This is a genomic window from Streptococcus mitis (genome assembly GCF_009496155.1).
GTDB classification, from domain to species: domain Bacteria; phylum Bacillota; class Bacilli; order Lactobacillales; family Streptococcaceae; genus Streptococcus; species Streptococcus mitis_BQ.
The window spans coordinates 57,672-108,696 of record NZ_WIJP01000010.1 but is presented as its reverse complement, the minus strand read 5'-3'; the positions used below and the strand labels follow the sequence as shown (position 1 = coordinate 108,696).

Below are 51,025 nucleotides of genomic sequence, written 5' to 3'. Positions count from 1 at the left end.
TTACTCAGAGTTAAGTGACGATAGCCTAGGAGATACACCTGTACCCATGCCGAACACAGAAGTTAAGCCCTAGAACGCCGGAAGTAGTTGGGGGTTGCCCCCTGTGAGATATGGAAGTCGCTTAGCTCTAGGGAGTTTAGCTCAGCTGGGAGAGCATCTGCCTTACAAGCAGAGGGTCAGCGGTTCGATCCCGTTAACTCCCAAAGGTCCCGTAGTGTAGCGGTTATCACGTCGCCCTGTCACGGCGAAGATCGCGGGTTCGATTCCCGTCGGGACCGTTTAAGATAACGCAAGTTATTTTAGACTCGTTAGCTCAGTTGGTAGAGCAATTGACTTTTAATCAATGGGTCACTGGTTCGAGCCCAGTACGGGTCATATATGCGGGTTTGGCGGAATTGGCAGACGCACCAGATTTAGGATCTGGCGCTTAACGGCGTGGGGGTTCAAGTCCCTTAACCCGCATTAAGATATAATAAATGAGCCGGCTTAGCTCAGTTGGTAGAGCATCTGATTTGTAATCAGAGGGTCGCGTGTTCAAGTCATGTAGCCGGCATTTTTAGATAGAAGAAAACAGTGCGAACGTAGTTCAGTGGTAGAACACCACCTTGCCAAGGTGGGGGTCGCGGGTTCGAATCCCGTCGTTCGCTTAGAGAGGCCGGGGTGGCGGAACTGGCAGACGCACAGGACTTAAAATCCTGCGATTGGTAACGATCGTACCGGTTCGATTCCGGTCCTCGGCATAATATAATGAGCACCCTTAGCTCAACTGGATAGAGTACCTGACTACGAATCAGGCGGTTAGAGGTTCGACTCCTCTAGGGTGCATTTTTCTTTTTAACTCGGGAAGTAGCTCAGCTTGGTAGAGTACTTGGTTTGGGACCAAGGTGTCGCAGGTTCGAATCCTGTCTTCCCGATTAATTATCTGGATACTTGAGGTATCTTTTTTTCTTCTTTGTCAACTGTAGTGGGTTGAAGAAAAGTTAAGCTCTAGAAAGGACAAATTTCGTCCTTTCTTTTTTCTACAACAAAATAGGCTCCATAATATCCATAGGGGATTTACCCACTACAAATATTATAGAGCCTCTTTTTTTTATGTTTAGAGCCATATTATTTATCTTAAGGGAGAATCAGTTTGCTTCTATCTTTTTTGGGTAAAAGTAATTCATGTTATAAAATGATAGTCAATTAAAATTATAGTATTTTTTGTTGCTAGGCTTTTTAATAACTACTGTTGTGTAGGTATACACATTGAAATGAAAGAGTTTTTATAAATCTTACTAATTTTTAAGAAAGCAATAAAAAATCTTTTGGCACAACGTATAATATATGTGCTTATAGGATAAAAATTTCAATTCTTGAGTTTTTAAATGAGTATTATTTTACGTTATAGTATGAATTGGATTTCATATCACTTTGAAGGAAATGAATATAGATTCTTATCTATTAGTGTTTTGTTGTGTAATGTTTCTTGATTCTTTTAAACAGAACCTTTTATGACATTTGTCATATCTCCTTATGACAGAAGCTTCTAGTGGCAGTAGCTTCAAAGAATTATAATAGATGTATCAAATGGAGGAAGGAAAAATGAAACATAAAGTAATTGTCGCAATGAGTTTAGTAGCAGCAGGAGTCATGACTTATCTCATGTTTTCAGGATTAGATGAAGGAGTTTATCATTTTCCTTGGGAGCTATTTGCTGGCTTTGGGATGATGTCTTGGCTTGTCAGAGAAGGTTTGAAATTAGTCTCAGATGTGAAAAAGGAGTTTGAGGAATGAAAAAAGCAATCATCTATTTCTTTATTGGACTGTCACTAGTGGTATGGTTGGTAGAAATGTTTACAGGTTGGTTTGATCAAGCCTTCCTTCACCAATTCATCCGTGGTGCCTGGGGATTAGGATTTATGATTTTTATCGCCTTTCCGATGGGAAAGGAGTGGCTGGAAGGAGAATATCATGAACATGATTAAGGTACAAGGCTTAGATAAAAACATCAAGGGAAAGGCTGTTTTGAAGGATATTTCCTTTGAGGTAGCTGAAGGTGAATGTGTCGCTTTGATTGGGCCAAATGGTGCTGGTAAGACGACACTTTTGGACTGTTTACTTGGAGATAAACTGGTCACCAGTGGACAAATATCTATCCAAGGATTGCCAGTGACGAGCTCTAAGTTAGACTATACAAGATCCTATCTTCCTCAAGAGAATGTGATTGTTCAGAAATTAAAGGTCAAAGAGTTGATTGCTTTCTTTCAACGTATCTATCCAAACCCCTTGAGCGAGCAGGAAATCAATCAACTATTGCAGTTTGATAAACAACAAAAAGACCAGTTTGCAGAAAAATTGTCAGGTGGGCAAAAGCGTCTCTTTTCTTTTGTCTTGACCTTGATTGGGCGACCAAAGCTTGTCTTTTTAGATGAGCCAACTGCTGCCATGGATACCTCTACCCGTCAACGTTTTTGGGAAATTATTCAGGATCTAAAAGCGCAGGGAGTTACCATTCTCTATTCGTCCCATTACATCGAAGAGGTAGAGCATACAGCGGACCGAATCTTGGTCTTGAATAAGGGAGAGTTGATTCGCGATACAACACCTCTAGCCATGCGCAGTGAGGAGATTGAAAAGCACTTTATTCTTCCTCTGGCATACAAGGAAATTGTTGAGCAGTCTAACTTGGTTGAAAACTGGGTACAAAAACAAGATGCTCTGCAAGTAGTCACACTAGAGGCAAATGCTTTTTGGGAACTGTTAGTTCAAGCAGGATGTAGCATACAAGAAATCGAAGTTAATAACCGTAGTTTGCTAGATACAATCTTTGAAGAAACACAAAAGGGAGATGACTAAGATGAAACGATGGATCGCACTAAACAAGATAGAATTTCTATTGACCAAACGACAATTAGTCTATTATCTATTATCCGTAGGGATGCCGACAGCCTTCTATTTATTCTTTTCAGGCATGTACCAGGAAACACCAGGTGGACCCGCGAATTTTATGCGCGACTACCTCATCTCCATGACGGCTTTTTCCATGATGTCGACAGCTATGTTTTCATTCCCAGTTGTTTTACATACCGACAAGATCAACAACTGGCAGAAAATATTACGTCATAGCCCTGTAAATATGGTAGAATATTATCTATCAAAGATAACAAGTATGATAGCTGATTATTTGGTCTCAATTCTGGTTGTTTTCTCAGTTGGGCATTTTGTAAGAGGTGTGGATATGTCTCTTGGAAACTGGATTGGGGCTGCAATTTTACTGATAGTAGGAAGTATTGCCTTTGTAGCGCTTGGCTTGACCTTGACACTCTTGCCTTCTAGTCAGCTGATGTCTGTCGTGGGCAATCTTCTTTACTTTGGCTTGGCTGTTTTAGGCGGACTCTGGATGCCTGTCTCTTTATTTCCAGACTGGATGCAAGCAATCGGGAAGTGTCTACCAACTTATCAGTTGATGGAGTTGCTCAAGACCTTCTTAAACGAGGGTAGCATCAATCTATCAGCCACAGTTTATCTACTTGTTTTTTCAGCAGTTTTGTTTGGTTTGACCATTTACCTTCAAGGTCATAAGGAGAATGCTTAATGCTTGAAAGACTGAAAAGCATACATTATATGTTTTGGGCCAGTTTAATTTTTATGATTTTCCCCATCCTACCTGTAGTGACTGGGTGGCTTCCTGTCTGGCATTTATTGATTGATATTCTATTTGTAGTGGCGTATTTGGGTGTTTTAACAACTAAGAGCCAGCGCCTATCTTGGCTATATTGGGGCATCATGCTGGTCTATGTAGTTGGGAATACTGCCTTTGTTGCTGTAAATTATATCTGGTTTTTCTTTTTCCTATCCAATCTCTTAAGTTATCATTTCAGCGTAGGTGGTTTAAAGTCTTTACATGTCTGGACTTTTCTTCTTGCTCAAGTCCTTGTTGTGGGCCAACTGTTGATTTTTCAGAGAATCGAAGTTGAGTTTCTATTCTATCTACTTGTAATTCTTGCTTTTGTCGATTTAATGACTTTTGGCTTGGTTCGGATTCGTATTGTGGAGGATTTGAAAGAAGCTCAGGCTAAGCAAAATGCCCAGATAAATCTATTGCTTGCTGAAAATGAACGCAGTCGTATCGGTCAAGATTTGCATGATAGTCTGGGGCATACCTTTGCTATGCTTAGTGTCAAGACAGATTTAGCCTTGCAGTTATTTCAGATGGAGGCTTATCTACAGGTGGAAAAGGAATTAAGAGAAATACAGCAAATTAGCAAAGAATCAATGCGTGAAGTGCGAACCATTGTGGAAAATATTAAGTCTAGAACTTTGACATCCGAACTAGAGACTGTGAAAAAGATGTTAGAAATTGCTGGAATTGAGGTGGAAATAGCTAATCAACTAGATACAGCTAGCTTAACTCAGGAATTGGAGTCAACGGCTTCCATGATTTTGCTTGAATTAGTGACCAATATCATCAAACATGCTAAAGCGTCTAAAGTCTACTTGAAATTAGAACGGACAGAGAAAGAACTCATTCTAACAGTGAGAGATGATGGCTGTGGCTTTGCTTCTATAAAGGGGGATGACCTCCATACAGTTCGAGATCGTGTTCTTCCATTTTCGGGAGAAGTAAAGGTAATTAGTTGGAAACAACCGACAGAAGTTCAGGTTCGACTACCTTATAAGGAGAGAAACTAAGATGAAACTACTTGTTGCAGAAGATCAAAGTATGTTGCGAGATGCCATGTGCCAGTTGCTCACGCTTCAACCAGATGTAGAGTCTGTCTTACAAGCCAAGAATGGGCAAGAAGCAATCCAACTATTAGAAAAGGAGTCTGTAGATATCGCCGTTCTTGACGTAGAAATGCCTGTTAAGACAGGTCTTGAAGTCTTGGAGTGGATACGAGCAGAAAATCTAGAAACAAAGGTGGTTGTGGTGACAACTTTCAAGCGTCCTGGGTATTTTGAACGTGCGGTCAAGGCTGGAGTAGATGCTTATGTATTAAAAGAAAGAAACATTGCAGACCTCATGAAAACCTTGCATACCGTCCTCGAAGGACGCAAGGAGTATTCGCCTGAATTGATGGAAGTGGTGATGACGCACCCCAATCCATTAACGGAACAAGAAATCGCAGTTTTAAAGGGAATCGCTCAGGGCTTCTCTAATCAAGAAATTGCAGATAAACTTTATCTATCCAACGGAACAGTCCGAAACTATGTCACCAATATTCTTTCGAAACTAGATGCAGGTAATCGAACAGAGGCAGCTAATATCGCGAAAGAATCGGGTTGGTTGTGATGATATAATATTTTTTTGAACATTATGTGCTAAAATCGATGGGATGGGATTGAATGGAACAATACCAAACTTTAGGAGGGGGGATTCCTCCTTTTCTTTCTTTTAGAAGCGGGATACCAGAGCTGAAATTGGTAAATTCCCAAACTAACTTCCACTGGTTTTACTAATGCTTGATTTCATCGCTTTGTAGCCGAAAGGAATCGAAAAAAAGAGCGCACAAAATCCCCTCATCTGAAAGCGTTTCAGATTAAGTTCCGCTATGGTGGAAGTTACTTTGAGAAGTTACCATTAACAATAAAAAAGAAAAATATCTTGACAACCAAGGGAAAATTTTGTTACAATAATAGACGGTACTTTTTACTTTTGGTCTCTCAAGAGTGTACAGGGACGTGCTGACAAATGTTGCAAAAGTACACACAGATGATAGCTGTCACCAAGTGTATCATCACCAAAAATAAAAAAACACAGGAGAATGTAGATGCCTACAATTAACCAATTGGTTCGCAAACCGCGTAAATCAAAAGTAGAAAAATCTAAATCACCAGCTTTGAACGTTGGTTACAACAGTCATAAAAAGGTTCAAACAAATGTTTCTTCACCACAAAAACGTGGTGTTGCAACTCGTGTTGGAACAATGACACCTAAAAAACCTAACTCAGCCCTTCGTAAATTCGCTCGTGTACGTTTGAGCAACCTTATCGAAGTTACTGCCTACATTCCAGGTATCGGACACAACTTGCAAGAGCACAGCGTGGTGCTTCTTCGCGGTGGACGTGTAAAAGACCTTCCAGGGGTACGTTACCATATCGTCCGTGGTGCACTTGATACTGCAGGTGTTAACGATCGTAAACAAGGCCGTTCTAAATACGGTACTAAACGTCCAAAAGCATAAGGAAAGGGGATAAAGAGAAATGAGTCGTAAAAATAGAGCTCCAAAACGTGACGTATTGCCAGATCCGCTTTACAATTCACAACTAGTTACTCGTCTTATCAACCGCGTTATGCTTGATGGTAAACGTGGTACAGCTGCTTCAATCGTTTACGGTGCCTTTGAGCAAATCAAAGAAGCTACTGGTAACGATGCACTTGAAGTATTTGAAACAGCTATGGAAAACATCATGCCTGTACTTGAAGTACGTGCACGTCGTGTTGGTGGTTCTAACTACCAAGTCCCAGTTGAAGTTCGTCCAGAACGTCGTACAACACTTGGACTTCGTTGGTTGGTAACAATCGCTCGTCTTCGTGGTGAACACACAATGCAAGACCGTCTTGCAAAAGAAATCTTGGATGCTGCTAACAACACTGGTGCAGCTGTTAAGAAACGTGAAGACACTCACCGTATGGCTGAAGCTAACCGTGCATTCGCACACTTCCGTTGGTAAAATCATGATGCTAGGAACGGTAAGGATGCAAGGTGAGAATAGGAAACTGACGCAGTATTCGATGAATACAAGGAAGTTTATCTTTTTCACACAGCATCCCGTTCCAGCTCAAATGGGCTAACGAACTTTAGCCCGAGTTCAATTCAACTTGTAGATCTACAAGTCGAAACCAACAATAGCATGAAAACATTGAGAACGGGTAGGTCCTGCCTATCCGTTTTTATTAAAATCGTGTTATAATAGAATAGAAATCAAAAATAAATAGGAGAAACAAACCTCATGGCACGCGAATTTTCACTTGAAAAAACTCGTAATATCGGTATCATGGCTCACGTCGATGCTGGTAAAACAACAACTACTGAGCGTATTCTTTACTACACTGGTAAAATCCACAAAATCGGTGAAACTCACGAAGGTGCGTCACAAATGGACTGGATGGAGCAAGAGCAAGAACGTGGTATCACTATCACATCTGCTGCGACAACAGCTCAATGGAACAATCACCGTGTAAACATCATCGACACACCAGGACACGTGGACTTCACAATCGAAGTACAACGTTCTCTTCGTGTATTGGATGGTGCGGTTACCGTTCTTGACTCACAATCAGGTGTTGAGCCTCAAACTGAAACAGTTTGGCGTCAAGCAACTGAGTACGGAGTTCCACGTATCGTATTTGCCAACAAAATGGACAAAATCGGTGCTGACTTCCTTTACTCTGTAAGCACACTTCACGATCGTCTTCAAGCAAACGCACACCCAATCCAATTGCCAATCGGTTCTGAAGATGACTTCCGTGGTATCATCGACTTGATCAAGATGAAAGCTGAAATCTATACTAATGACCTTGGTACAGATATCCTTGAAGAAGAGATTCCAGCTGAATACCTTGACCAAGCTCAAGAATACCGTGAAAAATTGGTTGAAGCAGTTGCTGAAACTGACGAAGAATTGATGATGAAATACCTCGAAGGTGAAGAAATCACTAACGAAGAATTGAAAGCTGGTATCCGTAAAGCGACTATCAACGTTGAATTCTTCCCAGTATTGTGTGGTTCTGCTTTCAAAAACAAAGGTGTTCAATTGATGCTTGATGCGGTTATCGACTACCTTCCAAGCCCACTTGATATCCCAGCAATTAAAGGTATTAACCCTGATACAGACGCTGAAGAAACTCGTCCAGCATCTGACGAAGAGCCATTTGCAGCTCTTGCCTTCAAGATCATGACTGACCCATTTGTAGGTCGTTTGACATTCTTCCGTGTTTACTCAGGTGTTCTTCAATCAGGTTCATACGTATTGAACACTTCTAAAGGTAAACGTGAACGTATCGGACGTATCCTTCAAATGCACGCGAACAGCCGTCAAGAAATTGACACTGTTTACTCAGGTGATATCGCAGCTGCCGTTGGTTTGAAAGATACTACAACTGGTGACTCATTGACAGATGAAAAAGCTAAAATCATCCTTGAGTCAATCAACGTTCCAGAACCAGTTATCCAATTGATGGTTGAGCCAAAATCTAAAGCTGACCAAGACAAGATGGGTATCGCCCTTCAAAAATTGGCTGAAGAAGATCCAACATTCCGCGTTGAAACAAACGTTGAAACTGGTGAAACAGTTATCTCTGGTATGGGTGAGCTTCACCTTGACGTCCTTGTTGACCGTATGCGTCGTGAATTCAAAGTTGAAGCGAACGTAGGTGCTCCTCAAGTATCTTACCGTGAAACATTCCGCGCTTCTACTCAAGCACGTGGATTCTTCAAACGTCAATCTGGTGGTAAAGGTCAATTTGGTGATGTGTGGATTGAATTTACTCCAAACGAAGAAGGTAAAGGATTCGAATTCGAAAACGCAATCGTCGGTGGTGTGGTTCCTCGTGAATTTATCCCAGCGGTTGAAAAAGGTTTGGTAGAATCTATGGCTAACGGTGTTCTTGCAGGTTACCCAATGGTTGACGTTAAAGCTAAGCTTTACGATGGTTCATACCATGATGTCGACTCATCTGAAACTGCCTTCAAGATCGCGGCTTCACTTGCCCTTAAAGAAGCTGCTAAATCAGCACAACCAGCTATCCTTGAGCCAATGATGCTTGTAACAATCACTGTTCCAGAAGAAAACCTTGGTGATGTTATGGGTCACGTAACTGCTCGTCGTGGACGTGTAGATGGTATGGAAGCACACGGTAACAGCCAAATCGTTCGTGCTTACGTTCCACTTGCTGAAATGTTCGGTTATGCAACAGTTCTTCGTTCTGCATCTCAAGGACGTGGTACATTCATGATGGTATTTGACCACTACGAAGATGTACCTAAGTCAGTACAAGAAGAAATCATTAAGAAAAACAAAGGTGAAGACTAATTAGTCCTCCCTCTAGAAGGAAGTCACTTAGTGGCTTCCTTTTGTCTTTAGAAAATACCTCTAAATATGGTAAAATAGTAGAAGAATAATGTGAGGAAAATGAATGTCAAATAGTTTTGAAATTTTGATGAATCAACTGGGGATGCCTGCTGAAATGAGACAGGCTCCTGCTTTATCACAGGCTGATATTGAGCGAGTTGTGGTTCATAAAATTAGTAAGGTATGGGAGTTTCATTTCGTATTTTCTAATATTTTACCGATTGAAATCTTTTTAGAATTAAAGAAAGGTTTGAGCGAAGAATTTTCTAAGACAGGCAATAAAGCTGTTTTCGCAATCAAGACTCTGTCTCAAGAATTTTCAGATCAGCTCTTGCAGGCCTATTATAGAGAGTCCTTTTCTGAGGGGCCATGTGCTAGTCAAGGTTTTAAATCTCTTTATCAGAATTTGCGAGTTCGTGCCGAAGGAAATCAGCTCTTTATTGAAGGTTCCGAGGCGATTGATAAGGAACACTTTAAGAAGAATCATCTTCCTAATTTAGCTAAACAACTTGAAAAGTTTGGTTTTCCAACTTTTAACTGTCAAGTCGAGAAGAATGATATCCTGACTCAAGAGCAAGAGGAGGCCTTTCATGCTGAAAATGAGCAGATTGTTCAAGCTGCCAATGCGGAAGCGCTCCGTGCTATGGAACAACTAGAACAGATGGCGCCACCTCCAGCGGAAGAGAAACCAGCCTTTGATTTTCAAACGAAAAAAGCTGCAGCTAAACCCAAGCTAGATAAGGCAGAAATTACTCCTATGATCGAAGTGACGACTGAGGAAAATCGTCTGGTCTTTGAAGGGGTTGTGTTTGATGTGGAGCAAAAAGTGACTAGAACAGGTCGTGTTTTAATCAACTTTAAAATGACGGACTACACTTCAAGTTTTTCTATGCAAAAGTGGGTTAAGAACGAGGAAGAGGCACAAAAGTTTGATCTAATTAAGAAAAATTCTTGGCTCCGAGTTCGTGGGAATGTGGAGATGAATAACTTCACACGCGATTTGACTATGAACGTGCAGGATGTACAGGAAGTTGTTCACTATGAGCGGAAGGATTTGATGCCAGAAGGTGAGCGTCGGGTTGAGTTTCATGCTCATACTAATATGTCGACCATGGATGCTCTACCAGAGGTCGAAGAAATCGTTGCGACAGCTGCTAAGTGGGGACATAAGGCGGTTGCCATCACGGATCATGGGAATGTCCAGTCCTTCCCACACGGCTATAAGGCGGCCAAGAAAGCGGGAATCCAGCTAATCTATGGAATGGAAGCCAATATCGTGGAGGACCGTGTCCCTATCGTCTATAACGAAGTGGAGATGGACTTGTCAGAAGCGACCTACGTGGTTTTTGACGTGGAAACGACAGGACTTTCAGCTATCTATAATGATTTGATTCAGGTTGCGGCCTCTAAGATGTACAAGGGGAATGTTATTGCCGAATTTGATGAATTTATCAATCCTGGGCATCCCTTGTCAGCTTTTACTACTGAGTTGACTGGAATTACAGATGACCATGTCAAAAATGCCAAGCCACTGGAACAAGTTTTGCAAGAATTCCAAGAATTTTGTAAAGATACGGTACTAGTTGCCCACAATGCGACCTTTGACGTTGGATTTATGAATGCTAATTATGAGCGTCATGGTCTTCCTAAAATTAGCCAGCCAGTTATTGATACGCTGGAGTTTGCTAGAAACCTTTATCCTGAGTATAAACGTCATGGTCTCGGGCCTTTGACCAAGCGATTTGGTGTGGCTTTGGAACATCACCACATGGCTAACTACGATGCGGAAGCGACTGGTCGCCTGCTTTTCATCTTTATCAAAGAGGTGGCAGAAAAACATGGTGTGACCGATTTAGCTAGACTCAACATTGATTTGATTAGTCCAGACTCTTATAAAAAAGCTCGAATCAAGCATGCGACCATTTATGTCAAGAATCAAGTAGGGTTAAAAAATATCTTTAAGCTGGTTTCCTTGTCTAATACCAAGTACTTTGAAGGAGTGCCACGGATTCCAAGAACGGTTCTAGATGCTCATCGGGAAGGTTTGATTTTAGGTTCAGCTTGCTCTGAAGGTGAAGTTTTTGATGCAGTCGTTTCCCAGGGCGTGGATGCGGCGATTGAGGTGGCCAAGTATTATGACTTTATCGAGGTCATGCCCCCAGCTATCTATGCTCCCTTGATTGCCAAGGAGCAGGTCAAGGATATGGAGGAACTCCAGACCATTATCAAGAATTTGATAGAGGTTGGGGACCGTCTTGGCAAACCTGTTCTGGCTACGGGGAATGTCCACTATATCGAACCAGAAGAAGAGATTTACCGTGAAATTATCGTCCGTAGTTTGGGACAGGGGGCTATGATTAACCGAACCATCGGTCATGGAGAACATGCCCAACCGGCACCACTTCCAAAGGCTCATTTTAGAACGACTAATGAAATGTTGGATGAATTTGCCTTCTTGGGAGAGGAACTAGCTCGGAAATTGGTTATTGAAAACACCAATGCCTTGGCAGAAATCTTTGAACCCGTTGAGGTTGTTAAGGGTGACTTGTATACGCCTTTCATTGACAAGGCTGAAGAAACGGTCGCTGAATTGACCTACAAGAAAGCTTTTGAGATTTATGGAAATCCGCTGCCAGATATTGTCGATTTGCGGATTGAAAAAGAACTAACGTCTATTCTGGGGAATGGATTTGCTGTGATTTATCTGGCATCGCAGATGCTGGTGCAACGTTCCAATGAACGGGGTTATTTGGTGGGTTCTCGTGGTTCTGTCGGTTCTAGTTTCGTTGCGACCATGATTGGGATTACGGAGGTCAATCCTCTATCTCCTCACTATGTCTGTGGTCAGTGTCAGTATAGTGAGTTTATCACAGATGGTTCTTACGGTTCAGGATTTGATATGCCCAATAAGGACTGTCCAAACTGTGGTCACAAACTCAGTAAAAACGGACAGGATATTCCGTTTGAGACTTTCCTTGGTTTTGATGGGGACAAGGTTCCCGATATTGACTTGAACTTCTCGGGAGAAGACCAGCCTAGCGCCCACTTGGATGTGCGTGATATCTTTGGTGAGGAATATGCCTTCCGTGCAGGAACGGTTGGTACGGTGGCTGCCAAGACTGCCTATGGTTTTGTCAAGGGTTACGAGCGGGACTATGGCAAGTTTTATCGTGATGCAGAGGTGGAGCGCCTCGCTCAAGGTGCGGCTGGTGTCAAGAGGACGACAGGACAACACCCGGGGGGAATCGTTGTTATTCCGAACTACATGGATGTCTACGATTTTACGCCTGTCCAGTATCCAGCAGATGACGTCACGGCTGAATGGCAGACCACTCACTTTAACTTCCATGATATCGACGAGAACGTCCTCAAACTCGATGTACTGGGACATGATGATCCGACTATGATTCGGAAACTCCAAGACTTGTCTGGTATTGACCCTAATGAAATTCCTATGGATGACGAAGGCGTGATGGCCCTCTTTTCTGGGACAGATGCGCTTGGGGTAACACCTGAGCAAATTGGAACGCCGACGGGTATGCTGGGGATTCCAGAGTTTGGAACAAATTTTGTACGTGGAATGGTAGATGAGACCCATCCGACAACCTTTGCGGAGTTGCTTCAGTTGTCAGGGTTGTCCCACGGTACCGACGTTTGGCTGGGTAATGCCCAAGATTTGATTAAACAAGGGATTGCTGACCTATCAACCGTTATCGGTTGTCGGGACGACATCATGGTTTACCTCATGCATGCGGGTCTCGAGCCTAAGATGGCCTTTACCATCATGGAACGGGTACGTAAGGGCTTGTGGTTGAAGATTTCCGAAGAGGAACGAAATGGCTATATCGAAGCTATGAAGGCTAATAAGGTGCCAGAGTGGTATATCGAGTCCTGTGGGAAAATTAAGTACATGTTCCCTAAAGCCCATGCGGCAGCCTACGTTATGATGGCCTTGCGTGTAGCCTACTTTAAGGTCCATCATCCCATTTATTATTACTGTGCTTACTTCTCAATCCGTGCTAAGGCTTTTGATATCAAGACCATGGGTGCGGGCTTGGATGCCATTAAGCGCAGAATGGAAGAAATCGCTGAAAAACGGAAGAACAATGAAGCTTCTAATGTGGAAATTGATCTCTATACAACTCTTGAGATTGTCAATGAGATGTGGGAGCGTGGTTTCAAGTTTGGAAAACTCGATCTCTACCGTAGTCAGGCGACAGAGTTCCTCATCGATGGGGATACCCTCATTCCGCCATTTGTAGCAATGGATGGTCTGGGAGAGAACGTTGCCAAGCAGCTGGTACGAGCGCGTGAAGAGGGAGAATTCCTCTCTAAAACAGAATTGCGCAAACGCGGTGGACTCTCATCAACTTTGGTTGAAAAGATGGATGAAATGGGCATTCTCGGCAATATGCCAGAGGATAACCAGTTGAGTTTGTTTGATGAATTGTTTTAAAAAATTGCTTATTTTGATCAAGTGGACAAAATATGTCCACTTGATTTGTTATAATTCTCTTAAAAATAATAGAAAAGAGAGTATAATATGGTGGATCAAGAAATTTTAAATTCTCATGTGTCAATTGAAGAGGAGATTTATAATTTTGAAAAAGGCTTGAAAGATGATGGGAGTGATTGGACCGGATTCCCACAAATAGACTTAAAAGAAGATTCTCAATGTATTTACATTCGCGGTATTTCAGAGACTGACAGATGGCATTTGATTTATTATACGTTAACTAAAATAAAACCTGCTACTCCAATAGCATCACTTGTATATTATCGAGTGAGAGATAATTTGATTTTTTCTAAACATAGTCAATGGATAAAACTGCAAATGGGGTATACAGAGTATGACTTGATTTTTCTGGAGGGAGTTCAATTTTTGGGAGAAGCTGATCAAAGGGTACAGGAATACTGGATGCAGCAATTCAAAGAGAGTAAGAAAAGAAACAAACTCTTCATTGTATATTCAGACTGCTTACCCGAAGACTTAAAAAATATGCCTGAATCCGTAGTTGAGTTCTTCGAATCTGGCATAGTGGTACAGTTGAAATCATCTAAGGGCTAGTTTATTTTGCTTTAATCGTTTTGAATATAAAGTGCTAGTTAGACTATAGAAGTGATAATAATGTACTGGAAATAGTATTGTTTGAATAATATGTAGAAGGACTGCAAATGAATGATCAAGAGAGACTGCTAACGATTTTTTTACGTTTACAGTTTGGGACTCCGTTAGGAAAAAAGCAACTGGCTCAGGAATTTGAGGTTAGTGAAAAGACGATACAGAGAGATTTTTCGCTACTCCGTGATATTTTATCTAGTAACACCAGTTATAGTGGAGATTTGCTTTATAACCGTAAAACGAATAAGTATTGTTTATCTAGTAAGTCAGTTTTTAATAAAAAGGATATTCTAGTTATTTCAAAGATTTTATTGGAAAATCGAGCACTGAACAGACCAGAAATTGCTAGCTTACTAAATAATTTACTGAACTTAGTTCCTCGTGATGATCGGAAAGAAATCGAGCAGATTATTGGCAGTGAAAAGCTGAACTATGCTCCCTTAACGGATCAACAAAATAGAATAGAGAAAATTTGGAATTTATCAGAAGCTATTTTACATGAACAGGTTCTAGACATTATCTATCAAAAACCTTATTCTGAGTCTTCTAAGAGGCAGACTGTTTTGCCAGTCTCTCTTTATTATGATAGTCATTATTTCTATCTGGTTGTTTACCAGTTGAAACATGCTACTTATATTACTTTAAGAGTAGACCGTATCCAGTCATGGTCTCTTAGTGGTATAGAGAAACCCTCTATTTCTTATCGAGATAAATTTAGAGATGGTGACATTCGTAACGAGAGAGTAGATGCTTTTATAGGGAAGAAAATCAGTATTGAAATTGAGTACTTGTACGATCCGACGATTGTGATGGATCAATTTCCAAATGCAAAAATAGTTGGGAAAAATGGTGACTGGACTCATTTTAAATTTGAAAGTCAGCACACACCAGGGCTTAAACGCTGGTTGCTGGGGCAAGGAGAAGCGGTTACTGTTTTGTCTCCTCGGATTTTAGTAGAGGATATGAAGCGAACAGTTCAAGAGATGATAGATAAATATAAATGAGGATAAAATGAGTATTCAATTTACTTCTAAAAAGGTTGGTGAACTATTGAAAAAAGGGGATTTGCGAATTCCTTCTTATCAAAGACCATATAAATGGAACAGAAAACATATCCGTAATCTTTTTTATGATTTACGAGATGCTATGGGGAAAAAGGAATATCAGATTGGTTCCGTTATCTTACATAAAAATGATGGATATTTAGATATTGTCGATGGACAGCAACGGCTAATTTCAATTTCTTTGTTTCTTCATTTATTAGATGATTTAGTGAATTATAAGGGTGCTAAGCAACTGCTGAGTGCTGCTGTATTTGGGGAGCTATCTTGCTATCATGCGAGTGAAAATTATAATGAGTGGAAAAATTTAACTCAATTAGTTGGCGAAAAGGAGGCAAAAGATATTTGCAACTTTTTATTAGAGAATTGTGCTGTCTCTGTGATTACTATGCCACAGGCACGATTATCAGAGGCCTTTCAGCTATTTGATTCTCAGAATAATCGTGGAAAATCTCTAGAACCTCATGATTTGCTCAAAGCCTATCATCTTCGCAAGCAAGCTTCCGAAGATGAAAGAATTGTGGAAAAGTGGGAGCAATTTGTAGAGGATAAAGAGTTAAGTCTCAAAGAGTTGTTTGATAAACATCTTTTTCGTATGAGACGTTGGTCGCGAGGAGAGACAGGATTAACAAACAAGCGTTATGGCTCTTATCTCCGTTTTACAGAGGATTTTATTGACGATTTTAAAGGCGTTGATTTGAATCAGAACTTTCCATATCTAGAATTGTATCGTCATATTGAAAATTTTCCTATGTCAATTACTATGCCAATCATTGATGGAAGTAAATTTTTTGAGTATATTGAATCTGCTCATGAAACTATTAGAGTTCATAAAAATTTTTTAAATAAACAGTTAGGGGTCTCTAATGAGTCAGAGGAGGAAGAAAAAAATGTAGCTTACCCAGAAGGTATGTTGAACATTTACAATAGCTCAAAAGGACGCTACCTCAAGTGTCACAATATATTCTTAAATATTTGTTCACTTTTTGCAGATAGATTTGGAAAAGATGAGTTATCAAAGGAGATAGTAGAGACCTTGTTTATTTGGTCTTATTACCCACGAGTTAAGTCTAAAGCTATATATGATGCAACGGTAGGGAAATACGCCGCTGGTGGAAGTTTTAGACAAAAAGAGGCTCAAAAGCTATTTCAACTTTTATCCCATGCTGTTACTCCGAATGATTTCATGATCAAGATAGATAGAGAATTATTTGAAAATTATACTGTGAACAAGATTATAGAAGAGGAAAAAGATAAATGGTAGAAACACATATCAGCTTATCAGTTAATCGTTTGTTAAATGAAGATACCTATGCTATCCCTCTTTATCAGAGAAATTTTGCTTGGACTTATGATGAAATTGAGCAGTTATTGAATGACGTAGCAGATGCTTTTCAAGAAAATAGAGACAATTATTATATTGGAACATTAGTCGTTAATAAAGAGAATGACATTTTCAAAATCATAGATGGGCAACAACGAACAACCGCTCTTAATTTGATTGCCTTAGCTTTGAAGCATGAGTTTGGTTTTGATAGATTGAAAGCTGTCAATCTTACCTTCCCAGCTAGGAAGAAATCAAATAAGAATATTCAAGATTTATTTTCCAAGAAAAAAATTTTAGAGGGTGATGAAAATGAGCTGACTAGAGGTTATGGACATGCTAAAGACGCATTGAAAAAAGTGTTAGAAGAGCGCCAATTGAATCCTCAGTCTTTCGTTAATTATCTTTTTGGAAAGGTCATCATTTTTCGGAGTATACTTCCTGAAGATTTAGATTTGAATCTTTATTTTGAACGTTTCAATTCTCGAGGAGAACAACTAGAGGCTCATGAGATTCTTAAGGCGCAAATGATGGCTAAGTTCGGTACAGATCAAGAAATGGCACAAAAATTTGCGAAAATCTGGGATGCCTGTGCAGAGTTTGATAAGCCGGCAGCAAGTCATTTTAAGATGCGACGGAAGAGAGCAGATGACTTTCAAGAACGTGAATGTATTTTTGGATGGCACTTTTCGAATTACTCATTTAAAAATATTTATGATGATATTGATTTTTATCAAGATAAAAGGAGAAAATTATCAGATATATTAGAAAAAAAGATAAATGAAGAAATTATAGAAGTAGAAAAAGATTTTGGAGATTATACTACAGTCATTGATTTTCCAACATTCTTACTCCATGTATTGGCAATTGCGGAAGGTAAGAAAACTGATGATATTCAACTAGATGATAAGAAACTCTTAGCACTATTTGATATAAAAAATAAAGATAAAACTTGGGTTATTGAATTTAGTGAATTTCTTCTTAGAATAAAACACATTTTCGATAATTACATCGTTAGAAACTCGAATATGGATTCTTCAAGTAGAAATAAGGATGAATGGTTTTTACAGAAGGGGACTTATTATGAATATCAACCAAATGGAAAATCTAAAGAGCATTACATAGTCGAAGAACGTTTTACTAATAATACGTTTTCGGATTCGGAGATTAACAAAAACATTATCCTCCTCCAATCCATGTTTGCTGTGACCTTTACTGCCAATCGTGATAGTCGTTGGTTATATGAAATCTTGCAATTCCTGTTTAACCATATTGAAGAGTTAAATCAAACAGAATTTGCTAGTCTCTTTAAGGATTTTCTTGAAAAAATGGCAGTGAGATATGCTGAGGAAAGATTGTTTACCGAAGATAAAAGTATCAAAAAATATGGTGCAATTCCTGTTTATGTTTTTAACTTTGTGGATTATGTTTTGTGGAAAAATCGTGCCGAATTAGAGAAAGAGTACAAGGATATTAATTTTGATCATTTCAAATTTGCTTATCGTCGCTCCATAGAGCATTGGTATCCTCAGAATCCAAATGGACAGGATGGAGAAAGCCAATTACCTGCGGAATTTTTACACTCCTTTGGTAATCTTTGTATCATTACCGATAGTCAGAATTCCCGGTTTGGCAACTCCTATCCAGAGGCTAAATTAGAGCAATGGGAAAGAGAAGGGATATTCCCTCGTCAGAGTTTAAAATTACAGATGATGGCAAAGATAACTTCTAAAAAAAATAGATGGGATATTTGTGAGATTCAATCTATGGAAAAAGAAGTGGAAAGATATGTACAAAATTTTTGTAATAGCTAATTAAAACAAGCTTCAGTAAGCTTGTTTTTTAAAATACCAATATATGTGATATACTAGTAAGGGAAGGATTTTGTAAAAGACAAACCAGCTCAAAAAGTTTTTGACTATCAGCTAGAACTTGCTGATCAAACAATTCTTCTATCAACAGCACTCTTGTCTGGTACTATTGCACTAGCAGGGCTACTTTCTGCTTTGAAAGAAAAATAAAAATAGAAAAGAGAAAACAACATGGTTTTACCAAATTTTAAAGAAAATCTAGAAAAATATGCGAAATTGTTGGTTGCAAATGGAATCAACGTGCAACCTGGTCACACTTTGGCTCTCTCTATCGATGTGGAGCAACGTGAGTTGGCTCACTTAATCGTCAAAGAAGCTTATGCCTTGGGTGCGCATGAGGTTATCGTTCAGTGGACAGATGATGTCATTAACCGTGAGAAATTCCTCCATGCTCCGATGGAGCGTCTGGACAATGTGCCAGAATACAAGATTGCTGAGATGAACTATCTTTTAGAGAACAAAGCTAGCCGTCTTGGGGTTCGTTCATCTGATCCAGGTGCCTTGAACGGAGTGGATGCTGACAAGCTTTCAGCTTCTGCTAAAGCTATGGGACTTGCTATGAAGCCAATGCGAATCGCAACTCAATCCAACAAGGTTAGCTGGACTGTAGCAGCCGCTGCTGGACTTGAGTGGGCTAAGAAAGTCTTTCCAAATGGTGCGAGCGACGAAGAAGCAGTCGATCTCCTTTGGGACCAAATTTTCAAAACTTGCCGTGTCTACGAAGAAGATCCTGTTAAGGCTTGGGAAGAGCATGCAGATATCCTCAAGAGCAAGGCAGATATGCTTAATAAAGAGCAATTTTCAGCCCTTCACTACACAGCGCCAGGTACAGATTTGACCCTTGGTTTGCCGAAGAACCATGTTTGGGAATCAGCTGGTGCTATCAATGCACAGGGCGAAGGATTCTTACCAAATATGCCGACAGAGGAAGTCTTCACAGCACCTGACTTCCGTCGCGCAGATGGTTATGTAACTTCTACAAAACCACTTAGCTATAACGGCAATATCATTGAAGGTATTAAGGTGACCTTTAAGGATGGACAAATCGTAGATATCACTGCTGAGAAGGGTGATCAGGTCATGAAAGACCTAGTATTTGAAAATGCGGGTGCGCGTGCCTTGGGTGAATGTGCCTTGGTACCAGATCCCAGCCCAATTTCTCAGTCAGGCATTACCTTCTTTAACACCCTTTTCGATGAGAATGCTTCAAACCACTTGGCTATCGGTGTAGCCTATGCGACTAGCGTCGTTGGTGGTGCAGAGATGAGTGAAGAGGAGCTTGAAGCTGCGGGGCTTAACCGTTCAGATGTGCACGTTGACTTTATGATTGGGTCTAGTCAAATGAATATCGATGGTATCCGTGAGGATGGGACACGTGTACCACTCTTCCGTAACGGAGATTGGGCAAATTAAGGAGACAAGATGATAGGAAGTATGTTTGTTGGTCTCCTAGTGGGATTCTTGGCAGGTGCTTTGACCAATCGTGGAGAACGAATGGGATGTTTTGGAAAAATGTTTCTCGGATGGATTGGTGCCTTTATAGGCCACTTGCTTTTTGGGACTTGGGGACCGATAATAGCAGGAACTGCCATTATTCCGGCAGTACTAGGTTCCATGATTGTCTTAGCGATTTTCTGGAGACGAGGAAGTTAAGTTCCTAAATCTGATACTCAATGAAAATCAAAGAGCAAACTAGGAAACTAGCCGCAGGTTGCTCAAAGCACTGTTTTGAGGTTGTAGATAGAACTGACGAAGTCAGCTCAAAACACTGTTTTGAGGTTGCAGATAGAACTGACGAAGTCAGCTCAAAACACTGTTTTGAGGTTGCAGATAGAACTGACGAAGTCAGTAACATATATACGGCAAGGCGATGTTGACGCGGTTTGAAGAGATTTTTGAAGAGTATGAAACGAAAAGGAGGTTGGTCATTGTACCAGCCTCCTTTTGAGTATGATATAATAGTTCTATGAGATTAGATAAATTTTTAGTTGCCTGCGCTGTGGGGAGCCGGACTGAGGTCAAAAACTTGCTCAAGGCTGGGCGCGTGACGGTAAATGGTAAAAAAGAGAAATCAGCTAAATTGCAGATTGATGAAGAAAGAGATGAGATTCGCTTTGATGGGCAAGTGTTGGAGTATGAAGAGTTTGTCTACTACATGATGAATAAGCCCCAAGGAGTTATCTCAGCGACTGAGGATCCTAAGCACAGAACCGTTCTGGACTTGTTGGATGATATTGCTCGGAGTAAGGAAGTTTTCCCAGTAGGACGCTTGGATATTGATACACATGGTCTTCTACTCTTGACCAATGATGGCCAGCTTGCCCATGCTCTTCTTTCGCCCAAGCGTCATGTGGACAAGGCTTATCAGGCACAAGTCAAGGGAATCATGACCCAAGAAGACGTGGAGACATTTGCCAAGGGTATTTCTCTCAAAGACTTTACCTGTCAGCCCGCTAGACTGGATATTCTTTCCACAGATCCAGAAAAGAATCAAAGCCAAATTCGTGTGACCATTGCAGAAGGGAAGTTTCATCAGGTGAAGCGTATGGTGGGCTACTGTGGCAAGGAAGTAGTAGACCTACAGCGTTTGACTATGGGAACTTTAGTCTTGGATGAGAACTTACAACAAGGGGAATGGCGTCGCTTGACCAAGGAGGAATTAGAGGTTCTCCTTGCAAGTATTGCTTAGTTTGGTTTATATTAGAAAAAGGTGAGGGAGAATGTCCTTGCCTTTTATGTTTTTCAGTTGCTTCCTTTGTGAAAAGAGTTATAATAGACTGTAGAATAAAAGGAGGAATCTATGAACGCGATTCAAGAATCATTTACTGATAAATTATTTGCCAACTATGAAGCAAATGTAAAATACCAAGCGATTGAAAATGCTGCTAGCCACAACGGAATTTTTGCAGCCCTAGAGCGTCGCAAGAGCCATGTAGACAATACGCCTGTTTTCTCATTGGATTTGACTAAGGACAAGGTAACCAACCAGAAGGCTTCTGGTCGTTGCTGGATGTTCGCAGCCCTCAACACCTTCCGTCACAAACTCATTTCACAATATAAATTGGAAAACTTTGAGTTGTCACAAGCCCACACTTTCTTCTGGGACAAGTATGAGAAATCAAACTGGTTCTTGGAGCAAGTCATTGTGACTGCAGACCAAGACTTGACGAGCCGTAAGGTTAAATTCCTACTCCAAACACCACAACAAGACGGTGGTCAATGGGATATGGTCGTTGCCCTCTTTGAGAAATACGGTGTTGTTCCCAAGTCAGTCTATCCTGAATCTGTTTCATCAAGCAGCAGTCGTGAGCTAAATGCTATTCTCAACAAATTGCTTCGTCAAGATGCTCAAATCTTGCGTGACTTGCTTGCTTCTGGTGCAGACCAAGCGACTGTTCAAGCTAAGAAAGAAGACCTCTTGCAAGAAATCTTTAACTTCCTTGCTATGTCACTAGGGCTTCCACCACGTAAATTTGACTTTGCTTATCGCGATAAAGACAACAACTACCAAAGTGAAAAGGACACTACACCACAAGAGTTTTACAAGAAATATGTCAATCTTCCTCTAGAAGACTACGTTTCTGTTATCAATGCTCCAACTGCTGATAAACCTTATGGCCAATCTTATACAGTTGAGATGTTGGGGAATGTTATTGGTAGCCGTGCAGTTCGTTACATCAACGTGCCGATGGAACGCTTGAAAGAATTGGCAATTGCTCAAATGCAAGTAGGTGAGACTGTTTGGTTTGGTTCAGATGTCGGTCAGCTCAGCAACCGTAAAGCTGGAATTCTTGCGACAGATGTTTATGACTTCGAATCAAGCATGGATATTCAATTCACTCAAGACAAGGCTGGACGTTTGGACTACAGCGAAAGCTTGATGACCCACGCTATGGTCTTGACAGGTGTTGATTTGGATGAAAATGGCAAGTCAACCAAGTGGAAGGTTGAAAACTCATGGGGAGACAAGGTTGGTACAGATGGTTACTTTGTTGCCTCAGACGCTTGGATGGATGAATACACTTACCAGATTGTTGTTCGCAAAGAATTGCTGACAGCAGAAGAACAAGCTGCCTATGAAGCAGATCCAATTGTGCTTGCACCTTGGGATCCAATGGGAGCCTTAGCAAAATAAAAACATAGAAAAAAGGAATCAGATTTTAGAATCTGGTTCCTTTTGAGTTTCTTGATTACATGATACCGAAGAAACGAGCTGCGATACCTACTGCAAAGAGTGCAAGAATGATTGAGATTGGTGATACTTTTTTCTTAAGCAACCACATGCAAAGGAAAGTAAGGAGAAGTCCCATCAATCCTGGAATCAATGAGTTCAACTGTCCTTGAAGGGTTTGTGGTTGAATCTTATCTAGGCTCAATCCACCAAGTGCTTGACCAAGGATACCTTTCAATTCAGCACCTGATACAGCTCCTTCTGGGAAGTTGATGTAGGCACCTTCAGCCAGTTGTTTACCTGGAAGGTTAACAGTGAAGTTAATCGATACCCAACGTTGCACAAGAACGGCAAGGATGAACATACCAAGGATAGAAGCACCTTTAGTGATGTCTTTCAAGATACCACCAGACATGTCTTTAGTGATTTCAGATCCAGCTTTGTAACCAAACTCTTGTGTGTACCATAGGAAGGCCATACGGATAGCATTCCATCCGAAGAAGAAGAGAAGTGGCCCAACCAAGTTACCAGATGCAGCAAGTGATGCACCAAGGGCTCCAAGGATAGGACGAACTGTGAACCAGAATACTGGGTCACCGATACCAGCAAGAGGTCCCATCATACCGATTTTAACCCCTTGGATAGCAGCGTCGTCGATTTCAACACCGTTAGCACGTTCTTCTTCAAGTGCAAGAGTAACCCCCATGATTGGAGCAGCTACGTATGGGTGAGTGTTGAAGAACTCAAGGTGACGCTCAAGAGCAGCAGCTTGGTCTTCTTTAGTAGTGTACAATTTTTTGATAGCTGGGATTAATGAATAAGTCCAACCCAAGTTTTGCATACGCTCGTAGTTCCAAGAACCTTGAAGGAATTGTGAACGCCACCAAACTTTTTTACGATCTGATTTTGATAATTGAAGTTTTTCAGTCATGATTGTTCCCCTTTCTAGTAGTCTTCTAGGATATCCCCGATTGGGTCGTTAGAAGTCGCAGCTCCTCCGCCACCGTTACCACCTTGTTTTGAAAGGTTAAGGTAGATGAAGGCAAGGGCAACACCGATTACACCAAGGGCAATCAAAGTCAATTGAGAAATGGCAGCAAAAGCAAAACCGAGTGCGAAGAATGGCCATACTTCACGAGTTGCCATCATGTTGATAACCATAGCGTAACCAACGGCAACGACCATAGCACCACCGACAGCCATACCACCATTCAACCAGTCTGGCATCAATTTAAGAGCGTCTTGAACGGCAGAAGCAGGGATAGCGATAAGGAAGGCAGCAGGGATAGCAATACGAAGACCTTGAAGAAGAAGTGCGATAAAGTGAGCACGTTCAACAGCCGCAATATTTCCTTCTTTTGCAGCAGCATCTGCAGTATGAACCAAACCAACTGAGATTGTACGAACAATCATAGTCAAGAAAAGTCCAGCTACGGCAAGAGGGATAGCTGTTGCTGTTGCAACGGCGATACCTTCAGTAGTAAAGTTACCACCTTTGATCAAGATGATTGCTGCGGCAACAGATGCAAGAGCAGCGTCAGGAGCTACGGCAGCTCCGATGTTTGCCCAACCAAGGGCGATCATTTGAAGTGATCCACCAAGCATAACACCTGCTTCGAGGTTACCAGTTGCAAGTCCGATAAGGGTACAAGCGACGATTGGTTGATGGAATTGGAATTGGTCGAGGATACCTTCAAGACCTGCAAGGAAGGCAACAACTACAACCAAGACAGCAGAAATAATTGAAATATCTGACATGGTTTTATTCCTTTTCTATTTAATGATAATAAAGTGAAAAATTTTCTTAGAATTCTTCGATAGTTATTGATGTCTATTATTGAACGTTGGCTTTGTTAATCAAGTCAAACAAATCTTTTTTAGTGTCGTTTGGTACTTTACGTACGTCAAATTCAACACCAAGGTCACGCATTTTTTCAAATGTAGCAACGTCTTCTTTGTCCATAGACAAAACGTTGTTGACCATTGTTTTACCTGTTGAGTGAGCCATTGATCCTACGTTAAGGGTCTTGATTGGCACGCCACCTTCGATTGCACGAAGGGCATCTTGAGGTGTTTCAAACAAGATAAGGGCATGTGTTTCTCCAAAGCGTGGGTCTTTTGAAACCTCGATTAATTTTTGAATTGGAATCACATTGGCTCTGACATTATTCGGAGCCGCTTGTTTAATCAATTCTTTACGAAGATCGTCGTTGGCAACGTTATCTGAAGCAACGATGATACGGTCTGCTTTTGAATCTGGAGTCCAAGCAGTTGCAACCTGACCGTGAAGTAGACGAGTGTCTAGACGGGCAAGATTGATTTTCAGTTTACCGTCACCGATAACAGTTCCTTCTGGGATAGCAGCTTGGGCAACTGGAGCAGCTGCAGCACTTGCAACTTCTTCAACTGGATTTAACTCTTCTGGAAGAGCTTTGATGCCATCTTTGGCTTCTTTGATAATATTCGCAGCGACTTTTTCCACACCTGCTGTAGCGTCCATGAGGCGCTCTGTATAGGCTTGGATTAACATCGGTAAGTTAAGTCCTGTGATGATGGCAAACTTACGATCAGGATTTTCTCCCATCACGCGGCTAGCTTGGTTGAATGGAGAACCACTCCAAAGGTCAGCCAAAACTAGCACCTCATCTTCTGCGTCAAATGCAGCCACAGCGTTGTTAAATTTAGCATATAGGTCATCTGGACCTTCATTTGGCATAAAGGTTACAACTTGAACCTTTTCTTGTTCACCAAAAATCATAGATCCTGACTGATGAATACCTGCAGCGAATTCACCGTGGCTCGCAATAATGATTCCGATACTCATTATTGTCATTCCTCCTTATAAAATGTTGTGCCCATTGTTTCAGAAAACTTTAAGACTAAAATAGTATAAACCGTTTTCATAAAAAAATCAACTATTTGATATAGAATTTTTTTTAAAAACAAAATACATATATTTTGAAATATTGATATATAAATGTTTTTGAGGAGAGAATATTTTTTATTTTAAAAATTTAATATAAAAAAGTTGGAAGAGGCATCCAACTTTTTTATATAGGTTTCCATTGAATTAGTTTGTGAAATCAAGTACCATACGTCCTTGAATTTGACCTTTTTCCATTTCGTCGAAAACGGCTATCGCATCTTCTACTGGACGTTTTTGGACAACTGGTACTACCAAGCCTTCTGCTCCGAATTGGAAGGCTTCTTCCAAGTCTTTACGAGTTCCTACAAGAGAACCGATAACTTGGATTCCATCTAGAACGGTTTTAACGATGCTGAGTTCCATCATTTCAGAAGGAAGACCGACAGCGACGACACGACCACCCGCACGAACGGAGTCAACAGCCTGATTGAAGGCAACTTTAGACACAGCAGTTACGACAGCTGAATGAGCTCCGCCATCTGTTTTTTCTTTAATAAGTCCTGGTACATCTTCAACTTCTAGACCGTTAATCACAATGTCAGCACCTACTTCTTTTGCAAGGGCAAGTTTATCGTTGTTGATATCAACTGCGACAACATGAGCGTTGAAAACTTTTTTAGCATATTGAACTGCGAGGTTACCAAGTCCACCAGCACCGTAAAGAACAACCCACTGACCTGGTTCAACTTTGGCTTCTTTAATCGCTTTATAGGTTGTTACACCAGCACATGTGATAGAAGAAGCTTGGGCTGGATCAAGTCCGTCAGGAACTTTGACAGCATAGTCTGCAGTTACAATACATTGTTCAGCCATACCTCCGTCTACTGAGTAGCCGGCATTTTTTACTGTACGGCAAAGAGTTTCACGGCCAGTTGTACAGTATTCGCAAGTACCGCATCCTTCAAAGAACCAAGCAACGCTGACACGGTCGCCGACTTTAAGACTTTTTACATCTGGGGCAATCTCTTTGACGATACCAACACCTTCGTGTCCTAGGACACGTCCTGGTACTTGACCAAAGTCACCATGGGCAACGTGGAGGTCAGTGTGGCAAACACCACAGTATTCAATTTCTACAAGTGCTTCCCCAGTTTCAAGTGGACGGAGTACTTTTTCTTCAATAGCAACACCAGTGCTTTCTGGATTTACAACAACAGCTTTCATAGCTATCCTCCTTGATATTGGCCGAGAACAGGGACAACAGGACTGGATTGATTTTGTGTCAACAGAGTCGAGTGTGACGAGCTCTCTTGTATTTATATGCGAAGTATATCACAAAAGAAAGCCTTTTCCAAGGTTTTGGGGGTAAAAAATAGAACAATCGATTAACTGGTTGATGAGACTGTGAAAAGAACACAAAGACCAGCTTGCAAGCTAGTCATACTCTTCGAAAATCTCTTCAAACCACGTCAGCTTCGCCTTGCCGTATATATATGTTACTGACTTCGTCAGTTTCATCTACAACCTCAAAGCAGTGCTTTGAGCAACCTACGGCTAGCTTCTTAGTTTGCTCTTTGATTTTCATTGAGTATCAGTATAAGTTATAAGAACAAATCTTGCAGGGTTTTGGCAACCCCATCTTGGTCATTGGTTAGGGAAATTTGCTCATCTGCATAAGGGAGTAGCTCTGGGTTGGCATTTTTCATGGCATAGCCCTTCCCAGCAAAAGCGAGCATTTCGGTATCATTGTGTTCATCTCCAAAGGCAATCAAGTCCTTTTTATCACGGTTCATTACCTTGAGCAAGTAGTCCAAAGCAAAGGCCTTGTTGACACCTTTTGGGGTACACTCAAGGATATTGAGCGGACCTCCCCAGGTATTGATAGACAGTTGATGCTGGTAGAAGGCGTTCATTTCTTTTGCCAGGGCATACTTGTCACCAGCTCTGGTCTGCAGCAGAATACAGTTAGGGTCCTTGGTCACCAATTCAGGATTGAATTGATCTTCAGGCTGGAAAGCTTCTACACCAAATAGTTTGGGATTGGCAATTTCTTCATTAGGATTTGTAATGTAGAATTTTTTACGATATTCTCCAGCGATAAAATCAGCTTGAATGTCCTCAGAACGTCGAACCATATCTAAAAGATATTTTTTGTCTACGGTCAAACACTTTTCAAAGTCCCAAATTTGGTCTGGCAAATGAGTGAGAGAGCCGTTGAAATTAATCATAGGAGTGTCTAAGCCTAGTTCACGGTAGAAATCTTTTGACATGCGGTAAGGGCGACCTGTCGTAATAATAACCTGATGTCCTTTTTCAGCAACTTTTTTAATGATTTCTTTGGTAAAGTCAGAAATCTGACTGTCTGAGTTGAGCAGGGTTCCATCCAGGTCAACTGCAATAATTTTTTTCGTCATATAAACCTTTCTAGTGTCTTTCCAGATAAGATGTCTTCTATTATAACAAAAAGTAGGTAGAAAAGCAGATTCCAAACAAAAAATGAAATTGCATCAATTTCTTAAATAAATCAAACAAAGATATTGAAAAAGTGAATGATAAATGATATAATTCTATTATTGTTCGTAAAAATTAAAAGGAGATTGATAATGGACAAATTATTTAAACTAAAAGAGAACGGTACAGACGTTCGTACGGAGGTTCTCGCTGGTTTAACAACTTTCTTTGCAATGAGCTATATTCTCTTTGTAAACCCACAAATTCTTTCGCAAACAGGAATGCCTGCTCAGGGTGTGTTTCTCGCTACGATTATTGGTGCAGTAGCTGGTACCTTGATGATGGCCTTCTACGCTAACTTACCTTATGCCCAAGCACCAGGTATGGGTCTTAATGCCTTTTTTACCTTCACAGTCGTATTTGGACTTGGTTATTCTTGGCAAGAAGCTCTAGCTATGGTCTTCATCTGTGGGATTATCTCATTGATTATTACCTTGACAAATGTTCGTAAAATGATCATTGAATCGATTCCGAATGCCCTTCGCTCAGCTATTTCAGCTGGTATCGGTGTTTTCCTTGCCTACGTGGGAATTAAGAATGCTGGACTTTTGAAATTTACGATTGATCCAGGCAACTATATTGTTGTGGGAGAAGGGGCTGACAAGGCTCAAGCAACGATTGCAGCAAACTCTTCAGCAGTTCCAGGATTGGTCAGCTTTAATAATCCAGCTGTTTTGGTGGCTCTTGCAGGACTTGCCATTACTATCTTCTTTGTTATCAAAGGAATTAAAGGGGGAATTATTCTCTCTATCTTGACAACAACTGTTCTTGCTATTGCAGTTGGTTTGGTAGATTTGTCTAGTATCGATTTTGCTAACAACCATGTTGGTGCAGCCTTTGAAGACTTGAAGACAGTCTTTGGTGCAGCTCTTGGTTCAGAAGGTTTGGGAGCTTTGATTTCAGATACAGCTCGCTTACCTGAAACTCTTATGGCTATTCTTGCCTTTTCGTTGACAGATATTTTTGATACAATTGGTACTTTGATCGGTACTGGTGAAAAAGTTGGTATCGTAGCTACAAATGGTGAAAATCACCAATCAGCTAAGTTGGACAAGGCTCTTTACTCTGATTTGATTGGTACTTCAATTGGTGCCATCGCAGGTACTTCAAACGTAACGACTTATGTTGAGTCTGCTGCTGGTATTGGTGCAGGTGGACGTACTGGTTTGACAGCCTTGGTTGTGGCAATCTGTTTTGCGATTTCAAGCTTCTTTAGCCCACTTCTAGCTATTGTACCAACAGCTGCTACAGCTCCAATCTTAATTATTGTTGGGATTATGATGTTGGCTAGCTTGAAAAATATTCATTGGGATGATATGTCTGAAGCGGTTCCTGCTTTCTTCACATCTATCTTTATGGGATTCAGCTACTCTATCACTCAAGGGATTGCAGTTGGTTTCTTGACTTACACTTTGACTAAGATTGTCAAAGGTCAAGCTAAAGATGTTCATGTCATGATTTGGATTTTGGATGCCTTGTTTATCCTTAACTATATCAGCATGGCCTTATAATAGGATGACCCAGGGGGATTTTCCCCCTTTTTTAATACAAAGGAGATAGGTGATGAAAGAGAAAAGTATCTGGAAAGAATTATTGAATCGTGCAGGTTGGCTGTTAATCTTTCTGCTAGCGACAATTTTATATCAGATTCCTATAGGGGTTACTGCTATTTTAACTTTAAATGCAGTACCATTGTTACAGTCAGGGCTGATAGTTGCTGGTATTTCGATTGTGGTTTTGGTACTATTTATTTTTGGAGCTCGTAAAACACAGTTAGCAAGTTTTAATTTTTCTTTTTTTAGAGCTAAAGATTTGGCACGTTTGGGCTTGAGTTATTTAGTCATTATCTGTTCAAATATACTTGGTTCTATCTTGTTACAACTGTCAAATGAGACGACAACAGCTAACCAGTCTCAGATTAACGACATGGTTCAGAATAGTTCTCTGATTTCCAGTTTCTTCTTGCTAGCCGTACTTGCTCCGATTTGTGAGGAAATCTTGTGTCGGGGAATTGTCCCTAAAAAGATTTTCCGAGGAAAAGAGAACTTGGGATTTGTAGTCGGGACGATTGTGTTTGCTTTATTGCATCAACCAAGTAATTTACCTTCTTTATTGATTTATGGAGGTATGTCGATCGTTCTGTCTTGGACAGCTTACAAGACCCAACGTTTGGAAATGTCTATCTTGCTTCACATGATTGTGAATGGGGTTGCTTTCTGTTTGTTGGCTCTTGTGGTGATCATGAGTCGGACATTAGGGATTTCTGTTTAAGATTTTTGACAATTGCTTACTTGTTTCTACTGGGAAAAAGATGAATGCAATCGTGTCCATCTTTTTCTTTTTATGGTAAAATAGAGAAATAATATGATGAAAAGCCTTGAGGGAGTGACCGATATGTCAAGTAAAGCCAATCATGCAAAGACAGCTATTTGCGGAATTATCAATGTAACCCCAGACTCCTTTTCGGACGGTGGTCAATTTTTTGCTCTTGAGCAGGCACTCCAGCAGGCTCGTAAATTGATAGCAGAAGGGGCTAGCATGCTAGATATCGGCGGAGAATCGACTCGGCCTCGGCCGGGAAGTAGCTATGTTGAGATAGAAGAGGAAATCCAGCGTGTTGTTCCAGTGATTAAAGCGATTCGCAAGGAAAGTGATGTCCTCATCTCTATTGATACTTGGAAGAGTCAAGTAGCAGAAGCTGCTTTGGCTGCTGGTGCTAATCTAGTCAATGATATCACTGGTCTCATGGGTGATGAAAAAATGGCTCATGTGGTTGCTAAGGCTGGAGCGAAAGTAGTCATTATGTTTAATCCAGTTATGGCACGACCTCAGCACCCTAGCTCGCTCATCTTCCCTCATTTTGGTTTTGGTCAAGCTTTTACAGTGGAAGAGTTAGCGGACTTTGAAAAAATGACAATCGAAGAGTTACTGGAGGCTTTTTTTGAACGAGCACTAGCGAGAGCAGAGGAAGCTGGGATTGCTCAAGAAAACATCCTGCTGGATTCAGGAATTGGCTTTGGTCTGACCAAGAAAGAAAATCTGCTTCTTTTACGGGACTTGGGTAAACTACATCAGAAAGGCTATCCAATCTTTCTTGGAGTTTCGCGCAAGCGGTTTGTCATCAATATCCTTGAAGAAAGTGGTTTTGAAGTCAATCCTGAGACAGAGCTTGGTTTCCGCAATCGAGATACGGCTTCGGCTCATGTAACTAGTATCGCTGCGAGGCAGGGTGTAGACGTGGTGCGCGTGCATGATGTAGCTAGTCACAGGATGGCAGTTGAAATTGCCTCCGCCATTCGTCTGGCTGATGAAGCGGAAAATTTAGATTTAAAACAATATAAATAAGATGAAAGAAATCGAAAACAATCAGTGGATTGCTAGCTATCGGACGGATCAACCGCATTTTGGCTTGGAACGAATGGTGGAAGTGTTAGCTTTGCGTGGCAATCCCCATCTCAAACTCAAGGTTATCCATATCGGAGGAACCAATGGCAAGGGCTCGACCATTGCTTTTTTGAAAAATATGCTGGAAAAGCTAGGCCTGAGAGTTGGTGTGTTCAGCTCGCCCTATCTCATTCACTACACTGACCAGATTAGCATCAATGGGGAATCGATCTCAGAAGCGAGGCTAGAAGTCCTCATGGCAGACTATCAGTTTTTGCTAGAGGGAGAAGCGGCCGCCAATTTACAGGGCACAACTGAGTTTGAGATTATTACAGCCATAGCCTATGATTACTTTGCAGCAGAGCAAGTAGATGTGGCTATCATGGAAGTCGGCATGGGTGGGCTTTTAGATAGTACCAATGTCTGCCAGCCAATTTTAACAGGCATCACGACCATTGGACTGGATCATGTAGCCCTTCTTGGTGACACCTTAGAAGCCATAGCTGAGCAGAAAGCTGGTATTATCAAACAAGGAGTTCCCTTGGTGACAGGTTGCATTTCTCTAGAAGCTTTGGCTGTGATTGACCACATTGCGGCAGGGAAAGATGCGCCGAGACTTGCCTACGGGGCAGATTATCAGGTTCGTCATCAAGAAAGTGTGGTGACAGGGGAAGTCTTTGATTATACTAGCTCTCTCAGACAAGGTCACTTCCAGACTGGCCTACTTGGTTTGCACCAGATAGAGAATGCTGGGATGGCCATAGCTTTACTTGATACTTTTTATCAAGAAGATGGTCGAGAACTAGTAAGTAATGACTTGCTTGCTCAGACCTTGGAAGAAACAAGTTGGCCGGGGCGCTTGGAAGTTGTGTCTAGAGACCCCTTGATGATTTTGGATGGGGCCCACAATCCTCATGCCATCAAGGCTTTAGTAGCAACCTTGCAAGAACGCTTTGCGGATTATCATAAGGAAATCCTCTTTACTTGTATCAAAACCAAGGCCTTGGAGGATATGTTGAACTTGCTGGGGGCCATGCCAGATATTGAGCTTACTCTGACACATTTTGACGATAGTCGGGCGACTGATGAAAGTGTGCTGAAAGAGGCAGCTAAGTCTAGAAATCTCAGCTACCAAGATTGGCAGGATTTTCTAGAGCAGAAATTAACAGATAAAAAAGAAGAGAGAAAAACAGTTAGGATTGTCACAGGTTCCTTGTATTTCTTGAGCCAAGTGAGAGCCTATCTGATGGAGAGGAAAAACGAGAATGGATACACAAAAGATTGAAGCAGCTGTAAAAATGATTATCGAGGCTGTCGGAGAGGACGCTAATCGCGAGGGCTTGCAGGAAACACCTGCTCGTGTGGCCCGTATGTACCAAGAGATTTTTTCAGGTCTTGGTCAAACAGCGGAGGAACATTTGTCAAAATCCTTTGAGATTATTGATGATAACATGGTGGTAGAAAAGGATATTTTTTTCCATACCATGTGTGAGCACCACTTCTTACCATTTTATGGTAAAGCGCACATTGCCTACATTCCAGATGGTCGTGTGGCAGGTTTATCTAAGTTAGCCCGTACGGTTGAAGTTTATTCTAAAAAGCCGCAAATTCAAGAACGTTTGAATATCGAAGTGGCCGATGCCTTGATGGAGTATCTAGGTGCTAAAGGAGCCTTTGTTGTTATTGAGGCGGAACATATGTGTATGAGCATGCGTGGTGTAAGAAAACCTGGCACTGCAACCTTGACGACAGTAGCTCGTGGTCTATTTGAAACAGATAAGGATCTTCGAGATCAGGCTTATCGTTTAATGGGACTATAAAAAAGAATCCGCTTTGGGCGGATTTTTCTAGAAAGGAATCATTATGGATCAACTGCAGATTAAGGATTTGGAAATTTTTGCCTATCATGGTCTCTTTCCTAGTGAGAAGGAATTGGGGCAAAAGTTTGTCGTTTCAGCTATCCTATCCTATGATATGACCAAGGCGGCTACAGACTTGGATTTAACGGATTCTGTCCATTATGGAGAACTATGTCAGCAGTGGACGACTTGGTTTCAGGAAACGAGTGAAGATTTGATTGAAACGGTAGCTTATAAACTGGTGGAACGTACTTTTGATGCTTATCCTCTTGTCCAAGAAATTCAGCTGGAACTGAAAAAACCTTGGGCGCCAGTGCATTTGTCGCTAGATACTTGCTCGGTAACAATTCATCGCCGCAAGCAACGAGCCTTTATCGCCCTAGGAAGCAATATGGGAGATAAACAAGCAAACTTGAAACAAGCCATTGAGAAAATGCGAGCTCGAGGTATCCATATTCTCAAAGAGTCCAGTGTCTTGACGACGGAGCCTTGGGGTGGTGTGGAGCAAGATAGCTTTGCTAATCAAGTGGTTGAGGTTGAAACCTGGTTGCCAGCCCCAGTTCTATTAGAGACCTTGTTAGCCATTGAGTCAGAGATGGGACGGGTGAGAGAAGTACATTGGGGACCTCGTTTGATTGATTTGGACTTGCTCTTTGTGGAGGACCAGGTCATTTATACAGATGACCTTATCTTGCCTCATCCTTACATAGCGGAACGTCTTTTTGTCCTTGAGTCCTTACAGGAAATTGCACCTCATTTTATCCATCCTACATTAAAGCAACCTATCCGTAACTTGTATAATGCTTTGAAAAAATAGAAAAACTCTAGTTTTCAGTCACTTGCAACTGAAGGCTAGAGTTTTTAAAATAGTTCATTTTCTTCTGGGAGGAGGATAGTTTCTCTACCGTCCATATCTAAAACCAGTACTTTCGGGGGATACAGAGGGTCGAAAGGATGGTTAAAGTCAAAATCAATAGCTGTAGGGAGGTGTTGACTTGAAAAATGGAAGGTAATTTTTCCTTGGTTATTAAGCAATTGAAACTCGAGTTCTTCTTCCAATTCAAAGACATTTTTTAAGAAATGGTCGATGATATACCAAAAAGAGTCAATGACATCATCAGGCAAGTTGGTAACAATACCAAAACTAGCAGACCGCATCTGGGTATTAGTAAAAGCCATATTTCTGCCCCCTTTCTTTTCCCTTATCATACAGCAAATAGGATTAAAAATCAAGAAAAGGTAATTTTTTTCTTCATAAACATAGTTTTCTATGAAATTTTTTTCAAATATTCTTCAAAAAATGCTTGAAAGTGTTTACAAATAGTGATAAAATGGAATAAGTAGAATCATGAAAACGAAATTTTCATACCGTCTCTTTTTTGGAGTCTCGTGAGGTATGATATAGAAAGGAAATGGAATGAATACAGACGATACAGTAACGATTTATGATGTCGCCCGTGAAGCAGGAGTTTCAATGGCGACAGTTAGCCGTGTAGTCAATGGCAATAAGAATGTAAAAGAGAATACTAGAAAAAAAGTGCTTGAGGTGATTGACCGTTTGGATTATCGTCCAAATGCAGTGGCACGTGGCCTTGCAAGTAAAAAGACAACCACTGTCGGTGTCGTGATTCCAAATATTACCAATGGCTATTTCTCAACGCTTGCTAAAGGGATTGATGATATCGCTGAAATGTACAAGTATAACATCGTCCTTGCCAATAGTGATGAGGATGATGACAAGGAAGTTTCAGTGGTTAATACCCTGTTTTCTAAGCAAGTGGATGGTATCATCTTTATGGGGTACCACTTGACTGAAAAAATTCGTTCAGAGTTTTCTCGCTCTCGGACACCAGTTGTTCTTGCAGGGACAGTGGATGTAGAACATCAGCTTCCAAGTGTCAATATTGACTACAAACAAGCTACGATTGATGCAGTGAGCTACCTTGCTAAAGAAAATGAGCGCATTGCTTTTGTCAGCGGTCCATTAGTGGATGACATCAATGGTAAGGTTCGTTTGATTGGCTACAAGGAAGCCTTGAAAAAAGCAGGTATTTCTTATAGCGAAGGATTGGTATTTGAGTCTAAATATACTTATGAAGATGGCTATGCCTTGGCAGAACGCTTGATTTCATCAAATGCAACTGCAGCAGTTGTAACAGGTGATGAATTGGCAGCAGGTGTCTTGAACGGCCTAGCTGATAAGGGTGTGTCAGTACCAGAAGAATTTGAAATCATTACTAGTGATGATTCGCAAGTCTCACGCTTTACCCGTCCAAACTTGACAACTATCGCCCAACCTCTTTATGACCTTGGTGCTATTAGCATGCGTATGTTGACTAAGATTATGCACAAGGAAGAGTTGGAAGAACGTGAAGTTCTCTTACCTCATGGTTTGACAGAACGTCGTTCAACACGAAAACGGAAATAGAAAAAATCAGGGAATCGTGAAGATTTCCTGATTTTTTTAGAGAAGGGAATTATACTCAATAAAAATCAAAGTGCAAACTAGGAAGTTAGCTACAGGTTGCTCAAAACACTGTTTTGAGGTTGTAGATGGAAGCTGACGTGGTTTGAAGAGATTTTCGAAGAGTATTAGCCTTCCATATAGTCTTTTAAGGCTTGCCCTTTTAGTCCGGCATTGAGGGCAATGAGGAGTTTTAGGCGGGCTTTTTGGGCGTTTAGTTCTTTAACAAAGAAAACACCAGATTTTCTCAACTGCACGCCTCCACCTTGGTAGGCATAAACAGGTTCTGCGATACCGTTAAAGCATCGTGAAACCAGAGCGACTGGGATTCCTTTTTGCAGAAGGCTTTCTAATTTTTGAGCCGTTTCTTTGGGAACATTACCAGCCCCGAAGGCTTGGATAATCAAACCGTCCAATTGTTCCAAATCCAGCATATCAATCAGCTCATCTGTCATACCAGCATAAGCCGAGATGATAGGGACCAAGCCTTGTATGTGATCAAGGTCAAAGCGAACACGAGGTTCAGCAGTTTTAAAGTAGAGGATTTCTCGCTTCATAATCAGACCAAGTGGCCCGTGTGTTGGAGTCTGGAAGGTGCCGACATTGGTTGTATGTGTTTTAGTAACATACTTGGCAGCATGGATTTCATCGTTCATAACAACCAAAACCCCTTTGTCCGCAGCTCTGTCATCGCTAGCCACTCGTAAAGCACTCAGATAATTATAAACGCCATCACTGCCGAGTTCGTTGGAGCTACGCATGGCCCCTGTCAGAACGATAGGCATATGGGGAACTTCCATGGTATCAAGGAAATAAGCTGTTTCCTCTAGAGTATCGGTCCCGTGTGTGATCACCACTCCATCGTAGTTATCTGCTTCCTCTTTAATTTTTTGGTAGAGGGCCAGCATATGCTTGGGTTTGATATGGGGGCTTGGTAGGTTAAAAAAGTCCAAGGCGTGGACTTGGATTCCGTCGAGGGGATTGGACACATGGTTCATGGGATTATCTGAACTCGTCACAACAGCGCCAGAAGCATCGGCCTGCATGGAAATAGTCCCACCTGTATGTAAAACAAGGATTTTCTTAGGCATGATTTACTCACTCTTTCTGAAATGTGGTATAATCATTGTATCACAAAAGGGGAGATTGGGATAGGATGGAAGTCAAAGCTGTTTTTTTTGATATCGATGGAACCTTGGTCAACGATCGCAAGAGTGTTTTGAAATCCACTAAGGACGCGATTAAAATTGTCAAAGAACAAGGGGTGCTTGTCGGCGTAGCGACAGGTCGAGGACCTTTTTTTGTTAAGGAATTGATGGACGATTTGGATCTGGATTTTGCGGTAACCTATAATGGACAGTATATCTTTACTAAAGACAAAGTCTTGTTCACGAGCCCTATTTCCAAGTTACACTTGCGCCAGCTCATTACGTATGCTAAAAAAGAGGGCAAGGAGATTGCCCTAGGGACCAAGGATGCCATGCTGGGTTCTAAAATCATGTCTTTTGGTCTGGGTTCTTTTTCCCAACGAATCAGTCGCTTCGTTCCCTCTGTTTTAACTCGGACAGTGAGTCATTCCTTTAATCGCATGGTCAGTAAGGTTGTTCCCCAAAAGGAAGAAGACCTACTTCACCTGATGAATCAGCCTATTTATCAAGTCTTGATGCTGATGACGCCAGAGGAATCTGAGAAGGCAGCAGCTGATTTTGAAGACTTGAAATTGACACGTAGCAATCCTTTTGCTGCGGATGTCATTAATCAAGGAAATTCTAAATTGGAAGGTATTCGCCGAGTTGGGAAAGAATATGGTTTTGATCTCAACCAAGTGATGGCCTTTGGTGACTCAGATAACGACCTAGAAATGCTGGCAGGTGTTGGTATGTCGGTTGCTATGGGAAATGGTAGTAGCAGTGTCAAGGAAGTTGCCAAGCACATTACCACTAGCAATCAGCAAGACGGAATTCATAAGGCCTTGGAACATTTTGGTGTTTTGGCTTCAGAAAAAGTCTTTGTCAGCCGTGACTATCATTTCAATAAGGTCAAGACCTTCCACCACATGATGGATGAACGAACCCAAGAAGAACCTCGAGCTTGGGATTTAGAAGGTGCAACCCACAGGGCTGGTTTTAAAATAGAAGAATTGGTGGAGTTTGTTCGAGCTGCTAGTCTTTCGGAAGAGGATTTTGGTCAAGCTCTATCGCAACTTCATCAGGCCCTTGATAAGGCAGCAGATAAAGTAGCTAAGAAGACGCCAGCCCAGCAAGATTTGGTGGGGCAGGTGGATGCCTTGATTGACACGCTTTATTTCACTTACGGTAGTTTTGTCTTGATGGGGGTGGACCCAGAACGTATTTTTGACATTGTCCATCAGGCCAATATGGGGAAAATTTTCCCAGATGGCAAGGCTCATTTTGATCCAGTGACCCACAAAATTTTAAAACCAGATGATTGGGAAGAAAAATATGCTCCAGAACCTGCTATTAAAAAGGAACTGCAGCGCCAGCTCAAGGCTTATGAACGCCATAAAGAGAGAAATAATACTCAATGAAAATCAAAGAGCAAACTAGCCGCAGGCTGCTCAAAGCACTGCTTTGAGGTTGTAGATAGAACTGACGAAGTCAGTAACATACCTACGGCAAGGCGACGTTGACGTGGTTTGAAGAGATTTTCGAAGAGTATAAATAGTAAACAAAAAGGAGCTTTTGGCTCCTTTTCTTTGAGATTATAAGGTTTTTTCTTGTTCTCTCACAACCAGCAAATCGACCTTAGCATGGCGGAGAATGTATTCAGATGAAGAGCCGACCAAGAGGCGTTCAAAGGCGTTGAGACCAGTTGCGCCAACGAGGATGAGGTCCACTTCCTCAGCATCGGGAATAGTACGTGCCAAGAGGGTCTTTGGATTTCCCATTTCAATGACGATGTGAATATCTGCTACACCAGCATCCCTTGCACGTTTTTCGTACTCTTTCATCAGACTTTCAGCGTCGACTTGGAGTTCTTCGTAAACTTCAGCATCAAAGGTGGATACACTTTGGAGAGCGCGTGTGTCAATGACATGTGCGATGGTGAGTTTAGCGTCGTTTCGTAGAGCAGAATGAACTCCCTTGACAAAAGCCAAGTCCGCTTCTTTAGAACCATCGATTGCGACCATGATATTTTGGTAACGTTGTGCCATAATGAAACCTCCTGAAATTTTCTTACTATAATTGTAAACCTTTTCACTATAGAAGTAAAGCAAAAAAAGTATTTTTCAAAAGAATATTAGCGCTTAAAATCTATATAAATATATGATAAAATAAAAGAACGGATAGCAGGAAAGAAGTGAAGGGAGGGATAATGATGAAAAGATCTTTTCAAGAAGCAAAAAATTCGAATTTCCTTTATTATGGAATCATCCTAGTGTCGGTCTTGGTAGAAGTTATCATGATCTGGCAATTAGAGAGACTGGTATCCCTTCTTTATCCAGGTTTTATCGGCTTTTTAGTCTTTCATGTACTCTACCATCTGCTCTTATTCCTAGTTGCAAAACGAAGTGGGCGTTGGGATTACTTGACGATATGGGGGCTTTTCCTCATGTTCAATCTTCTTTATGACTCCTTTTTAGGCTTGCTTTTTCTAGGTTTATCTTTTGGTATGTGATCTGTCTTTGGCAAAATTCCTGCTATTTCCCCTGTCTTGACCTCGCTTTTAGTGAGGTTTTTCTTCTATACGAATCTAGTAACACATTTCAGCAAACTTGTCGCATTCTCTTTCTAGTGGTATAATGTTACTATCCTGAAGAATTGAGGAAACAAGATGAAAGAATATAACAAATCTAGTAAGTTAGAACATGTTGCTTATGATATCCGTGGTCCTGTTTTGGAAGAAGCCATGCGGATGCGAGCAAACGGAGAAAAGATTTTACGTCTGAATACAGGAAATCCAGCAGAATTTGGTTTTACAGCGCCAGACGAGGTCATTCATGACTTGATTATGAATGCGCGTGATAGTGAAGGTTACTCTGACTCCAAAGGGATTTTCTCAGCCCGTAAGGCTATCATGCAGTATTGCCAATTGAAAAAATTTCCAAACGTAGATATTGATGATATCTACCTTGGAAATGGTGTCAGTGAGTTGATTGTCATGTCCATGCAGGGGCTTTTGGACAATGGGGACGAGGTTTTGGTGCCAATGCCAGACTATCCTCTCTGGACAGCAGCTGTCAGCCTAGCGGGGGGAAATGCTGTTCACTATATTTGTGATGAAGCTGCAGAATGGTACCCAGATATTGACGATATCAAGTCAAAAATCACTTCTAATACCAAGGCAATCGTCCTTATCAATCCAAATAACCCAACTGGAGCCCTTTATCCTAAGGAACTCTTGTTGGAGATTATTGAGATTGCCCGTCAAAATGATTTGATTATCTTTGCGGATGAAATTTACGACCGCATGGTTATGGATGGACATGTGCATACGCCTGTGGCGAGCTTGGCACCAGATGTCTTCTGTGTCAGCATGAATGGTCTATCAAAATCCCACCGTATTGCTGGTTTCCGTGTGGGGTGGATGGTCTTGTCTGGACCTAAGACTCATGTCAAGGGCTATATCGAAGGGCTCAATATGCTGTCCAATATGCGCCTTTGCTCTAATGTTTTGGCCCAACAGGTCGTCCAAACATCCTTGGGTGGCCACCAATCAGTTGATGAATTGCTCCTTCCTGGTGGACGAATTTATGAGCAAAGAAACTTCATCTACAATGCCATTCAAGATATTCCAGGTTTGTCTGCGGTTAAACCCAAGGCAGGGCTCTATATCTTCCCTAAAATCGACCGCAATATGTACCGTATCGATGATGATGAGCAGTTTGTCCTTAATTTCTTGAAGCAGGAAAAGGTTCTCTTGGTTCATGGTCGAGGCTTCAACTGGCAGGAACCAGACCATTTCCGTATCGTTTACCTTCCTCGTGTCGATGAACTAGCCCAAATCCAAGAAAAGATGACTCGTTTCTTGAAACAGTATCGCAGATAGGGCTTACATTCGAAAAAGCAGTAAACATTTGCCTTGAGCTATTGACAAAAGTAAAAGAATCAGATAGAATAGTAAAGTATGTTTAGTAACTGATCACTTTATAGCCGGCTAAACGAATACAAAATCTATGAGGAGGTATTCATCGTGAAACGTACTTATCAACCAAGTAAACTTCGTCGTGCGCGCAAACACGGATTCCGTAACCGTATGTCAACTAAAAACGGTCGTCGCGTATTGGCAGCTCGTCGTCGTAAAGGACGCAAAGTTTTGGCTGCATAATCCAAACGAATTCTATCAAAAATCAGTAGGAACTCGAGTCTACTGATTTTTATTTTTGTAAAAAAGTACAAAAAACTTTATATTTTCGCTTGAATAGTGTATAATATTTCACATACTGTAAAATTGGAGAATAATCATGAAGAAATCAAAAGTTATGCTTTTTGGAGCTATGGCTTTGACAGCAGGTCTAGCTCTAACGGCATGTGGGTCTTCCCAATCAAGTAATGCAGACAAGACTTACTCTTATATCTTTGTCAATAACCCAGATACCTTGGATTATATTACCTCTACACGAGATTCTACATCTAGTATCACAACCAACTTGATTGATGGTTTGTTGGAAAATGACCAGTATGGAAATCTCATCCCGTCTATGGCTGAGTCATGGACTGTGTCAAAAGATGGTTTGACCTACACTTATAAGATCCGTCAGGGGGCTAAATGGTACACTTCTGAAGGAGAAGAGTATGCGGATGTAAAAGCTCATGACTTTGTGACTGGTCTTAAGTATGCGGCTGATAAAAAGGCTGAAAACTTGTACTTGGTACAAGATTCTATCAAGGGGCTAGCAGACTATGTTGAAGGGAAATCATCTGATTTTGGAACTGTTGGTGTTAAGGCAGTGGATGATTACACACTACAATACACCCTCAACCAACCTGAGACTTATTGGAACTCTAAAACAACAGCAAGTATCCTTAGTCCTGTAAACGAAGCTTTCTTGAAGTCTAAGGGAGATGACTTTGGAAGTGTGACGCCATCAAGCATCTTGTCAAATGGTCCTTACTTGTTTAAGTCCTTTACATCAAAATCTTTGATTGAATTTGATAAAAATCCTAACTATTGGGATAAGGACAATGTCAAAATTGAGAAAGTGAAACTTTCTTTCTTTGACGGTTCTGACCAAGACAGTATTGCAAGAGGTTTCTTAGATGGTAACTATACAGATGGTCGTATTTTCCCAACAAGTTCAGTCTTTGCTGAGCTTAAGAAGGGAAATGAGGACAAGATTACCTACACACCGCAAAACTCAGTTACTTTCTATTATCTTTTCAACGTGAATCGTCAAAGCTACAAGCAGACTATGAAACAGTCTGATAAGGAAAAGACAGATTCACGCGCAGCTATGCAAAATAAGGATTTCCGTCAGGCTATCAACTTTGCCTTTGACCGTCATGCTTATGCAGCACAGACAAATGGTGAAGATGGAGCAGACCGTATCTTACGTAACACGATTACACCAAGCAACTTTGTCCAAGTTGGCGATAAGAACTTCGGTGATATTGTCAATGAAAAAATTGTCAACTACGGTAAAGATTGGGCAAATATCAACCTAAACGATGAGAAGCAAGCCTTCTTGAACCCTGACAAGGCCAAAGAGAAATTTGCTAAGGCTAAAGAAAGTCTGCAAGCTCAGGGAGTAACCTTCCCAATTCATTTGGATATGCCAGTTGACCAGACTGCTAAGTTGGATGTGCAACAGGCTGGTTCTTTCAAGCAAACAGTAGAAGCCACTCTTGGTAAGGAAAATGTGGTCATTGATGTTATCCAACTTTCTCCAGATGAAAAAGACCAAGCAACCTACTTTGCAGATACAGCAGAACAAAAAGACTATGACATCGACATCTCAGGATGGGGTGGAGACTACTCAGATCCTAAGACTTACCTAGCTATCCTTGATCCAGAGACAGGTTCTCAGTTGAAAAACATGGGCTTGACTGAAGGAAAAGACAAGGAAATTAAGGACAAGATTGGTCTTTCTGACTACAAGAAACTCTTGGATCAGGCTGACGCTGAAATCACAGATACTCAAGCTCGCTATGAAAAATATGCTGAAGCCCAAGCTTGGTTGACAGATAGTGCCCTCTTCCTACCAGTTCAAAGTGGTGGAGCTAATCCAATCTTCCGTAAGACTGTACCGTTTACAGGACCATTCTCATTCGTTGGTCATAAGGGAAATGCGGACAACTACAAATATGTTGAATTGCAAAAAGAGCCAGTAACTGCTAAACAGTACCAAGAACTCTATGAAAAATGGCTGAAGGAAAAAGCTGAGTCAAATAAAAAAGCTCAGGAAGATTTAGCTAACCACATTCAATAATATGCCTAGTCATGCTTTTCAGTTAATACTCAATGAAAATCAAATAGCAAACTAGAAAGCTAGCCGCAGGCCGCTCAAAGCACTGCTTTGAGGTTGTAGATGAAACTGACGAAGTCAGCTCAAAACATGGTTTTGAGGTTGTAGATGACGCTGACGTGGTTTGAAGAGATTTTCGAAGAGTATAAGCATAGTGTATGGATTTTAAAAAGACCTTACCAGAGCTTCTTGGTTCTGGTAGGGCCTTTTCTTTATTCTTTTAAGTGATAAGAGTAGCTAGCTACAACGACGTCCTGGTGCCAACGAAGGGCGTATTTGAGTTTGAGGCTCATCTGATTGTGCAGGATATTCTGCCAAGGTTTATTAGGGATAAACTGGGGGACGAGGACAGTGACTGTATAGTTCTTTTTCTGTGCTTCCTCGGAAATCCGTTTGACATACTTGACAGTAGGGGTGATGATGTCGCGATAGCTGGTCTTGATATTTTTCAGAGTAATGGTTGGGAAGTAATCGGCAAATTCTTGGAGAATTTCTTGATCTTTTTCTGCTGTTTCCTTGGTAGAAATATGCATGGCTAGGACTTCGTCACCGATACTTTGAGCGTAGTTAATGGCTCCGACGCTGACGCGGGTAACATTTCCTACTAGGACCAGAACCAGATTGCCATCGTAAGTACGTTTTTCGATGCCTTCATAGAGACGCAGTTGTTGGGCTACTTTTTGGTAATGACTGTGAATTGCCAAGAAGAGTAAGGTGAGTACGAGAATAATCGGGAAGAAAGGCCAGATATCACTGAGACGGAAAAAGAGCAAGATTAGTACAATCGCGTAGCAAATGATTGCTCCAAGGATATTAGCAAGAGCAGGTTTTAAGAAGTTGGTCCCTTTTTCCTTTTTCCAATGACGAATCATTCCAGTCTGAGAAAGGGCAAAGGGAACGAAGACCCCGATAGTATAAAGAGGAATCAAGCGTTCGGTATTGCCATTAAAAATGAAAAGAAGAATCATAGCCCCAAAAGCCAGAGTTAAAATTCCATTGGAGTAGCCTAGGCGGTCTCCTTTCTCCATAAAGAGATGGGGCATGTATTTGTTTTTAGCCATATTGTAAGCTAGCATAGGGAAGGCCGAAAAGCCAGTATTTGCAGCTACGGCTAAAATCAAGGCTGTGGAGAATTGGAAGATATAATACCCAAGGTGGCCTAAGAAGGAATTACCAAGAATACCTTGAGCCATCTGTGAAAGAATAGTTTCTCCATGTTGAGGCAGAATCCCCATCCAGTAGTTTAGGAAGGTGATTCCAGCAAAAAGAAAACCTAAAATCAGTGACATAATGGTCAAGGTTTGAGCGGCATTCTTTTCTTTGGGAGCCTTGAAAAAGGGAACTGCATTTGAAATAGCTTCAACCCCTGTCAGAGAGGCAGATCCGCTGGTAAAAGCTCTTAGAATGAGAACGATAGACAGGCTCGGAACAGCATGCCCAATAGGTGAAGTTGCCTGATAGCTGAGAGAACCTGTTATTAGTTGAAAGATTCCATAGAGCAAGAGAAAAACGGTACTGATGATAAAGAGATAGACAGGAATCATCAGTGAACTGGCAGATTCTTTTAAGCCCCGTAAGTTCATGAGCATGAGCAAGCAAACCAGAAAAATGGAGATGTGGAGGTTGTACGGGTGAAGAGCAGGGAGAGCTGCTGTGATAGCGTCCGCTCCAGATGAAACAGATACCGCTACGGTCAGCATATAGTCAACCAGCAGACTACCTCCAGCAATCAAGCCTAGCTCGGGAGATAGATTTTCTCGAGTAACCATATAGGCCCCTCCTCCTTGAGGATAGGCGTGGATGATTTGGCGGTAGGAAATGGTCAGGCTGGCCAGAAGTAGGAGGACAAAAAGGCCTATAGGAAGGCTCCACCATATAGCAAGAGGAGAGAGACTAGCCAAGACGAGGACTACTTGCTCAGGCCCATAGGCAATGGAAGATAGAGCGTCGCTTGACAACATGGCTAGTGCCTGCATTTTTCCCAGTAGTCCCCCTTCGCCTTCGGTTAAGGACTTAAGAGGACGACCGATAAAGGTCTGTTTTAATTTTGTAAACATAGTTGTTTCCTTTGTTGAAAAATTCAATAAGTGTTATTATACTGCTTTGGAAAAAGAGCGTCAAGAGATGATGATGGGTTTTAGAATATTTTTTTCAGATGAGGAGAGAGGCCAGTTTTTTTGCTATAATAGAAGATAGAAAACGAGGTTAGAAGAGATGATTTTTGATACACATACACACTTAAATGTAGAAGAATTTGCAGGTCGTGAGGCAGAAGAAATTGCCTTGGCTGCTGAGATGGGTGTGACACAGATGAATATTGTTGGTTTTGATAAACCGACGATTGAGCGTGCCTTGGAGTTGGTAGATGAGTATGACCAGCTCTATGCGACTATCGGTTGGCATCCGACAGAAGCAGGGACTTACACGGAGGAGATTGAAGCCTACTTGCTTGACAAGCTCAAGCATCCCAAGGTTGTGGCTTTAGGTGAAATTGGATTGGACTACCATTGGATGACAGCGCCAAAAGAAGTACAGGAGCAGGTTTTTCGCCGTCAGATCCAGCTATCTAAGGACTTAGATTTGCCTTTTGTTGTCCATACCCGTGATGCGCTGGAAGATACCCATGAGATTATCAAGAGCGAGGGAGTTGGCCCTCGAGGTGGGATTATGCACTCATTTTCAGGGACGCTTGAGTGGGCAGAGAAGTTTGTCGCGCTTGGCATGACTATTTCCTTCTCAGGAGTGGTGACTTTTAAGAAAGCAACTGACATCCAAGAAGCAGCTAAAGAGTTACCTTTGGACAAGATTTTGGTGGAGACAGATGCTCCTTACTTGGCTCCTGTTCCTAAACGGGGTCGCGAAAACAAAACAGCCTATACTCGCTATGTAGTGGACTTTATCGCCGACTTGCGTGGGATGACGGCAGAAGAGCTAGCGGCAGCAACGACTGCAAATGCAGAACGAATTTTTGGATTGGACAGCAAGTAATGAAAGAAAAAATTTCTCAAGTCATCGTGGTTGAAGGTCGCGATGATACGGCCAATCTCAAACGCTATTTCGATGTAGAAACCTATGAGACCAGAGGCTCTGCCATCAATGACCAGGATATAGAGCGGATTCAACGCCTGCACCAACGTCATGGAGTCATTGTCTTTACAGACCCAGATTTTAATGGGGAGCGGATTCGGCGCATGATCATGACGGCCATTCCAACAGTTCAGCATGCCTTCCTCAAACGAGATGAAGCTGTTCCTAAGTCCAAAACTAAGGGGCGTTCTCTGGGAATCGAACATGCCAGCTATGAAGATCTGAAAACGGCTCTAGCTCAGGTGACAGAACAATTTGAAAACGAGAATGAGTTTGACATCAGTCGTAGCGACTTGATTCGCCTTGGTTTTCTAGCAGGGGCAGATAGCCGTAAGCGACGAGAATATCTAGGAGAGGCTCTCCGAATTGGCTATTCCAACGGAAAACAGCTGCTCAAGCGGTTGGAGTTGTTTGGGGTTACTTTAGCAGAAGTGGAAGAAGCTATGAAGAGTTATGAGTAGGAAAGATGTAGCCGTTACAATTTTTTAAGTTTCACAGTATTTTTCGAAACAGGTAGAAGAGGAGGCATCTGATGTTAATTGGTCAAAAAATCAAAGAGATTCGGATAGAAAAAGGAATTAGTCGTCCAGATTTTTGTGGAGATGAGCAAGAACTGACAGTGCGTCAACTGTCGCGAATTGAAAGTGGAGCTTCGCAACCGAGTTTGCCGAAGTTAGACTATATTGCTCGCCGGTTAGGAGTTCCAGCTTATAGCCTTATGCCGGATTTTTCAGCTCTTCCTTCTGCTTATTTAGAATTGAAATACCAGATTTTACGTGAACCAATCTATGGTAAAGAAGAGGAATACGATAAAAAAGAAGCGTGTTTGGAAGAGATAGGGAACTTGTTTTATGAGCAACTTCCTAGTGAGGAAAAAGTATGGTTTGAAGCTACTAGAGCAACGATAGATGTTATTCGAAGCGGACGACCAGAATACGGGGAAACCGTACTGGACGATTATTTTAAAACAATTTATGATAAGGAATTGTTTTTGATAAATGAATTAGAAGTTATCAACTTATATTTTGCTATAGTGCTTACAAAGATAAAACAAGGTCAAAGTCAGATTTCAGAAATTGAAAGAATTCATTCGTTTTTAGTTCGTTTGACAAATCATGTGGAATTAATTTCACCAGAATATCTGTTTGTTTTAAGTAATACTTTGTTTTCGGGTCTTGCCTGTTTGGATAATTTATCGACTTATGATTCACTAGAAACCTATATCTTTAGCCTTAATCATATAATGGAAAAAACACAAGATTTTCAGAAGAAACCAATTATATTAATGTTAGAGTGGAAATTATCTCTAATAATAAACAATGATTATGTTTCTGCTGAACAGTTCTATCAGAAATCGAAGCTATTTGCTGATATAATAGAAAATTCTTATTTAGTTACTATGTTAGAAAAACAATGGCAAGAAGATTTAAAAAAATATTTATAAATATCGTGAAGCAATGACAAAAATGTCCTTGTTCTTGTATCAAAACAGTTCTAAAGTTCGTCTTTGGGGCTGTTTTTTTAGATATAAGCTAAAAATGACACGAAATGGTTCTATTTTAAGGACATTGATGTCCTTTGAGTTTATTTAAGAATAATTTATAATTAATTAAAACGTGAAAGGGGATTACAATATGAACTTTTTTAGTTTATTTTATTTAGTTACTTGGTGGTTTAAATAAAATTTAGTTATGTCTACTTAGTTTCAAAATAGACTCTTTAGGGCAAAGTGTCAGTTTATTAGGATAGTTATGATAAAAATGTATATTTCGAGGAGAAAATAAAATGAAAAATAAGATTTTAACAAAAACAGCAATTGTTTTAAGTTGCTTTTTAACATTGAGTACTGTTGCTCTCCCATCTGCAACTGCTTTTGCTTCTACATACTCAGTTTCGGATAAAGCAACTCAAGTTTCAAAACGTTCTACGGCAACTAATGGTGAAGGAAAACATATCTACGTAGATAACGGACGTATATTAGAATTTGATAAAGATACTGTTTCGCAAGAGGATATCCAAGCTGCTAAAATGGACAGAGGAAAGTGGTCTTTTTCAGTTACAGCTATTCGAAAAGGTTATAGTAAACTCCCTTCGAATGTTAAAAGATGGATAAATCAATATATAGGATTGAATGCCATATTGAGTACACTAGAACACTTTACTGGTTGGATTGAAGATGGAATCTACCAGGCTTGTAAGCGTGCAGGTATGCCAGATTGGATGGCTTGGACAGTAGCTAAAGCTTTGACCTTGATAGCACTATAGTTTATGAAAAAATTAAAAAAATACCTTCCATTCTTTTTCTGTCTACTATACCTAATACACGGAATACTTGATTTATCAACTTTAAATATTTTAGGTGCAATCTTTAAAATTATAATTAGTACTTTGGGTATAATAGTTACATATCCGTTTTATAAAGAAGGAAACGAATAATTTAAAGAAATAATTCTGTAATCAGTCTTACTTAGTTATTCTCATAGTAGTAGGAATAATCCGTGTTTACCATCTGCGAGTAATAAATAATAATCCTTAAAAAAGTCTCTGACAACTAGTGATTGATTTTTCTCGGATTAGTTTCACACAATTGTTTATACGAATGATTGGAGATTATGTTAAATTTACTTTGTGGTATTTTGCAATCAGAGTATATCAAATAGGCATCTTTTTATGTGTCCTTCGTTTTACAATAGGGTAAGAATATTTATAAACATAGTGAAGCAATGACAAAAATGCCCTCGTATCAAAACAGTTCTAAAGTTTGTCTTTAGAACTGTTTTTTAGATATAAGCTAAAAATAATATGAAATAGTTAGATTTTAAGGACATTGATGTCCTTGATAGTGTGATAAAGATGGAGTATAATGACTATAAAAGTTCATTTCAGGGTGCTATTTTGATAATTAGAGAAAAACAAATAATTTTAGAATATCATTTAGTAATATAATAGTATCAACGTTGATAATGGAAAGAGGAGCAAATAACTCAACAATCTTGTAATCAAAAATAGAGGAGTATCAATATGAAACAAACAGTTAAAAAATTAGCCCTTGTAGCGAGCATTGCAGCAACATTAGGTGGAAGTGTAGCAGTAGTATCGGCCGCGGTTAAGTATCCAGATGGTGGTGTCTGGACGTATGGTTCAGGTGACGGAGGTGCTTACTCAAACTACTATCACTCTTCAGAATATCATAGCTCAACAGTTGTTAGTAGAAAAACTGGTTCATCTGATAAGGGATATGCTGATGCTGAAGGGACTTCTCGTGCATGGATTCGTACTTCTTGGGGAGAGAAAGTTGCATTCTACTATAATGTTTAGAATGGTATAGCCCTATTGTTTAGCTTTACTTGGTCACCTTCTCACTAAGTGACCAAGTAACTTTTTGGAGGAAATGATGAAACGTTTATTTATTTTGATTTCAATGGTATTGGTATCGCTTTATATGGTGCTAACTTCCGTTGACCATCGAGAAGAGATTTTATTTGGTAACTATCCCTCTGTTGATGTGACAGGAATGGTGATAAATCAACCAGTAGCTGGTCGCGAAGAGGTGACAGAGGCTTTGAGTCACTTGGCGGTAGAGCATAATAGTCTCATCGCCCGTCGGATCGTTGAGCCAAATGAAGCTGGAGAAACACGCTTTACCTATGCCACTTATGGTCAGGGAGAGCTTCCAGCAGGTCTGACCATTTCCTCCAAGGAGAGTGCAGAAACGAGTGATTTATTAGGGTCTTACTTGATTGTGTCAGGAAGTTTGGATGGAGTGAGCTTACAGACCACCTTGAAAGAACTTGGCTATCAAGGCTTTGTTTCGAATGGAGAAGATCCATTTTCGATAGTCTTACTATTGGCTGTCACCCCTATGGTGCTACTGAGTTTAGCTATTTTTCTGCTGACCTTTATGAGTTTGACTCTGATTTATCGGATAAAATCCCTCCGTCAAGCAGGGATTCGTTTAATAGCTGGTGAGAGCTTGTTTGGGGTTGCTCTCAGACCGGTCTTAGAAGATATGAGACAGCTTATCTTCTCGGTGCTGGTATCCAGTTTTTTGGGATTGGGGATTCTCTGGTATCAAGGTGCCTTGTTTATGGCAACGGTGCAACTGGTCATCATTGGTCTTTTGCTTTATGGATTGGCCTTGGTAGGGATTTCTACCTTATTAAGTGTCGTGTATCTACTTGGTTTACAGGAAAATAGTCTGGTGGATCTATTGAAAGGGAAACTCCCTCTCAAACGTATGATGACATTGATGATGGTGGGGCAACTCTTGGCAGTGCTGGTGGTCGGCTCGAGTGCGACTGCTCTCCTACCCCACTACCGTGAAATGCAAGAAATGGAGAGAGCTAGCGATAAATGGAGTCAGTCCTCAGGTCGTTACCGTCTATCCTTTGGTTGGTCTAGTGCATTTGCCGATGAAGAAGGAATGCGTAAGGATAATCGTGAGTGGCAGACATTTACTGAAGAACGGTTAGCCAATACAGACTCTTTTTATATCATGAGCAATGTTGACAAATTCTCAAATGGCGCAGAAGTGGATCTAGATGGCAATCGTCTCAATGACTACACACCGTCAGGGAATGTCATCTATGTCTCACCGCGCTATCTGATAGAAGAAAAGATTACCGTTTCTTCAGAGTTTATGGACAAGATGCAAAACTTGTCTGAGGGAGAGTTTGGGCTGATCTTACCTGAGAGCTTGAGAGAGCAGTCTTCCTACTATCAAGGATTATTTACAGATTACCTGCAAAATTTTTCATCTGAAAGTGTAGAAGTGACGAGTCAGAAACACTACCTCCCACAGGTAACGCTAGCTTTTACAGAA

46 protein-coding genes, 9 tRNA genes and 1 rRNA gene (1 of these 56 running past the window's edge) are annotated in these 51,025 nt (G+C 41.0%); 47 read left to right on the top strand and 9 right to left on the bottom strand.

Annotated elements, in window-relative coordinates; all coding sequences use genetic code 11:
• Positions 1 to 10: 10 nt before the first annotated feature.
• The 29 genes from rrf (at position 11) to pepC (ending at position 22,570) form a co-directional block, all read left to right on the top strand.
• Positions 11 to 126: ribosomal RNA gene (gene rrf / locus GEZ84_RS07540) — 5S ribosomal RNA — on the top strand.
• Between the two features lie 4 nt (positions 127 to 130).
• A tRNA-Val gene (locus tag GEZ84_RS07535) sits at positions 131 to 203 on the top strand.
• A 2-nt stretch (positions 204 to 205) separates the two neighbouring features.
• Positions 206 to 278 (top strand) — tRNA-Asp (locus tag GEZ84_RS07530).
• A 24-nt stretch (positions 279 to 302) separates the two neighbouring features.
• Positions 303 to 375: transfer RNA gene (locus GEZ84_RS07525), tRNA-Lys, on the top strand.
• Positions 376 to 380: 5 nt separating this feature from the next.
• A tRNA-Leu gene (locus GEZ84_RS07520) sits at positions 381 to 462 on the top strand.
• 18 nt (positions 463 to 480) lie between these two features.
• A tRNA-Thr gene (locus GEZ84_RS07515) sits at positions 481 to 553 on the top strand.
• A gap of 22 nt (positions 554 to 575) precedes the next feature.
• Positions 576 to 647 (top strand) — tRNA-Gly (locus tag GEZ84_RS07510).
• A 7-nt stretch (positions 648 to 654) separates the two neighbouring features.
• Positions 655 to 740 (top strand) — tRNA-Leu (locus GEZ84_RS07505).
• An 11-nt stretch (positions 741 to 751) separates the two neighbouring features.
• Positions 752 to 825 (top strand) — tRNA-Arg (locus GEZ84_RS07500).
• Between the two features lie 15 nt (positions 826 to 840).
• A tRNA-Pro gene (locus tag GEZ84_RS07495) sits at positions 841 to 914 on the top strand.
• Positions 915 to 1,569: 655 nt separating this feature from the next.
• A complete protein-coding gene (locus GEZ84_RS07490; protein WP_025169876.1) occupies positions 1,570 to 1,776 on the top strand; it encodes a hypothetical protein in 207 nt (68 codons plus the stop codon).
• Positions 1,773 to 1,967, top strand: a complete 195-nt coding sequence (locus GEZ84_RS07485) for a hypothetical protein (RefSeq protein WP_153224070.1) — start codon at positions 1,773 to 1,775, stop codon at positions 1,965 to 1,967. Before GEZ84_RS07490 ends, GEZ84_RS07485 begins: the two co-directional genes overlap by 4 nt.
• Positions 1,954 to 2,838: an ABC transporter ATP-binding protein gene (locus GEZ84_RS07480; RefSeq protein ID WP_153224069.1), complete on the top strand. Its 885-nt coding sequence runs from the start codon at positions 1,954 to 1,956 to the stop codon at positions 2,836 to 2,838. The genes GEZ84_RS07485 and GEZ84_RS07480 overlap by 14 nt, the downstream gene beginning before the upstream one ends.
• Before the next feature lies 1 nt (position 2,839).
• Positions 2,840 to 3,577, top strand: a complete 738-nt coding sequence (locus GEZ84_RS07475) for an ABC transporter permease (protein ID WP_153224068.1) — start codon at positions 2,840 to 2,842, stop codon at positions 3,575 to 3,577.
• Entirely contained in the window at positions 3,577 to 4,674 is a 1,098-nt protein-coding gene (locus GEZ84_RS07470; RefSeq protein WP_153224067.1) for a sensor histidine kinase, read from the top strand. Before GEZ84_RS07475 ends, GEZ84_RS07470 begins: the two co-directional genes overlap by 1 nt.
• A gap of 1 nt (position 4,675) precedes the next feature.
• Entirely contained in the window at positions 4,676 to 5,275 is a 600-nt protein-coding gene (locus GEZ84_RS07465; RefSeq protein WP_000772076.1) for a response regulator transcription factor, read from the top strand.
• Between the two features lie 478 nt (positions 5,276 to 5,753).
• Positions 5,754 to 6,167 (top strand): 30S ribosomal protein S12, encoded by a 414-nt coding sequence (gene rpsL / locus GEZ84_RS07455; RefSeq protein WP_001142332.1) that lies wholly within the window; start codon positions 5,754 to 5,756, stop codon positions 6,165 to 6,167.
• A gap of 19 nt (positions 6,168 to 6,186) precedes the next feature.
• Entirely contained in the window at positions 6,187 to 6,657 is a 471-nt protein-coding gene (rpsG, locus tag GEZ84_RS07450; protein WP_000087873.1) for a 30S ribosomal protein S7, read from the top strand.
• A 279-nt stretch (positions 6,658 to 6,936) separates the two neighbouring features.
• Positions 6,937 to 9,018, top strand: a complete 2,082-nt coding sequence (gene fusA / locus GEZ84_RS07445; protein WP_153224066.1) for an elongation factor G — start codon at positions 6,937 to 6,939, stop codon at positions 9,016 to 9,018.
• A gap of 103 nt (positions 9,019 to 9,121) precedes the next feature.
• Complete coding sequence (locus GEZ84_RS07440; protein WP_153224065.1) at positions 9,122 to 13,513, top strand: PolC-type DNA polymerase III; 4,392 nt, start codon at positions 9,122 to 9,124, stop codon at positions 13,511 to 13,513.
• Between the two features lie 87 nt (positions 13,514 to 13,600).
• Complete coding sequence (locus GEZ84_RS07435; RefSeq protein ID WP_153224064.1) at positions 13,601 to 14,125, top strand: DnaA ATPase domain-containing protein; 525 nt, start codon at positions 13,601 to 13,603, stop codon at positions 14,123 to 14,125.
• Positions 14,126 to 14,232: 107 nt separating this feature from the next.
• On the top strand, positions 14,233 to 15,183 hold the full coding sequence (locus tag GEZ84_RS07430) for a helix-turn-helix transcriptional regulator (RefSeq protein ID WP_153224063.1): 951 nt from the start codon (positions 14,233 to 14,235) through the stop codon (positions 15,181 to 15,183).
• 7 nt (positions 15,184 to 15,190) lie between these two features.
• Positions 15,191 to 16,504 carry a DUF262 domain-containing protein gene (locus GEZ84_RS07425; RefSeq protein WP_153224062.1) on the top strand — a complete coding sequence of 438 codons (1,314 nt, stop codon included), beginning with the start codon at positions 15,191 to 15,193 and terminating at the stop codon, positions 16,502 to 16,504.
• Positions 16,498 to 18,378: a DUF262 domain-containing protein gene (locus GEZ84_RS07420; protein WP_153224061.1), complete on the top strand. Its 1,881-nt coding sequence runs from the start codon at positions 16,498 to 16,500 to the stop codon at positions 18,376 to 18,378. The genes GEZ84_RS07425 and GEZ84_RS07420 overlap by 7 nt, the downstream gene beginning before the upstream one ends.
• 228 nt (positions 18,379 to 18,606) lie before the next feature.
• Positions 18,607 to 19,848: an aminopeptidase gene (locus GEZ84_RS07410; protein ID WP_153224060.1), complete on the top strand. Its 1,242-nt coding sequence runs from the start codon at positions 18,607 to 18,609 to the stop codon at positions 19,846 to 19,848.
• Positions 19,849 to 19,857: 9 nt separating this feature from the next.
• Positions 19,858 to 20,088 carry a GlsB/YeaQ/YmgE family stress response membrane protein gene (locus tag GEZ84_RS07405; RefSeq protein ID WP_000580443.1) on the top strand — a complete coding sequence of 77 codons (231 nt, stop codon included), beginning with the start codon at positions 19,858 to 19,860 and terminating at the stop codon, positions 20,086 to 20,088.
• A 20-nt stretch (positions 20,089 to 20,108) separates the two neighbouring features.
• Positions 20,109 to 20,312, top strand: a complete 204-nt coding sequence (locus GEZ84_RS10890) for a hypothetical protein (RefSeq protein ID WP_228113027.1) — start codon at positions 20,109 to 20,111, stop codon at positions 20,310 to 20,312.
• An 89-nt stretch (positions 20,313 to 20,401) separates the two neighbouring features.
• Positions 20,402 to 21,124 carry a pseudouridine synthase gene (locus GEZ84_RS07395; protein WP_153224059.1) on the top strand — a complete coding sequence of 241 codons (723 nt, stop codon included), beginning with the start codon at positions 20,402 to 20,404 and terminating at the stop codon, positions 21,122 to 21,124.
• A 111-nt stretch (positions 21,125 to 21,235) separates the two neighbouring features.
• Positions 21,236 to 22,570 (top strand): aminopeptidase C, encoded by a 1,335-nt coding sequence (gene pepC, locus GEZ84_RS07390; RefSeq protein WP_153224058.1) that lies wholly within the window; start codon positions 21,236 to 21,238, stop codon positions 22,568 to 22,570.
• Positions 22,571 to 22,625: 55 nt separating this feature from the next.
• Here the strand turns inward: pepC and GEZ84_RS07385 are convergent, their stop codons facing one another.
• From GEZ84_RS07385 to GEZ84_RS07365, 5 genes are all read right to left on the bottom strand, one after another.
• Positions 22,626 to 23,537, bottom strand: a complete 912-nt coding sequence (locus GEZ84_RS07385; RefSeq protein WP_061424506.1) for a PTS system mannose/fructose/sorbose family transporter subunit IID — start codon at positions 23,535 to 23,537, stop codon at positions 22,626 to 22,628.
• A gap of 14 nt (positions 23,538 to 23,551) precedes the next feature.
• A complete protein-coding gene (locus GEZ84_RS07380; protein ID WP_001280329.1) occupies positions 23,552 to 24,364 on the bottom strand; it encodes a PTS mannose/fructose/sorbose transporter subunit IIC in 813 nt (270 codons plus the stop codon).
• 76 nt (positions 24,365 to 24,440) lie between these two features.
• On the bottom strand, positions 24,441 to 25,430 hold the full coding sequence (locus tag GEZ84_RS07375) for a PTS sugar transporter subunit IIB (protein ID WP_153224057.1): 990 nt from the start codon (positions 25,428 to 25,430) through the stop codon (positions 24,441 to 24,443).
• Positions 25,431 to 25,676: 246 nt separating this feature from the next.
• Complete coding sequence (gene adhP / locus GEZ84_RS07370; RefSeq protein ID WP_000649147.1) at positions 25,677 to 26,696, bottom strand: alcohol dehydrogenase AdhP; 1,020 nt, start codon at positions 26,694 to 26,696, stop codon at positions 25,677 to 25,679.
• A 377-nt stretch (positions 26,697 to 27,073) separates the two neighbouring features.
• Complete coding sequence (locus tag GEZ84_RS07365) at positions 27,074 to 27,886, bottom strand: Cof-type HAD-IIB family hydrolase (RefSeq protein ID WP_153224056.1); 813 nt, start codon at positions 27,884 to 27,886, stop codon at positions 27,074 to 27,076.
• A gap of 189 nt (positions 27,887 to 28,075) precedes the next feature.
• Between GEZ84_RS07365 and GEZ84_RS07360 the strand changes: the two genes are divergently transcribed.
• The 6 genes from GEZ84_RS07360 (at position 28,076) to folB (ending at position 34,043) form a co-directional block, all read left to right on the top strand.
• On the top strand, positions 28,076 to 29,494 hold the full coding sequence (locus GEZ84_RS07360) for an NCS2 family permease (RefSeq protein WP_000359260.1): 1,419 nt from the start codon (positions 28,076 to 28,078) through the stop codon (positions 29,492 to 29,494).
• 52 nt (positions 29,495 to 29,546) lie between these two features.
• Positions 29,547 to 30,254, top strand: coding sequence for a CPBP family intramembrane glutamic endopeptidase (locus tag GEZ84_RS07355; RefSeq protein ID WP_153224055.1), 708 nt, complete (start codon positions 29,547 to 29,549; stop codon positions 30,252 to 30,254).
• 93 nt (positions 30,255 to 30,347) lie between these two features.
• A complete protein-coding gene (gene folP, locus GEZ84_RS07350; RefSeq protein WP_194252045.1) occupies positions 30,348 to 31,328 on the top strand; it encodes a dihydropteroate synthase in 981 nt (326 codons plus the stop codon).
• A gap of 1 nt (position 31,329) precedes the next feature.
• Positions 31,330 to 32,652: a bifunctional folylpolyglutamate synthase/dihydrofolate synthase gene (locus GEZ84_RS07345; RefSeq protein WP_153224054.1), complete on the top strand. Its 1,323-nt coding sequence runs from the start codon at positions 31,330 to 31,332 to the stop codon at positions 32,650 to 32,652.
• A complete protein-coding gene (gene folE, locus GEZ84_RS07340) occupies positions 32,633 to 33,187 on the top strand; it encodes a GTP cyclohydrolase I FolE (protein WP_000380913.1) in 555 nt (184 codons plus the stop codon). Before GEZ84_RS07345 ends, folE begins: the two co-directional genes overlap by 20 nt.
• Positions 33,188 to 33,230: 43 nt before the next feature.
• Positions 33,231 to 34,043 (top strand): dihydroneopterin aldolase, encoded by an 813-nt coding sequence (gene folB / locus GEZ84_RS07335; RefSeq protein ID WP_153224053.1) that lies wholly within the window; start codon positions 33,231 to 33,233, stop codon positions 34,041 to 34,043.
• Positions 34,044 to 34,087: 44 nt separating this feature from the next.
• On the opposite strand, the gene GEZ84_RS07330 is transcribed toward folB, so the two are convergent.
• Complete coding sequence (locus GEZ84_RS07330; protein WP_153224052.1) at positions 34,088 to 34,405, bottom strand: DUF960 domain-containing protein; 318 nt, start codon at positions 34,403 to 34,405, stop codon at positions 34,088 to 34,090.
• A 238-nt stretch (positions 34,406 to 34,643) separates the two neighbouring features.
• Here GEZ84_RS07330 and ccpA point away from each other — a divergent pair, with 238 nt between their 5' ends.
• On the top strand, positions 34,644 to 35,654 hold the full coding sequence (gene ccpA, locus GEZ84_RS07325) for a catabolite control protein A (RefSeq protein WP_153224051.1): 1,011 nt from the start codon (positions 34,644 to 34,646) through the stop codon (positions 35,652 to 35,654).
• 164 nt (positions 35,655 to 35,818) lie between these two features.
• Here ccpA and GEZ84_RS07320 read toward each other — a convergent pair whose 3' ends face one another.
• Complete coding sequence (locus GEZ84_RS07320; protein WP_153224050.1) at positions 35,819 to 36,781, bottom strand: asparaginase; 963 nt, start codon at positions 36,779 to 36,781, stop codon at positions 35,819 to 35,821.
• Positions 36,782 to 36,846: 65 nt separating this feature from the next.
• Here GEZ84_RS07320 and GEZ84_RS07315 point away from each other — a divergent pair, with 65 nt between their 5' ends.
• Positions 36,847 to 38,238: a Cof-type HAD-IIB family hydrolase gene (locus tag GEZ84_RS07315; RefSeq protein WP_153224049.1), complete on the top strand. Its 1,392-nt coding sequence runs from the start codon at positions 36,847 to 36,849 to the stop codon at positions 38,236 to 38,238.
• A 174-nt stretch (positions 38,239 to 38,412) separates the two neighbouring features.
• Here the strand turns inward: GEZ84_RS07315 and GEZ84_RS07310 are convergent, their stop codons facing one another.
• Positions 38,413 to 38,865 carry a universal stress protein gene (locus GEZ84_RS07310; RefSeq protein WP_064276412.1) on the bottom strand — a complete coding sequence of 151 codons (453 nt, stop codon included), beginning with the start codon at positions 38,863 to 38,865 and terminating at the stop codon, positions 38,413 to 38,415.
• Positions 38,866 to 39,026: 161 nt separating this feature from the next.
• On the opposite strand from GEZ84_RS07310, the gene GEZ84_RS07305 reads away from it, so the two are divergent.
• The 4 genes from GEZ84_RS07305 to GEZ84_RS07290 all read left to right on the top strand — a co-directional run bounded on the left by GEZ84_RS07305 (position 39,027) and on the right by GEZ84_RS07290 (position 43,080).
• Complete coding sequence (locus GEZ84_RS07305; RefSeq protein WP_194252044.1) at positions 39,027 to 39,329, top strand: hypothetical protein; 303 nt, start codon at positions 39,027 to 39,029, stop codon at positions 39,327 to 39,329.
• A gap of 156 nt (positions 39,330 to 39,485) precedes the next feature.
• Positions 39,486 to 40,700 carry a pyridoxal phosphate-dependent aminotransferase gene (locus GEZ84_RS07300; protein WP_000666457.1) on the top strand — a complete coding sequence of 405 codons (1,215 nt, stop codon included), beginning with the start codon at positions 39,486 to 39,488 and terminating at the stop codon, positions 40,698 to 40,700.
• 144 nt (positions 40,701 to 40,844) lie between these two features.
• Positions 40,845 to 40,979, top strand: a complete 135-nt coding sequence (rpmH, locus tag GEZ84_RS07295; RefSeq protein ID WP_000831905.1) for a 50S ribosomal protein L34 — start codon at positions 40,845 to 40,847, stop codon at positions 40,977 to 40,979.
• 136 nt (positions 40,980 to 41,115) lie between these two features.
• Positions 41,116 to 43,080, top strand: a complete 1,965-nt coding sequence (locus tag GEZ84_RS07290) for a peptide ABC transporter substrate-binding protein (RefSeq protein ID WP_153224047.1) — start codon at positions 41,116 to 41,118, stop codon at positions 43,078 to 43,080.
• A 248-nt stretch (positions 43,081 to 43,328) separates the two neighbouring features.
• On the opposite strand, the gene GEZ84_RS07285 is transcribed toward GEZ84_RS07290, so the two are convergent.
• Positions 43,329 to 45,173 carry an APC family permease gene (locus tag GEZ84_RS07285; RefSeq protein ID WP_153224046.1) on the bottom strand — a complete coding sequence of 615 codons (1,845 nt, stop codon included), beginning with the start codon at positions 45,171 to 45,173 and terminating at the stop codon, positions 43,329 to 43,331.
• A 157-nt stretch (positions 45,174 to 45,330) separates the two neighbouring features.
• On the opposite strand from GEZ84_RS07285, the gene GEZ84_RS07280 reads away from it, so the two are divergent.
• From GEZ84_RS07280 to GEZ84_RS07255, 6 genes are all read left to right on the top strand, one after another.
• Positions 45,331 to 46,104: a TatD family hydrolase gene (locus GEZ84_RS07280; RefSeq protein WP_153224045.1), complete on the top strand. Its 774-nt coding sequence runs from the start codon at positions 45,331 to 45,333 to the stop codon at positions 46,102 to 46,104.
• Positions 46,104 to 46,664 carry a ribonuclease M5 gene (rnmV, locus tag GEZ84_RS07275; RefSeq protein ID WP_153224044.1) on the top strand — a complete coding sequence of 187 codons (561 nt, stop codon included), beginning with the start codon at positions 46,104 to 46,106 and terminating at the stop codon, positions 46,662 to 46,664. Before GEZ84_RS07280 ends, rnmV begins: the two co-directional genes overlap by 1 nt.
• A gap of 71 nt (positions 46,665 to 46,735) precedes the next feature.
• Positions 46,736 to 47,647 carry a helix-turn-helix domain-containing protein gene (locus GEZ84_RS07270; RefSeq protein WP_153224043.1) on the top strand — a complete coding sequence of 304 codons (912 nt, stop codon included), beginning with the start codon at positions 46,736 to 46,738 and terminating at the stop codon, positions 47,645 to 47,647.
• A gap of 341 nt (positions 47,648 to 47,988) precedes the next feature.
• Positions 47,989 to 48,468: a hypothetical protein gene (locus tag GEZ84_RS07265; RefSeq protein WP_061425393.1), complete on the top strand. Its 480-nt coding sequence runs from the start codon at positions 47,989 to 47,991 to the stop codon at positions 48,466 to 48,468.
• A 756-nt stretch (positions 48,469 to 49,224) separates the two neighbouring features.
• Entirely contained in the window at positions 49,225 to 49,521 is a 297-nt protein-coding gene (locus tag GEZ84_RS07260; protein WP_153224042.1) for a lactococcin 972 family bacteriocin, read from the top strand.
• Between the two features lie 76 nt (positions 49,522 to 49,597).
• Positions 49,598 to 51,025: the 5' portion of a bacteriocin-associated integral membrane family protein gene (locus tag GEZ84_RS07255; RefSeq protein ID WP_194252043.1), read on the top strand. The gene runs 603 nt beyond the window's last position; the window shows 1,428 of its 2,031 coding nt (coding positions 1-1,428); it begins with the start codon at positions 49,598 to 49,600; its stop codon lies beyond the right edge, outside the window.

Bases quoted from the DNA above. Each gene is read 5' to 3' on its own strand.
- GEZ84_RS07300 (WP_000666457.1), top strand. From the start codon at position 39,486: ATGAAAGAATATAACAAATCTAGTAAGTTAGAACATGTTGCTTATGAT.
- GEZ84_RS07420 (WP_153224061.1), top strand. From the start codon at position 16,498: ATGGTAGAAACACATATCAGCTTATCAGTTAATCGTTTGTTAAATGAA.
- GEZ84_RS07440 (WP_153224065.1), top strand. From the start codon at position 9,122: ATGTCAAATAGTTTTGAAATTTTGATGAATCAACTGGGGATGCCTGCT.
- GEZ84_RS07385 (WP_061424506.1), bottom strand. From the start codon at position 23,537: ATGACTGAAAAACTTCAATTATCAAAATCAGATCGTAAAAAAGTTTGG.
- GEZ84_RS07320 (WP_153224050.1), bottom strand. From the start codon at position 36,781: ATGCCTAAGAAAATCCTTGTTTTACATACAGGTGGGACTATTTCCATG.
- GEZ84_RS07290 (WP_153224047.1), top strand. From the start codon at position 41,116: ATGAAGAAATCAAAAGTTATGCTTTTTGGAGCTATGGCTTTGACAGCA.
- GEZ84_RS07360 (WP_000359260.1), top strand. From the start codon at position 28,076: ATGGACAAATTATTTAAACTAAAAGAGAACGGTACAGACGTTCGTACG.
- GEZ84_RS10890 (WP_228113027.1), top strand. From the start codon at position 20,109: ATGAAAATCAAAGAGCAAACTAGGAAACTAGCCGCAGGTTGCTCAAAG.
- GEZ84_RS07475 (WP_153224068.1), top strand. From the start codon at position 2,840: ATGAAACGATGGATCGCACTAAACAAGATAGAATTTCTATTGACCAAA.
- rpsG (WP_000087873.1), top strand. From the start codon at position 6,187: ATGAGTCGTAAAAATAGAGCTCCAAAACGTGACGTATTGCCAGATCCG.
- GEZ84_RS07485 (WP_153224070.1), top strand. From the start codon at position 1,773: ATGAAAAAAGCAATCATCTATTTCTTTATTGGACTGTCACTAGTGGTA.
- GEZ84_RS07285 (WP_153224046.1), bottom strand. From the start codon at position 45,173: ATGTTTACAAAATTAAAACAGACCTTTATCGGTCGTCCTCTTAAGTCC.
- GEZ84_RS07425 (WP_153224062.1), top strand. From the start codon at position 15,191: ATGAGTATTCAATTTACTTCTAAAAAGGTTGGTGAACTATTGAAAAAA.
- GEZ84_RS07330 (WP_153224052.1), bottom strand. From the start codon at position 34,405: ATGGCTTTTACTAATACCCAGATGCGGTCTGCTAGTTTTGGTATTGTT.
- GEZ84_RS07480 (WP_153224069.1), top strand. From the start codon at position 1,954: ATGAACATGATTAAGGTACAAGGCTTAGATAAAAACATCAAGGGAAAG.
- GEZ84_RS07365 (WP_153224056.1), bottom strand. From the start codon at position 27,886: ATGACGAAAAAAATTATTGCAGTTGACCTGGATGGAACCCTGCTCAAC.
- folE (WP_000380913.1), top strand. From the start codon at position 32,633: ATGGATACACAAAAGATTGAAGCAGCTGTAAAAATGATTATCGAGGCT.
- GEZ84_RS07315 (WP_153224049.1), top strand. From the start codon at position 36,847: ATGGAAGTCAAAGCTGTTTTTTTTGATATCGATGGAACCTTGGTCAAC.
- GEZ84_RS07435 (WP_153224064.1), top strand. From the start codon at position 13,601: ATGGTGGATCAAGAAATTTTAAATTCTCATGTGTCAATTGAAGAGGAG.
- GEZ84_RS07310 (WP_064276412.1), bottom strand. From the start codon at position 38,865: ATGGCACAACGTTACCAAAATATCATGGTCGCAATCGATGGTTCTAAA.
- GEZ84_RS07490 (WP_025169876.1), top strand. From the start codon at position 1,570: ATGGAGGAAGGAAAAATGAAACATAAAGTAATTGTCGCAATGAGTTTA.
- GEZ84_RS07270 (WP_153224043.1), top strand. From the start codon at position 46,736: ATGTTAATTGGTCAAAAAATCAAAGAGATTCGGATAGAAAAAGGAATT.
- rpsL (WP_001142332.1), top strand. From the start codon at position 5,754: ATGCCTACAATTAACCAATTGGTTCGCAAACCGCGTAAATCAAAAGTA.
- folP (WP_194252045.1), top strand. From the start codon at position 30,348: ATGATGAAAAGCCTTGAGGGAGTGACCGATATGTCAAGTAAAGCCAAT.
- GEZ84_RS07280 (WP_153224045.1), top strand. From the start codon at position 45,331: ATGATTTTTGATACACATACACACTTAAATGTAGAAGAATTTGCAGGT.
- GEZ84_RS07260 (WP_153224042.1), top strand. From the start codon at position 49,225: ATGAAACAAACAGTTAAAAAATTAGCCCTTGTAGCGAGCATTGCAGCA.
- GEZ84_RS07305 (WP_194252044.1), top strand. From the start codon at position 39,027: ATGATGAAAAGATCTTTTCAAGAAGCAAAAAATTCGAATTTCCTTTAT.
- GEZ84_RS07405 (WP_000580443.1), top strand. From the start codon at position 19,858: ATGATAGGAAGTATGTTTGTTGGTCTCCTAGTGGGATTCTTGGCAGGT.
- GEZ84_RS07410 (WP_153224060.1), top strand. From the start codon at position 18,607: ATGGTTTTACCAAATTTTAAAGAAAATCTAGAAAAATATGCGAAATTG.
- pepC (WP_153224058.1), top strand. From the start codon at position 21,236: ATGAACGCGATTCAAGAATCATTTACTGATAAATTATTTGCCAACTAT.
- ccpA (WP_153224051.1), top strand. From the start codon at position 34,644: ATGAATACAGACGATACAGTAACGATTTATGATGTCGCCCGTGAAGCA.
- GEZ84_RS07465 (WP_000772076.1), top strand. From the start codon at position 4,676: ATGAAACTACTTGTTGCAGAAGATCAAAGTATGTTGCGAGATGCCATG.
- GEZ84_RS07375 (WP_153224057.1), bottom strand. From the start codon at position 25,430: ATGAGTATCGGAATCATTATTGCGAGCCACGGTGAATTCGCTGCAGGT.
- GEZ84_RS07430 (WP_153224063.1), top strand. From the start codon at position 14,233: ATGAATGATCAAGAGAGACTGCTAACGATTTTTTTACGTTTACAGTTT.
- GEZ84_RS07470 (WP_153224067.1), top strand. From the start codon at position 3,577: ATGCTTGAAAGACTGAAAAGCATACATTATATGTTTTGGGCCAGTTTA.
- folB (WP_153224053.1), top strand. From the start codon at position 33,231: ATGGATCAACTGCAGATTAAGGATTTGGAAATTTTTGCCTATCATGGT.
- fusA (WP_153224066.1), top strand. From the start codon at position 6,937: ATGGCACGCGAATTTTCACTTGAAAAAACTCGTAATATCGGTATCATG.
- GEZ84_RS07355 (WP_153224055.1), top strand. From the start codon at position 29,547: ATGAAAGAGAAAAGTATCTGGAAAGAATTATTGAATCGTGCAGGTTGG.
- GEZ84_RS07380 (WP_001280329.1), bottom strand. From the start codon at position 24,364: ATGTCAGATATTTCAATTATTTCTGCTGTCTTGGTTGTAGTTGTTGCC.
- GEZ84_RS07265 (WP_061425393.1), top strand. From the start codon at position 47,989: ATGAAAAATAAGATTTTAACAAAAACAGCAATTGTTTTAAGTTGCTTT.
- adhP (WP_000649147.1), bottom strand. From the start codon at position 26,696: ATGAAAGCTGTTGTTGTAAATCCAGAAAGCACTGGTGTTGCTATTGAA.
- GEZ84_RS07345 (WP_153224054.1), top strand. From the start codon at position 31,330: ATGAAAGAAATCGAAAACAATCAGTGGATTGCTAGCTATCGGACGGAT.
- GEZ84_RS07395 (WP_153224059.1), top strand. From the start codon at position 20,402: ATGAGATTAGATAAATTTTTAGTTGCCTGCGCTGTGGGGAGCCGGACT.
- rnmV (WP_153224044.1), top strand. From the start codon at position 46,104: ATGAAAGAAAAAATTTCTCAAGTCATCGTGGTTGAAGGTCGCGATGAT.